59 protein-coding genes, 2 tRNA genes, 2 pseudogenes and 1 riboswitch (1 of these 64 cut by a window edge) are annotated in these 56,809 nt (G+C 38.2%); of the genes and pseudogenes, 40 read left to right on the top strand and 23 right to left on the bottom strand.

What is annotated here, in order from left to right; genetic code table 11:
- Window positions 1-3: 3 nt before the first annotated feature.
- From MKL35_RS15545 to MKL35_RS15520, 6 genes are read right to left on the bottom strand one after another with little or no spacing between them, the layout of a single operon-like run.
- Window positions 4-1,065: an NADH:ubiquinone reductase (Na(+)-transporting) subunit F gene (locus tag MKL35_RS15545; protein WP_032012066.1), complete on the bottom strand. Its 1,062-nt coding sequence runs from the start codon at window positions 1,063-1,065 to the stop codon at window positions 4-6.
- A gap of 14 nt (window positions 1,066-1,079) precedes the next feature.
- The gene (locus MKL35_RS15540) at window positions 1,080-1,442 is read right to left on the bottom strand and encodes a phenol hydroxylase subunit P4 (RefSeq protein ID WP_270914050.1); all 363 of its coding nucleotides are present in this window, start codon (window positions 1,440-1,442) and stop codon (window positions 1,080-1,082) included.
- A gap of 59 nt (window positions 1,443-1,501) precedes the next feature.
- Complete coding sequence (locus tag MKL35_RS15535) at window positions 1,502-3,028, bottom strand: aromatic/alkene/methane monooxygenase hydroxylase/oxygenase subunit alpha (protein ID WP_270914048.1); 1,527 nt, start codon at window positions 3,026-3,028, stop codon at window positions 1,502-1,504.
- Window positions 3,029-3,073: 45 nt separating this feature from the next.
- Window positions 3,074-3,340 carry an MmoB/DmpM family protein gene (locus MKL35_RS15530; RefSeq protein WP_000049448.1) on the bottom strand — a complete coding sequence of 89 codons (267 nt, stop codon included), beginning with the start codon at window positions 3,338-3,340 and terminating at the stop codon, window positions 3,074-3,076.
- An 11-nt stretch (window positions 3,341-3,351) separates the two neighbouring features.
- Entirely contained in the window at window positions 3,352-4,353 is a 1,002-nt protein-coding gene (locus MKL35_RS15525; protein ID WP_032012063.1) for an aromatic/alkene monooxygenase hydroxylase subunit beta, read from the bottom strand.
- A gap of 21 nt (window positions 4,354-4,374) precedes the next feature.
- Entirely contained in the window at window positions 4,375-4,662 is a 288-nt protein-coding gene (locus tag MKL35_RS15520; protein ID WP_032012062.1) for a phenol hydroxylase subunit, read from the bottom strand.
- 369 nt (window positions 4,663-5,031) lie between these two features.
- Here MKL35_RS15520 and mobR point away from each other — a divergent pair, with 369 nt between their 5' ends.
- Window positions 5,032-6,702: a phenol degradation transcriptional regulator MobR gene (gene mobR / locus MKL35_RS15510; RefSeq protein WP_032012061.1), complete on the top strand. Its 1,671-nt coding sequence runs from the start codon at window positions 5,032-5,034 to the stop codon at window positions 6,700-6,702.
- Between the two features lie 57 nt (window positions 6,703-6,759).
- Here the strand turns inward: mobR and MKL35_RS15505 are convergent, their stop codons facing one another.
- Entirely contained in the window at window positions 6,760-6,960 is a 201-nt protein-coding gene (locus MKL35_RS15505) for a heavy-metal-associated domain-containing protein (RefSeq protein ID WP_006580764.1), read from the bottom strand.
- A 166-nt stretch (window positions 6,961-7,126) separates the two neighbouring features.
- Between MKL35_RS15505 and MKL35_RS15500 the strand changes: the two genes are divergently transcribed.
- The 3 genes from MKL35_RS15500 (at window position 7,127) to MKL35_RS15490 (ending at window position 10,511) form a co-directional block, all read left to right on the top strand.
- Window positions 7,127-9,598 carry a heavy metal translocating P-type ATPase gene (locus MKL35_RS15500; RefSeq protein ID WP_106479722.1) on the top strand — a complete coding sequence of 824 codons (2,472 nt, stop codon included), beginning with the start codon at window positions 7,127-7,129 and terminating at the stop codon, window positions 9,596-9,598.
- Between the two features lie 75 nt (window positions 9,599-9,673).
- On the top strand, window positions 9,674-10,075 hold the full coding sequence (gene cueR / locus MKL35_RS15495; RefSeq protein WP_001020650.1) for a Cu(I)-responsive transcriptional regulator: 402 nt from the start codon (window positions 9,674-9,676) through the stop codon (window positions 10,073-10,075).
- Window positions 10,076-10,103: 28 nt separating this feature from the next.
- Window positions 10,104-10,511: a GFA family protein gene (locus MKL35_RS15490; RefSeq protein WP_004887983.1), complete on the top strand. Its 408-nt coding sequence runs from the start codon at window positions 10,104-10,106 to the stop codon at window positions 10,509-10,511.
- Between the two features lie 605 nt (window positions 10,512-11,116).
- Here MKL35_RS15490 and MKL35_RS15485 read toward each other — a convergent pair.
- Together MKL35_RS15485 and MKL35_RS15480 are read right to left on the bottom strand one after the other, a co-directional pair.
- Window positions 11,117-11,473 carry a four-helix bundle copper-binding protein gene (locus tag MKL35_RS15485; protein WP_004709792.1) on the bottom strand — a complete coding sequence of 119 codons (357 nt, stop codon included), beginning with the start codon at window positions 11,471-11,473 and terminating at the stop codon, window positions 11,117-11,119.
- A 471-nt stretch (window positions 11,474-11,944) separates the two neighbouring features.
- Entirely contained in the window at window positions 11,945-12,274 is a 330-nt protein-coding gene (locus tag MKL35_RS15480) for a hypothetical protein (RefSeq protein ID WP_022574738.1), read from the bottom strand.
- A gap of 451 nt (window positions 12,275-12,725) precedes the next feature.
- Here MKL35_RS15480 and MKL35_RS15475 point away from each other — a divergent pair, with 451 nt between their 5' ends.
- The gene (locus tag MKL35_RS15475) at window positions 12,726-13,319 is read left to right on the top strand and encodes a LysE family translocator (protein WP_017393694.1); all 594 of its coding nucleotides are present in this window, start codon (window positions 12,726-12,728) and stop codon (window positions 13,317-13,319) included.
- A gap of 47 nt (window positions 13,320-13,366) precedes the next feature.
- Complete coding sequence (locus MKL35_RS15470; RefSeq protein WP_004887978.1) at window positions 13,367-13,585, top strand: hypothetical protein; 219 nt, start codon at window positions 13,367-13,369, stop codon at window positions 13,583-13,585.
- 243 nt (window positions 13,586-13,828) lie between these two features.
- Here the strand turns inward: MKL35_RS15470 and xseB are convergent, their stop codons facing one another.
- Window positions 13,829-14,023, bottom strand: coding sequence for an exodeoxyribonuclease VII small subunit (gene xseB / locus MKL35_RS15465; RefSeq protein WP_004709785.1), 195 nt, complete (start codon window positions 14,021-14,023; stop codon window positions 13,829-13,831).
- Window positions 14,013-15,278: an exodeoxyribonuclease VII large subunit gene (gene xseA, locus MKL35_RS15460; protein ID WP_032012060.1), complete on the bottom strand. Its 1,266-nt coding sequence runs from the start codon at window positions 15,276-15,278 to the stop codon at window positions 14,013-14,015. The genes xseB and xseA overlap by 11 nt, the downstream gene beginning before the upstream one ends.
- A gap of 256 nt (window positions 15,279-15,534) precedes the next feature.
- Between xseA and MKL35_RS15455 the strand changes: the two genes are divergently transcribed.
- Window positions 15,535-15,611: transfer RNA gene (locus tag MKL35_RS15455), tRNA-Met, on the top strand.
- 180 nt (window positions 15,612-15,791) lie between these two features.
- Window positions 15,792-16,022, top strand: a complete 231-nt coding sequence (locus MKL35_RS15450; RefSeq protein ID WP_025466846.1) for a hypothetical protein — start codon at window positions 15,792-15,794, stop codon at window positions 16,020-16,022.
- 151 nt (window positions 16,023-16,173) lie between these two features.
- On the opposite strand, the gene MKL35_RS15445 is transcribed toward MKL35_RS15450, so the two are convergent.
- Window positions 16,174-16,845 carry an XRE family transcriptional regulator gene (locus MKL35_RS15445; protein ID WP_002048763.1) on the bottom strand — a complete coding sequence of 224 codons (672 nt, stop codon included), beginning with the start codon at window positions 16,843-16,845 and terminating at the stop codon, window positions 16,174-16,176.
- A 625-nt stretch (window positions 16,846-17,470) separates the two neighbouring features.
- Here MKL35_RS15445 and MKL35_RS15440 point away from each other — a divergent pair.
- Together MKL35_RS15440 and MKL35_RS15435 are read left to right on the top strand one after the other, a co-directional pair.
- On the top strand, window positions 17,471-17,800 hold the full coding sequence (locus MKL35_RS15440) for a hypothetical protein (protein WP_371513687.1): 330 nt from the start codon (window positions 17,471-17,473) through the stop codon (window positions 17,798-17,800).
- Window positions 17,801-17,836: 36 nt separating this feature from the next.
- Window positions 17,837-18,382 carry a glycoside hydrolase family 108 protein gene (locus tag MKL35_RS15435; protein ID WP_032012058.1) on the top strand — a complete coding sequence of 182 codons (546 nt, stop codon included), beginning with the start codon at window positions 17,837-17,839 and terminating at the stop codon, window positions 18,380-18,382.
- Window positions 18,383-18,452: 70 nt separating this feature from the next.
- Here MKL35_RS15435 and MKL35_RS15430 read toward each other — a convergent pair whose 3' ends face one another.
- Window positions 18,453-19,070 carry a LysE family translocator gene (locus MKL35_RS15430; protein ID WP_016804779.1) on the bottom strand — a complete coding sequence of 206 codons (618 nt, stop codon included), beginning with the start codon at window positions 19,068-19,070 and terminating at the stop codon, window positions 18,453-18,455.
- Window positions 19,071-19,584: 514 nt separating this feature from the next.
- On the opposite strand from MKL35_RS15430, the gene MKL35_RS15425 reads away from it, so the two are divergent.
- The 3 genes from MKL35_RS15425 (at window position 19,585) to MKL35_RS15415 (ending at window position 21,332) form a co-directional block, all read left to right on the top strand.
- Window positions 19,585-19,800: a cold-shock protein gene (locus tag MKL35_RS15425; protein ID WP_002048761.1), complete on the top strand. Its 216-nt coding sequence runs from the start codon at window positions 19,585-19,587 to the stop codon at window positions 19,798-19,800.
- 203 nt (window positions 19,801-20,003) lie between these two features.
- Window positions 20,004-20,237 (top strand): hypothetical protein, encoded by a 234-nt coding sequence (locus tag MKL35_RS15420; RefSeq protein ID WP_004709770.1) that lies wholly within the window; start codon window positions 20,004-20,006, stop codon window positions 20,235-20,237.
- A 270-nt stretch (window positions 20,238-20,507) separates the two neighbouring features.
- Entirely contained in the window at window positions 20,508-21,332 is an 825-nt protein-coding gene (locus MKL35_RS15415; RefSeq protein ID WP_002048776.1) for a pyrroline-5-carboxylate reductase family protein, read from the top strand.
- A gap of 65 nt (window positions 21,333-21,397) precedes the next feature.
- On the opposite strand, the gene MKL35_RS15410 is transcribed toward MKL35_RS15415, so the two are convergent.
- A complete protein-coding gene (locus MKL35_RS15410) occupies window positions 21,398-21,517 on the bottom strand; it encodes a hypothetical protein (RefSeq protein WP_002048755.1) in 120 nt (39 codons plus the stop codon).
- Window positions 21,518-22,002: 485 nt separating this feature from the next.
- Between MKL35_RS15410 and MKL35_RS15405 the strand changes: the two genes are divergently transcribed.
- The 8 genes and pseudogenes from MKL35_RS15405 to MKL35_RS15370 all read left to right on the top strand — a co-directional run bounded on the left by MKL35_RS15405 (window position 22,003) and on the right by MKL35_RS15370 (window position 28,438).
- The gene (locus MKL35_RS15405; protein WP_002048744.1) at window positions 22,003-22,461 is read left to right on the top strand and encodes a hypothetical protein; all 459 of its coding nucleotides are present in this window, start codon (window positions 22,003-22,005) and stop codon (window positions 22,459-22,461) included.
- Between the two features lie 293 nt (window positions 22,462-22,754).
- Entirely contained in the window at window positions 22,755-23,099 is a 345-nt protein-coding gene (locus MKL35_RS15400) for a hypothetical protein (protein WP_032012057.1), read from the top strand.
- An 85-nt stretch (window positions 23,100-23,184) separates the two neighbouring features.
- Window positions 23,185-24,291, top strand: a complete 1,107-nt coding sequence (locus MKL35_RS15395) for a minor capsid protein (RefSeq protein WP_032012056.1) — start codon at window positions 23,185-23,187, stop codon at window positions 24,289-24,291.
- Between the two features lie 48 nt (window positions 24,292-24,339).
- On the top strand, window positions 24,340-24,663 hold the full coding sequence (locus MKL35_RS15390; RefSeq protein ID WP_004709761.1) for a hypothetical protein: 324 nt from the start codon (window positions 24,340-24,342) through the stop codon (window positions 24,661-24,663).
- Window positions 24,664-25,010: 347 nt separating this feature from the next.
- Entirely contained in the window at window positions 25,011-25,772 is a 762-nt protein-coding gene (locus MKL35_RS15385) for a COG4705 family protein (RefSeq protein ID WP_032012055.1), read from the top strand.
- 348 nt (window positions 25,773-26,120) lie between these two features.
- Window positions 26,121-26,270 (top strand): annotated as a pseudogene (locus MKL35_RS15380) (putative peptidoglycan-binding domain-containing protein); the annotation flags it as partial.
- 561 nt (window positions 26,271-26,831) lie between these two features.
- Window positions 26,832-27,425 carry a DUF4142 domain-containing protein gene (locus tag MKL35_RS15375; protein WP_270914040.1) on the top strand — a complete coding sequence of 198 codons (594 nt, stop codon included), beginning with the start codon at window positions 26,832-26,834 and terminating at the stop codon, window positions 27,423-27,425.
- A gap of 383 nt (window positions 27,426-27,808) precedes the next feature.
- Window positions 27,809-28,438: a glycine zipper gene (locus MKL35_RS15370; RefSeq protein ID WP_032012119.1), complete on the top strand. Its 630-nt coding sequence runs from the start codon at window positions 27,809-27,811 to the stop codon at window positions 28,436-28,438.
- A gap of 141 nt (window positions 28,439-28,579) precedes the next feature.
- On the opposite strand, the pseudogene MKL35_RS15365 reads toward MKL35_RS15370, so the two are convergent.
- From MKL35_RS15365 to cysS, 3 genes and pseudogenes are all read right to left on the bottom strand, one after another.
- Window positions 28,580-28,845 (bottom strand): annotated as a pseudogene (locus tag MKL35_RS15365) (tyrosine-type recombinase/integrase); the annotation flags it as partial.
- A 143-nt stretch (window positions 28,846-28,988) separates the two neighbouring features.
- Window positions 28,989-29,064 (bottom strand) — tRNA-Gly (locus MKL35_RS15360).
- Window positions 29,065-29,127: 63 nt separating this feature from the next.
- Window positions 29,128-30,549: a cysteine--tRNA ligase gene (gene cysS, locus MKL35_RS15355; RefSeq protein ID WP_002051061.1), complete on the bottom strand. Its 1,422-nt coding sequence runs from the start codon at window positions 30,547-30,549 to the stop codon at window positions 29,128-29,130.
- A 213-nt stretch (window positions 30,550-30,762) separates the two neighbouring features.
- Here cysS and MKL35_RS15350 point away from each other — a divergent pair, with 213 nt between their 5' ends.
- The 11 genes from MKL35_RS15350 to MKL35_RS15300 all read left to right on the top strand — a co-directional run bounded on the left by MKL35_RS15350 (window position 30,763) and on the right by MKL35_RS15300 (window position 41,508).
- Window positions 30,763-31,740, top strand: a complete 978-nt coding sequence (locus MKL35_RS15350; protein WP_002051059.1) for a KpsF/GutQ family sugar-phosphate isomerase — start codon at window positions 30,763-30,765, stop codon at window positions 31,738-31,740.
- A gap of 3 nt (window positions 31,741-31,743) precedes the next feature.
- Window positions 31,744-32,283: a KdsC family phosphatase gene (locus tag MKL35_RS15345; protein WP_004709751.1), complete on the top strand. Its 540-nt coding sequence runs from the start codon at window positions 31,744-31,746 to the stop codon at window positions 32,281-32,283.
- A 37-nt stretch (window positions 32,284-32,320) separates the two neighbouring features.
- Entirely contained in the window at window positions 32,321-32,869 is a 549-nt protein-coding gene (lptC, locus tag MKL35_RS15340) for an LPS export ABC transporter periplasmic protein LptC (protein ID WP_002051045.1), read from the top strand.
- Window positions 32,853-33,401: a lipopolysaccharide transport periplasmic protein LptA gene (lptA, locus tag MKL35_RS15335; protein WP_002051027.1), complete on the top strand. Its 549-nt coding sequence runs from the start codon at window positions 32,853-32,855 to the stop codon at window positions 33,399-33,401. The genes lptC and lptA overlap by 17 nt, the downstream gene beginning before the upstream one ends.
- Window positions 33,401-34,147: an LPS export ABC transporter ATP-binding protein gene (gene lptB / locus MKL35_RS15330; protein WP_002051056.1), complete on the top strand. Its 747-nt coding sequence runs from the start codon at window positions 33,401-33,403 to the stop codon at window positions 34,145-34,147. The genes lptA and lptB overlap by 1 nt, the downstream gene beginning before the upstream one ends.
- A gap of 273 nt (window positions 34,148-34,420) precedes the next feature.
- Window positions 34,421-35,887 (top strand): TolC family protein, encoded by a 1,467-nt coding sequence (locus MKL35_RS15325; protein WP_009498825.1) that lies wholly within the window; start codon window positions 34,421-34,423, stop codon window positions 35,885-35,887.
- Window positions 35,884-38,019 carry a type I secretion system permease/ATPase gene (locus MKL35_RS15320; protein ID WP_002051058.1) on the top strand — a complete coding sequence of 712 codons (2,136 nt, stop codon included), beginning with the start codon at window positions 35,884-35,886 and terminating at the stop codon, window positions 38,017-38,019. The genes MKL35_RS15325 and MKL35_RS15320 overlap by 4 nt, the downstream gene beginning before the upstream one ends.
- A 3-nt stretch (window positions 38,020-38,022) precedes the next feature.
- Complete coding sequence (locus tag MKL35_RS15315) at window positions 38,023-39,213, top strand: HlyD family type I secretion periplasmic adaptor subunit (RefSeq protein WP_002051055.1); 1,191 nt, start codon at window positions 38,023-38,025, stop codon at window positions 39,211-39,213.
- A 93-nt stretch (window positions 39,214-39,306) separates the two neighbouring features.
- Window positions 39,307-39,906 carry an IMPACT family protein gene (locus MKL35_RS15310; RefSeq protein WP_004709741.1) on the top strand — a complete coding sequence of 200 codons (600 nt, stop codon included), beginning with the start codon at window positions 39,307-39,309 and terminating at the stop codon, window positions 39,904-39,906.
- Window positions 39,899-40,510 carry a chloramphenicol acetyltransferase CAT gene (locus MKL35_RS15305; RefSeq protein ID WP_017393719.1) on the top strand — a complete coding sequence of 204 codons (612 nt, stop codon included), beginning with the start codon at window positions 39,899-39,901 and terminating at the stop codon, window positions 40,508-40,510. Before MKL35_RS15310 ends, MKL35_RS15305 begins: the two co-directional genes overlap by 8 nt.
- 155 nt (window positions 40,511-40,665) lie before the next feature.
- Window positions 40,666-41,508 (top strand): universal stress protein, encoded by an 843-nt coding sequence (locus tag MKL35_RS15300; protein ID WP_002051066.1) that lies wholly within the window; start codon window positions 40,666-40,668, stop codon window positions 41,506-41,508.
- Between the two features lie 116 nt (window positions 41,509-41,624).
- On the opposite strand, the gene MKL35_RS15295 is transcribed toward MKL35_RS15300, so the two are convergent.
- From MKL35_RS15295 to mutS, 5 genes are all read right to left on the bottom strand, one after another.
- The gene (locus tag MKL35_RS15295; RefSeq protein WP_002051063.1) at window positions 41,625-42,293 is read right to left on the bottom strand and encodes an O-methyltransferase; all 669 of its coding nucleotides are present in this window, start codon (window positions 42,291-42,293) and stop codon (window positions 41,625-41,627) included.
- A 199-nt stretch (window positions 42,294-42,492) separates the two neighbouring features.
- Window positions 42,493-43,215 (bottom strand): D-Ala-D-Ala carboxypeptidase family metallohydrolase, encoded by a 723-nt coding sequence (locus MKL35_RS15290; protein ID WP_174876286.1) that lies wholly within the window; start codon window positions 43,213-43,215, stop codon window positions 42,493-42,495.
- Window positions 43,216-43,347: 132 nt separating this feature from the next.
- Window positions 43,348-43,671: a ferredoxin FdxA gene (fdxA, locus tag MKL35_RS15285; RefSeq protein ID WP_002051033.1), complete on the bottom strand. Its 324-nt coding sequence runs from the start codon at window positions 43,669-43,671 to the stop codon at window positions 43,348-43,350.
- Between the two features lie 345 nt (window positions 43,672-44,016).
- Window positions 44,017-44,547, bottom strand: a complete 531-nt coding sequence (locus MKL35_RS15280) for a GNAT family N-acetyltransferase (RefSeq protein WP_079378096.1) — start codon at window positions 44,545-44,547, stop codon at window positions 44,017-44,019.
- Window positions 44,548-44,611: 64 nt separating this feature from the next.
- On the bottom strand, window positions 44,612-47,257 hold the full coding sequence (gene mutS, locus MKL35_RS15275) for a DNA mismatch repair protein MutS (protein WP_004709731.1): 2,646 nt from the start codon (window positions 47,255-47,257) through the stop codon (window positions 44,612-44,614).
- A 502-nt stretch (window positions 47,258-47,759) separates the two neighbouring features.
- On the opposite strand from mutS, the gene MKL35_RS15270 reads away from it, so the two are divergent.
- The 5 genes from MKL35_RS15270 to MKL35_RS15250 are packed head-to-tail and all read left to right on the top strand — an operon-like array spanning window position 47,760 to window position 52,542.
- The gene (locus MKL35_RS15270; protein ID WP_002051051.1) at window positions 47,760-48,524 is read left to right on the top strand and encodes an SDR family oxidoreductase; all 765 of its coding nucleotides are present in this window, start codon (window positions 47,760-47,762) and stop codon (window positions 48,522-48,524) included.
- Between the two features lie 12 nt (window positions 48,525-48,536).
- Entirely contained in the window at window positions 48,537-49,292 is a 756-nt protein-coding gene (locus tag MKL35_RS15265) for an SDR family NAD(P)-dependent oxidoreductase (protein ID WP_002051054.1), read from the top strand.
- Window positions 49,293-49,339: 47 nt separating this feature from the next.
- Window positions 49,340-50,248 carry an SDR family NAD(P)-dependent oxidoreductase gene (locus MKL35_RS15260; protein ID WP_002051041.1) on the top strand — a complete coding sequence of 303 codons (909 nt, stop codon included), beginning with the start codon at window positions 49,340-49,342 and terminating at the stop codon, window positions 50,246-50,248.
- A gap of 1 nt (window position 50,249) precedes the next feature.
- Window positions 50,250-50,705, top strand: coding sequence for a MaoC family dehydratase (locus MKL35_RS15255; RefSeq protein WP_002051036.1), 456 nt, complete (start codon window positions 50,250-50,252; stop codon window positions 50,703-50,705).
- Window positions 50,706-50,718: 13 nt separating this feature from the next.
- The gene (locus MKL35_RS15250; RefSeq protein WP_032012116.1) at window positions 50,719-52,542 is read left to right on the top strand and encodes an acyl-CoA dehydrogenase; all 1,824 of its coding nucleotides are present in this window, start codon (window positions 50,719-50,721) and stop codon (window positions 52,540-52,542) included.
- 156 nt (window positions 52,543-52,698) lie between these two features.
- Here the strand turns inward: MKL35_RS15250 and MKL35_RS15245 are convergent, their stop codons facing one another.
- Entirely contained in the window at window positions 52,699-53,610 is a 912-nt protein-coding gene (locus tag MKL35_RS15245; protein ID WP_004887938.1) for a LysR family transcriptional regulator, read from the bottom strand.
- Window positions 53,611-53,712: 102 nt separating this feature from the next.
- Here MKL35_RS15245 and MKL35_RS15240 point away from each other — a divergent pair, with 102 nt between their 5' ends.
- From MKL35_RS15240 to MKL35_RS15230, 3 genes are all read left to right on the top strand, one after another.
- A complete protein-coding gene (locus tag MKL35_RS15240) occupies window positions 53,713-54,906 on the top strand; it encodes an MFS transporter (RefSeq protein WP_032012114.1) in 1,194 nt (397 codons plus the stop codon).
- A 61-nt stretch (window positions 54,907-54,967) separates the two neighbouring features.
- Window positions 54,968-55,145: riboswitch (yybP-ykoY riboswitch) on the top strand.
- Window positions 55,126-56,172 (top strand): sodium:calcium antiporter, encoded by a 1,047-nt coding sequence (locus MKL35_RS15235; RefSeq protein ID WP_224272862.1) that lies wholly within the window; start codon window positions 55,126-55,128, stop codon window positions 56,170-56,172. Its footprint overlaps the riboswitch before it by 20 nt.
- 365 nt (window positions 56,173-56,537) lie before the next feature.
- On the top strand, window positions 56,538-56,809 hold the 5' portion of the coding sequence (locus MKL35_RS15230; protein WP_032012113.1) for a putative bifunctional diguanylate cyclase/phosphodiesterase. The gene runs 1,102 nt beyond the window's last position; 272 of the gene's 1,374 nt are visible here — the first part of the coding sequence; it begins with the start codon at window positions 56,538-56,540; its stop codon lies beyond the right edge, outside the window.

Raw genomic sequence — 56,809 nt, 5'->3', positions numbered from 1 at the left:
TTTTTAAATATGTTTGAATAAAGCAGAACGCGATTGTCCAGCAGCACCATCGGCTGCACTTAAGAAGCGTTCAGTGTGAATGTCTCGTTCGAATAAGCGACTTTGCATGAGTATTGAAATTGCCGAGTCGATCATGATGGGTGGGCCGCACAAATAGGCTTTGTGTCCACCACATCGATTTTCAAAATAATCTGCAACGGCCTCGTGCACAAATCCGGTAAATCCAGTCCATTGGTCTTCTGCTTTTGGTGCATTGAGAGCAGGGATATAGCGGAAGTTCGGATAGTCTTTTACGAGCTGTTCAAACAATTCTCGGTTGTATAGTTCTGCCAAGTCTCGTGCTCCTTGGAAGAGGTAAATCGTGCGACTATCACCAGACTCAAGTAAATCTAAAATCATCGATTGTGGACTTGAAAGACCTGAGCCACCTGCAATGAAAATGGCATTTTGATCATCTGATTTGCGTACAAAAAATTGACCATAAGGGCCTGAAATATCAAGTTGATCACCTGTGGCAAGCTGTTCATGTACATAAGTCGTCGCTGCACCGCCTTCAACTTTACGAATATGCAGCTCAACGATGCCGACTTCACTTGGTGAATTGGCAATTGAAAATGCACGAGTTCCTTCAATGTCTGGGAACTGGACATTGATATATTGGCCAGCTTGGAATTCGATTGGGCGATCTAGTTGTAGTCGGATTCCTTTAATGGTTGGCGACAGGTCTTTTATTTCAATGACAGTTGCTTGATAGTCTTGAACCAAATGACCTAAGAAATCTGGGTCTTCATCGACATCGGCCTCAATAACCATGTCAGACTGTGGTTTGCAACAGCAGGCAAGCACCTTATTTTCATCGCGTTCAATATCCATGAGCGCAAATGGTGAAGCTTCACCAACATCGTAAAAACCGACGGTGACTTGAACCTTACATGTCCCGCAAGTGCCATGACCACAGGCAAAGGGTAACCAAACGCCTTGGCGTAAAGCGGCATCTAAAATGGTTTGGTCTTCTTCTACTTCAATCGTTGTTCCGATCGGTTCAATGGTGACTTGATAACTCATGACACACCTCCGAATTAAACGTAGCTGTCGTTATAGCCATTTAATTCTGGCGTAACGAAACGAAGTAATGACTTATGCCCAAAACCAAGCTCTGCCAAGCTTTGTGTACTCTCTGGGCTAATTGTTTGGCCATCTAAGGTGTATTGCACTTTTGACCAATCAATTTTGGCAAAATCTGGATGTTGAGCAAAACCACCTGTAATTTGTTGCTCAATCAACTGTCCCAAAGTTTGTTGAGGCGAGGTAAGCATGGCATGTGCCGAGCAAAAAAGGGTGTGATGATCCCAACCCACGTAAAGTAAGAATTGATCGCCATAATTTTTTTGCAGATCCAGTGGTTCAAATTGATAGTTGTTATGTATCGCGCGAACAGTCATGTTCAATCTCCTTATTTCCTATCAGGCAGCTTGATGACTGCCTGAACAATTCCTTGTGCTTAAGCTGCGTTGCCTTTCCATTTTTTCCAGCGCTGTTGATCTGGTGAACCTTCAATATCCAGATTGTCGGCACCTACATTCATGCGGTAATAATCACGGAGCATGGTTTCGAGATCACCACCACCACAGTTGCCTTGCAAAATTTGATTTACAGGTAGCCATGCTTGTATATATTTTTCAGGCTCGCGCTCGAAAATGTCATGACAGCCATCTGAACAGGTGTGGTAGCGTTCGCCTTGGTAGATGCTATGGCGATAACTAAACTGAGTTGGGTCATCACCCATTTCGGTAAAGGTCATTGGAATCTGACAAACCTGACAAAGCTGTGGTAAACCTGCGCTGTAGAAGCGTTTACCTTCGGCTTCCATTTTGCGAGCCAGCTCCCATTTTGGACGGTAGTATTTATCGAAAGTGTCTGGATATTTAGCCGATAACCAATCCATTTCTTCGTCGGTTGGAATCCAAGTATGGAAACCGGCAGCATGACCAAAGTTATAGAAAATCCACCATGCCTGATGTGAGACGTGCTCTTTTTCTTTCACAATGACATCGCTATATTTCGGCATGCGAATGCCATAACGGCTTAAATCTTTAAATAACGCACCGCCTGCCTGCTCAAAATAAACTTCCCACGCTTCTTTCCACGACATCACTTTATTTGGCAGCATGTAATCCATCATCATGCCCACAATTGAAAGCAAACGCGTTCCACGCCAGAACCATTTATCAATCCATTCCTGAACAATAGGTACGTTGTCCTCATGCTGTTCGAGCAAGAATTTCACGATTTCCAGACCAAGTGTCATGTGGCGCGCTTCATCTGACTGTGCACTAAAGCCAAAGGTTACAGTTGCCATATCGCCGTTATAAGCTGCACCTGACATAAACGGCACAAACAGTAAGTTGGTAAGTACATATTCAAAAGCAAAACTAATTGCTAATAAAAATTCGAAAGGGCCAGCAGAACGGGCATCTTCAAAAAATGATTTAGGCACAGACAAATACCAAACACGGTCATGCATATGTGCCCAGTCCTGAAAACCATCAAAGAACTTGTTGTAATGGCTCATGGCATGAATTTGGGTCTGTACATGACGCAGCTCATCAATCGACTGCATCTGAGAAGCAATACGTGCCCCAATACCACTAAACTGACGGCCTACATGGGTATAGCCTTGATAAGCTTGATATTCAAGTGGAGTCACCGCTGTTAAAAAGAGTTTGATCGCATTTAAGTAGCGTTCATTGCTGACATTCATTTGACCATTGTTTTGAGCAAAGGCATCAAAAATGGCATAAAGTTTTTTCTCTTTTTCTGCCTGATATTTCCAGTAAGCATCCATGGTTAAACGGAATGGATCTTCCCATTTAGACCAGTCCGTAATTTTGATGCCTTCAAACTCTTCATAAGGAAAGGCCTCTTTACGGTCAGCATAGGAAAAGTCCCAGTCCAGATCACGGGTTAATGTGCGGTAACGATCTTTCGCATTTAATTTTTTGCTGGTTTCTTTGGTTTGAGTGGTCATGATTGATCATCCTTAAATCTTTGTTAAACAACGTCTATGTTGTGATTAATTCCAGTGAAGGCGGAAAGTATCGTCATCTTCTTCGACGTTGCCGCCCAGCGTAATCATGTTGAGTTGTAACGATTGGATGTCCCAATCTTGGCCTAATTTTTCAGATACGGTTTCAGCTTTAATCACCAAATCAGTTTCACTTTCAATGCGAATCATGGCGGGTAAATATTGAATTGAAGCTTCAGGGTTATCTTCTTCAATCGCTTCGATGATGTAGCGTGAAGTATCGTTGTCTTGTAATGCGAGATAGACTTTAGACATGTTGCTGCTCCTTAAGTATTTGCAAGTTTTGGTTGTAGGCCGAGTTTTTTTGCGCTATCAATCACAACTTGTTCTGCTTGATTGACTGCATCTGCTGATAAGGCTGCTGTTGCCCACGGTGTAAAAGCTGCTTTTACTTGAGTTAAAGACTGAGTGAACCATTCATTTAATAGCTGTTTGTTGTGATCGGATTCTGCTGCCGCAGTTTTAATGACGGTGTCTGACCACTTACGTAAATCACCTAAAGTGTCTTTCATAAACTCAGTCAGCATGGCTAAGTCGCGAGCATTTTGAGTGACTAACCACTGATCAAACTGTTGATAGACGAGCTCTGTCACAAAGCCGTCAATCACAAGGTTCTGTAATAAAAAGAGTTTGAAGTAGTCTTGCTCGGTGAGGCTTTCTTCACACAGACGGCGTAAGCCTTGCCATGCAGGATGTTGCATCCAAGCCTGTTTTGCCTGCTGTAGTGAGTCGCCACTGTTGCCATCTAAAGCTAAGCCGATACGCGAGATGTACTGTGCAATTCCTAAATGATCCATCGCGGCATAAATACAAGCTTGAGTAAGCACCGTGCCATACCCATAGGCACTGCCAGACATCATGTGTAAGTTTGCCGTTTGTTCAACGTGGCGAAATGGCAATAGGTACTCAATGACTTTGGCTTTGACTTCGTCAGACAAATGCTCTGCAAGCTGACGTTTTTCAAAAAAAGCAAAATTACTTTCGGCGGTGTCTTGTAAACGCGCACGGTGTTGAACATAAGTTCCATAATAGAATTGACGTGGATCTTTAAATGTATACCAATCTTGCATTTGCAGAGCAGTGTGGGTTTTATCATTTAAAGTCTTTTCAGGTTTCCACAAAGGACGATAGTGAAAGTTAGTTTCAGCTTGTACATCGAAACTCACTTCTTGATATCGAGTTGCTGGCTTACTGCCAAATCGTCTTTCAATGTAGGCGTAGTTCTGGCGGATAGGTTCGACATTTGACGTTTTGATTTCTAAAGTCATGGCTTTATCTCCTTATATTTTTTACATCTGATCATCGTGATCGTTGCTATTACGTTGCGTGCTGACTAAGGTTGCTTCAGTGCCATAGCGCCATTTTTCTTCCTGAGCGTCATTAAAAGCTTGTTGCTCTTGGGTCATTTCAACCACTTGATTGGTCTTACAAAAATCATTAAATGCATGTTTAGGCAAAACTAGTTCCACAAATAGACTTGGGTCATGAATGGCAAAATCGAATTCGATAAACTCTGCGTTTAAGTCGCCAGTGACCCGAATATATTTGGTTAATGCTTCGACTTGAGGTTGCGTCATGCTGTACTCCATCAAGACATTGTCTTGAAATTGATGAATGCTCCTTGCTCTCGATATAAGCTTTACAAAAGCTATGCCAACTTTATTTTTATTATTAAAAACAAATAATTAAAATTTTTATTAAAAGTGCAGCATTTTTGAAATTCACCATTTCATGAATTTTTTTGAATGGTGAAATAGAGATATTCATGATTTGATGAAGTGGGTCGTAAAAATTTATTTTTAGATTGTTTGAGGCTTTAAATGGAGAGATTTAGAAATACTTTTTTAGTATGAAGTTATGTCTTTAAGGTACTAGGACATTTATCTGGTTCTTCGATAAGATGAGATAACACCCAAATGTGTTTAATGGATTAAAACAGATCACTCATGGCTCGAGTAAAATACGATACAACGGGACGATACGCAGATCATCCGCAAGAAATTCATGATTTGCTGTCTAAACTGCATTTTGATACTGCCCACGGCCAAATCTGGTTTGATGAATATCGGATGCTACTTTTACACACCAGCATTATGGGATATTTGCGTAAAGATTTAGCGCACATGATTGGACTTGAGCGAACCAAGCGTTTTTTTATTCGTTTAGGGTATCAAGCTGGGTTAAAAGATGCAGAAGTTACAACAAAAATGCGTCCCGATTTAAATGAACACGATGCTTTTATGGCAGGCCCACAAATGCACGCCATTCGTGGAATGGTGCAAGTACAGGCCAACCAGCTCAATTTAAGCCACGATAAAAAACAGTTTTATGCTGATTTAAATTGGCTTAACTCTTTTGAAGCTGATGTGCATTTAGAGCATTTTGGTCCAAGTGATGAACCTGCGTGCTGGATGCTACTTGGTTACGCGTGCGGCTACAGTAGTTTTGCGACGGGCATGACCATTATTTATCAAGAAATAGAGTGCAAAGCCTGCGGCGATGAGCATTGTCGTATTATCGGTAAGCCTTTAGAAGAGTGGGAAAATGCAGATGAGCTAATTCAGTTCATGTCTCCCGAACCTATGGAAAAAGAACTGATTGCGTTGCAGGCTGAACTTTTTGAACTAAAAAAATCAATTTATAGCGATAGTGAAGCCGATTACCAATTATTTAGTTCTGTGGGTAAGTCAGCATCTTATAAACAGGTCTGCGCATTATTAACCAAAGCAGCAGGTTCGAAAGTTTCCATTTTATTACAAGGTGAAACCGGCGTTGGTAAAGAAGCTTTTGCACGAGGGGTTCATGCAAATAGCCAAAGAAAAGACCAACCTTTTATTGCGGTAAACTGTGCAGCGATTCCACCAGAGTTAATTGAGTCTGAGCTATTTGGGGTAGAAAAAGGGGCTTATACAGGGGCACATCAATCTCGCTTGGGTAAGTTTGAACGAGCCAATGGCGGTACGATTTTTTTAGATGAGGTGATTGAGCTTTCTCCTCGGGCACAAGCAGCACTATTACGCATTTTGCAGGAAGGTGAATTTGAGCGAGTAGGAGATTCACAGACACGTATTTTAGATGTCCGTGTAATTACAGCAACCAATGAAGATCTTGAGCAGGCTGTGAAAACAGGACGATTTCGGGCAGATTTGTATTATCGCTTAAATATTTTTCCAGTCCAGATTCCGCCTTTGCGGGAGCGCCGTGAAGATATTCCTTTACTGGTTGAACACTTTCTTCATCGCTTTGAAAAAATGTATGGTAAAACCATTCAGGGTGTAAGTGAAAAGACCAAAGTTTTTATGCAGCAATATGAATGGCCGGGCAATATTCGTGAGTTGGAAAACTTATTAGAAAGGGCGGTTTTATTAACGGACGATCAGCAGTTGATTAAGTTAAATGCCATTTTCCCACAGATTAAGCATGACCCAGAGCAGGCTGTAGCTGTTAAAACTGACTTTGAACAATTGTTGCAGGCAGAGTTTAATTTAGAAGAACACGAGAAGCAGTTAATTTTAACAGCTTTAAAAAAGGCAAATCATAAGGTGTCTGAAGCGGCACGCTTATTGGGACTAACTCGGGCAGCACTGGATTATCGAATTAAAAAATTTCAGCTTTGAGTCAATATCAACAAGCTAAAAAATAAAGGCCTAACTTTAAAAGTTAGGCCTTATTCACTATTGCACTTTCGCTGGGAAACCATCTTCTTCAAGTGCTTCGGTAATTTTATCGACACTTTCACTACTTTCAACAGTTACGATTTTAGTCGCTAAGTCTACATCTACTTTTGCATTTGGATCGACATCTTGAATCGTTGCAGTCACACCACGCGCGCAGCCACCACACGTCATATTTTCAATAAGTAGTTTCATCTTCATACTCCATCAAGAATGAGATATTTGTTTGGATAACACTGAGTCTAAACCTTGTCATGATTGTAAGGTCAAGACCAAATTTTTAAAAAAATATGCTTGACCTTCCCATGATGGGAATCTGTATGCTCAATACAGAATATTAAATTTTGCAGATTTGCAGAGGTGTTTGATGGACTCAAAAACCACAAAATTGCCAGCATATAGTGAAACACTCTCAATTGAGGGCATGACTTGTGCCTCCTGTGTAGGACGTGTCGAAAAAGCACTTAAGAAAGTTGAAAATGTAGAGATTGCCAATGTTAATTTGGCAACAGAGAAAGCCGTTGTTTATTCCAATCAACCGATTCAGCGTGAAGCACTGGTTAAAGCAGTTGAACGTGCGGGTTATGATGTTCCAAAAGCTGCGCCAGTGGAGTTGTCTATTGAGGGCATGACCTGTGCATCTTGTGTTGCACGTGTAGAAAAAGCCCTAAAAAAAGTAGACGGCGTTCAAGAGGCAACCGTCAACTTAGCAACAGAGCAAGCTTGGGTGCAGGCAGATAATTCAGTCAATGTTGAAGACCTAATTCGTGCTGTTAAAAAAGCAGGTTACGACGCGAAAGCATCTGAAAAAAATCAAGATGTACAACTCGATAAAAAAGCTTCAGAGTTAGATCAGCTTAAAAAAGATTTGATCATTTCGATTGTATTGGCCTTACCTGTGTTTATTTTGGAAATGGGTTCACATCTCATTCCAGCTTTTCACATGTGGGTCATGAACACGATTGGTCAATACAATAGCTGGCTTTTACAGTTTGTTTTGACCACATTAGTTCTCATTTTTCCTGGTCGCCGTTTTTACCAAAAAGGGATTCCAGCTTTATGGCGTTTAGCACCAGATATGAACTCGTTGGTCGCTGTTGGAACCTTGGCTGCCTACAGTTTCTCAGTCGTAGCTACCTTTATGCCGCAGGTTTTACCACAAGGTACCGTCAATGTTTACTTTGAAGCGGCTGCCGTTATTGTCAGTTTAATTTTACTCGGACGTTATTTCGAAGCCAAAGCTAAAGGACGTACTTCACAAGCCATTCAACACCTAGTGGGAATGCAGCCTAAAACGGCTCGTATCCAGCGTGATGGTCAAGTGGTGGAAGTTGCAGTTGCCGAAGTGGTCAGTGGAACTATTGTAGAAATTCGCCCAGGTGAACGTGTACCTGTCGATGGTGAAGTGGTTGAAGGGCACAGCTACATTGATGAATCTATGATTACGGGGGAACCTGTCCCTGTTGAAAAAATAGTAGGGCAACAAGTAGTTGGGGGTACAGTCAATCAAAACGGTACTCTAAACATTCGGGCAACCGCCGTTGGTTCTTCGTCTGTACTTTCACAAATTATTCGCATGGTTGAGCAAGCCCAAGGTTCCAAACTTCCGATTCAGGGGTTGGTCGATAAAGTCACTATGTGGTTTGTACCGGCTGTCATGCTAATTGCTGCAATTACTTTCTTGGTTTGGTTTATTTGGGGGCCAGAGCCTGCGCTGACTTTTGGCTTGGTGAATGCTGTTGCGGTACTGATTATTGCTTGTCCTTGTGCGATGGGGCTTGCAACACCAACCTCAATTATGGTGGGTACTGGGCGTGGTGCTGAGCTAGGTGTCTTGTTTCGTAAAGGTGAAGCTTTGCAGCTTTTACAAGAAGCGCAAGTTGTTGCAGTTGATAAAACTGGAACACTCACCGAAGGTAAACCGACACTGACAGACTTTAATGTACAATCAGGTTTTGAACGTAAACAAGTGCTGGCTTTAGTTGCCTCAGTCGAAGCCAAGTCTGAACATCCAATCGCTTTAGCTATTGTTCAAGCAGCAGAAAGTGAAGGTTTAAACTTATTACCAGTAACAGCATTTAACTCGATTACAGGCTTAGGTATCGAAGCGGAAGTCTCAGGCCAAAAAGTACAAATTGGCGCAGACCGTTATATGCACCAACTTGGTTTAGACACCAGCTCATTCCAAGCGATTGCTGCTCAGTTAGGTGAAGAAGGCAAAACACCGCTATATGTTGCTATCGAGCAGCAACTTGCAGCAATTATTGCTGTGGCAGACCCCATTAAAGAAACAACCTATGCTGCGATTGAAGCCTTACATCAATTAGGTCTCAAGGTTGCCGTGATTACAGGAGACAACCATCATACGGCGCAAGCGATTGCCAAAAAGCTGAACATTGATGAAGTTGTGGCAGAGGTTTTACCCGAAGGCAAAGTGGACACAGTTCGCCAATTGCAAAAACAATATGGTCGTTTAGCTTTTGTAGGTGATGGTATTAACGATGCACCAGCCTTGGCACAAGCAGATGTTGGTTTGGCCATTGGTACAGGCACAGATGTTGCCATCGAAGCAGCTGATGTTGTGCTGATGTCAGGCAGCTTAAAAGGCGTACCGAACGCAATTGCGTTAAGTAAAGCCACTATGCGAAACATTCGTCAAAACCTGTTCTGGGCATTTGTATATAACGTAGCCCTAATTCCAATTGCAGCGGGTGCCTTATATCCAGCATTTGGTGTATTACTTTCGCCAATGTTTGCAGCAGGTGCGATGGCACTTTCTTCAGTCTTTGTTTTAGGCAATGCGTTACGTTTAAAACGTTTTCACGCGCCAGTACAGTAAGCGTGCTGAAAAGCAACTTTTGGTTTAAGATCATGACAGCAGGTCTTAAACCAAATTTAATATTTGAGGTGTGAGATGAATATCGGTCAGGCATCCAAACATTCGGGCATTTCGGCGAAAATGATTCGCTACTATGAAGAAATCGGTTTACTTGAAGCAGCTCAGCGTTCTGCTTCAGGCTATCGCATTTATTCAGAAACAGACCTTAAAACTTTAAACTTTTTAAAGCATGCTCGAGAGTTAGGTTTTTCATCTGAACAGATGAAAGAGCTTATTTCACTTTGGAAAAATACTGATCGGCATAGTGCAGAGGTGAAAGCCTTAACAGTAAAACACATTGCTGAATTAAAGCAAAAAATTGCTCATTTACAAGAAATGGTTAATATTTTGCAGGCTTCTGCCGATGATTGCTGTGGTGACCAGCAGGCTTCGTGTGCGATTTTAGACCATATTGAAAAAGGTGTAGGTGTAAGTTAAACCTTATAAAAATAAAAAAGGAAAAATCATGGCTTATACAGCTTCTTGTCTTTGTAATGGCATTCAACTCCGTATTAATGCCGAATTAGAACCCATTATGGTTTGTCATTGTAAACAATGCCAAAAAGCCCAAGGCGCTGCTTTTGCGGCCATCACTCAAGTACAAAAAAGTGACTTAAATGTTGTACAGGGTGAAAACCTTTTACAGGCTTATTTTGCATCGCATAATAAAAAAAGAGTATTTTGTAAAACTTGTGGCTCACCTGTCTGGAGTGAACGTTTAGATAAACCAGAAGTGGTGCGTTTAAGAGTAGGGCTCATTAATGAAGACATATCGACGCGAGTTATCTCTCATGCTTTTGTTGCTTCAAAAGTGAAGTGGTATCCCATTTGCGATAATGCTCGCCAATACCCAAATGCGGTGGAAAACCCTTGAAATATGAAGGTTTGAAAGTATTTTGTTCATTTGTAAAAAAACGTGAACAAGACTAGTCATGAATAAATAATATGCTATAACTGTACCTAAGGTAATCGTAATATCTCCTCGATCCACAGGGAAACTTGGGACAGGGCAAAAGATACGATAAGACCTTACATATAGCTAGCAAAGAGCATGTAAGAGATGGATAGACACAAATCTTAGATTGCTCACCGTTGCAGAAAAGCCCGTGAAACGGGCTTTTTTAATGCTTGTAAAAACTATTTCTTATTTAGAAAGATTATAGTTTTTTAAACTATTTATGAAAAAGTAATGTAAAAATAACAAAATATTTTAAATATACAGACTATTCTGTATTGCAATTTGTTTTTATTAAGGGTACATTTAGTCAACGGTTTAAAGTTCAAGCTTAATAATGAACTCATGGTCGTTGTGGGAGATCTAAGAGCCTGCATTTTCCCCAAGATGCGGGTTTTTTTTATGCCTAAAGAAAAGTAGTTTTTCATCTCATCTAAAAACTTTAATTTTCTAATTGTTTGTTCTTTAAATATTTAAAACCCACGAGCCTAATAGGCCGTAGGTTTCTACAATAAAACTAGAAGTTAAGCACGATATGCCAGACAAGCTTTAGCACATGCTAAACAAGCTTTGGCACAAATCTGGCAATGCTCATGTTCGTGTTTGCTACATTCAGCTGCACAAAGTTGGCACGCGCTGGCACATAATTGCATGGCTTGTTCAGCAAGCTCTGAATGTCTTAATTCTAAAGATGTGCAAAGCTGACAGGTTTCGACACAGGTTAAACAATGTTTAATACATTCACGCATCATATGCACATGTTCTTCTTGCAAACATGCTGAGGCACAATGTTTACAAGCAAACATGCATTCAATGCAGGCTTGAACTGAAGTAGATGCTTGATTAAACAGAGATTGATTTGGTTCTTGCGAGCTATTCATTTTAATATTCTCCTTTTGAAAGGCTATTATTAAAAAACCTAATATTGTTATCTTTTTTCATTTTATAAAATCATTTTTCCTATTGGGCACTTTGAAATGAAAGGTCTACAAATGCTCAATAAGGAATTAACCTCGTATAAGAATGTTACAAGTGCTTTTCTAATTAAATTTTTTAAAAGGTAAAAAATAGATTGCTCAAGACAAACTACAAAATTTATTTTCATATAATACTTTTGGCTAATTTTTTTATGGATGAAAATTAGGCAAATTATCAGTGTGAACTTTAAGGGCACACGTAATGGAAAACATTGAACAGTACGCTCACGGAGCTGAGCATGAAGTCCACGTACACTGCAAACGATCATTAAGCACATTAATACTGAGCCTGTTTGTATTAATCGCAACTGGTCGTTAAAAGAAAAAGCACCCACGGGTGCTTTTTCTGTATCTATTGACTATTGATAGTTTTGTTTAAGAGCCTGTAAAGCCGCGCCGTTTTTTATAGGCTTTACGATCATAAGAGGGAATATTGGACTTTTGAAGATCAATAGCCAGTTGTTTTTTGCGTTGAAATTGCACTTCACTTAAAAGTGCGTCATAAATTTTGGAACGATCAGTTTTAAACTTTTCTACATCCAATGGAATTTTACTTTCCTGTTTAACAATATACAAAACAGAACCATTGGCATTAGTTTCATATATTGTCCAACCAACTCTTACAATGTAGAGGCCGGTTTTTGCATCCTTTCCTAAATAAGCTTTAAAACCATCGGGATGAGGGCGAACATAAGCATTCATCATGCATCCTCCATCAACTATTTAATTCGATGAAAGCGGCGATTAATGAATTGATGGGGAACGATACATCTATTCAGTAAAATCACGATTTTCATGTGTATATATATTGATCAATTTGGTAATTTCAAGGCGTGTGATATTTCTTTTTTTGCTATTTAAGAAGTGGGAAAATGGCCTAAAAAATATATAAATAATCACTTTTTTTTAAAAAAATATATGATTTTGGAGTTTAATATCTTTTTAAGTTAATGCAGTGTTTTTTATAAATGTGTGACGCATTTTGCAAATTTAAAATTGGAACAAATTTTAATGAATATAAATTCACTTTTTATTAAATTATTAATTTTAAAAAATAAAAAGTATTTGTAATATTTCTTGTTACAACGATTTTGTCGACAATAGATGCTCATTTTTGACATATTTCGCCTAGTGTAATCAATCGAGTTTTTGGCCTATGGTGTCATTTTTATTTATTGGACTTGTGGTCACTATTTTGTTGACTCCAGGACCAACAAATACATTATTAGCCTCGGCTGGCTTGCAAGCAGGGCTAAAGCACTCTCTTAAGCTAATTCCGGCAGAGGTAATAGGTTATCTGATCGCGATTACCTCATGGGGTGTTTTACTTGAGTCGGTATCTCATTTTATTCCATGGCTTCCTGCTATATTAAAATTGATGAGTGCGAGTTTCATTCTTTATCTCGCTTTTAAACTTTGGATCACTTCAACCGAAGATATTAAGTTAGATCGCCCACTGATTACGCCAAAAGCTTTATTTCTTGCAACACTTTTAAACCCGAAAGCTTTGCTCTTTGCTTCGGCGATTTTTCCACATGCAGCGTGGGAAGTTCCGCATTTGTATTTTATTCACATTGTTGTCTTTTTATCTTTAATTACCCCAATTGCTTTTTTATGGATTATGTTTGGAACTGCCCTCATTTCAAATAAAGTAACTTGGTTAAATCAACGCAATTTACAACGTACAGCTGCATTTATTTTAACTTTTTTTGCTATGCCAATCGGCTATTCTGCGATTAGCTCATTTTAAACTTAACCCATTATTTATATTAAAAATTTATTTTTCAGGAGATTTTTATGAAAAGATTAAAAGTAATTATCAAGGACCAGTTTGATAAAGAATCAATCGCTTTGGCAAAAGTTAGACCAATGAATGACCATGCACTTGAACTTCATAAAAGTGTTGAACATATTGAAATTAATGACGATATCATTTTACCAAACATGGATTTGTTATATGAGAATCCTAAAGACGGCAAAATTTATCAATTAATTGGTCCATGCAGTGAGGAATAACTCTTAAATTAAATTTAAAAATAAGCATCAGCAGAGTTTGTGTTTCTTACGGTCTTAGATGGTGGAAATTAAGCCAAACTAACGTATAGACACAATTAAAATATTGAACATCGCAGGTCGTTATGGGACTATGTTTTTGCAAAAATGTGACCTAATCCTCATTTTTGCATTTCAGGACTAAGTGGTGTTCACTAAGCCCATTTCTTCAATGAGAAGTAGAAATGGGCTTTTTTTATGGAAATTTTATTCTTTAAAAGTCTCATCTAAAGCTTGTTGGACAGCTTCAATTCGAGATTTGCAAGCTTTATAAGCGCTAATAGACTCTTCAACAATTTTCATTAAATTATCTATATCAGGACTTTCCTGTGATTCTAACAATTCAGCATTTTTCTTCAAAATGTCATGGCCATCCTTAAAGGTTAACTCTTCATTCTTCATTTGGGATTACCTGTGTAATGTTGGCTTCAACTACGCCATCTTGCATTTCAATGGCAATGGAGGGGCTTGAAATTTGGTGTATAGAGCGAATCGCTTTTCCTTCGGATCTGACAATTGCATAGCCTTTAGCTTGAACCTGTTTAGGGTTTTGCAAAAGGATTTCTTTCATTAATGACTCGATTTGAGCTAAGGAAAATTTAACTTGTTGCTGTGAGCTGAACTGAATACGTTCTTTCATCTGGTCAAGTAGACGATGCGCCGAGTTAAGTTGATTTTGTGCAGAAGACTTAATGTGATGAAGCAATTGATCATTTTTGCTTTGATAAGTCGTGATTTGATGCTGAGAAAGCAGTTTAATCGTTTGTAGACTATCTACCGCTTCTTGTACACGTTCAACAATATGATTACGAATACCAGCAATCACTTTACTTGGAGTATCAAACGAACGATGTGCGATCTCATCAAGGATGGTACGGTCTTTTTCATGCCCGATACCAACCCAAATCGGAACGCTGCGTTTACAGAGAAGTGCGGCAAGCTCATAATCATTTAAGTAAGCTAAGTCATTTACAGCACCACCACCACGAATAATTACAATCAGATCTGGTGGAAAGTTATAACGATTTGCCCATTGCTTTAAACCTGTTGCCAAGGACTCCATAAGGCTAACAGCAGCAGTATTCCCCTGAAAGGTCGCACTTTGATAAACAAAATCACAAACCTTATTTCTTTCTAAAGCATCTGCATCTTTTTTAAAGTCACCCAAACCTGCAGCATTTTGAGGAGCAATCACTAAAACATTTTCAATATCAAAAGGGGTAGGGAGAAGTTTATTTTTATGAATCAAACCTTCTTGGGTTAAACGCTCTACAATTTGTTGATAACGTTTTGCAATTTCCCCAAGTGTAAAACTTGAGTCAATTTCTTCGATATTGACTGAAAATCCGTATTGTGGATCAAAACGCGCTCTAATTTTAATTAAAACGTTTAAATCACTTGCTAACTCAATTCCTGTTTCACGTTCAAACTTTAAAACAATTTTACTCGCTGAAAATTTCCAGATGGTTGCCTTACAACTGGCAATCACTTTATCGGTGTCAACATCTTTCTCTGCAAGTTCTAAATAGTAATGTCCACCTTTAATATTTAAATTCCGAATCTCTGCTCTAACCCATACCGGTTCGTCAAAGGTCAGGCGTATGACTTCCTGTACAGTGCCGAGATATTCGCTTAGAGAGAACTGAGGATCAGACATATAAACTATTAATAATGGGATGAAACTAGATAGTATAAAAGCTATCCAAGCAAGGCAATTGATGTCTATGAATATCGCGTTCTATTTAAAATAAATACAACAATTTAAAGAAATAAAAATTAGAAATTACGATGTCGATTTAGACTGAATGGTAAAAATAAAAAATTAATAAAAAGATAATTGTTAATAATTACAACCGATTAAAAAATAAAGTTTGCTTTATAAAATATATAGGCGTATAAAGCATACTTCCAATTGCGGGGTGGAGCAGTCTGGTAGCTCGTCGGGCTCATAACCCGAAGGTCGTTGGTTCAAATCCGACTCCCGCATCCAAAAAATATTATGCTCTGTGATGTACTACTTTTCATGATACGAACTCATGAAAAGCAATTAGCTTATAAATAACCCTATATCAAGCTAAATATTAAATTCTAGACGAACTGTCCATACCTTAAATCTAGCGTTCTAATTAAATACCGTTAAATCACATGAGCTCAGTAATGAGTGAATACGATTGTGAATATAGTAAATGAGTGGCACATTGCCACAGCCGTAAATGGCAATGAAATCAATGTGAGGATTATTCCTCATGTGCGTAAGCAAAATTCGCTTGATGGATATCGTTGGGTAGAAGTTGGAAAGAAAATTCAGCTTCAAACTGGTGAAGAAATTGAGCTAAACCAAGATGGAAAAAGCTTTTATGCTGGTTTTAATCAACTTTATCGTTTAAATACATATTGTTGATAACATCATGGTACTAAAGCAAGAAAACCTACCTCTTTTAAAGGAGATAGGTTTTTTTATGTCTATAAGTTATATAAATAATTAAAATTATAAAAAAGTAAGAAATTTGAAAATGATAGAATTATTATTTTAGCTATATTTAATAACTCATTTAACCTGCTCGCCAGAACTGACGGCCCATTACTTTAAAGTTTTTCCCGTTCTCTTCAGTTACACGGCGGTCTCTAAATTTTTCATTTAAACTATGCAAAATTAAAGAGCCATCAGCTTCTTTAAAAATTTGTTTAATCATTCCCTCGCCAGCGAAATAAACAGCATAGATTTCTCCATCAATCACTTCTGTCTGAGAAATATCAATGCCGACCAAATCTCCATCTTTGATGTAGTCAGTCATGCTATCGCCCTTAGCTTTAATAATGCGCATACATTCCTGAGGAACGCGCTTTTCTTTAAAGAAAGAAGCAGGGAAAGGAATTTTTCCATTAATTGCATCAAAATGAAATTCGATTGATTCACCTGTACCACAAGAAAAACTTGCTTCAACTACTTCAATCCAGACATATTGATCTACTACATCACTGCTGACAACGGTGGGACTAAATACATCACTTTCTCTAAAAGAGTCTTCTGTGTTACCAGTAGTAAGCCAATAAGCGTCTACACCTAAAAACTGTGCAATGAGTGGAAGAAAAGCAGATTTTAAATTCTTTCCCGATTCTAAAGCTTGATAGGCAGGCTGAGACATTTTTACTGCTTCAGCAACTTCTGCCTGAGTTTTCTTAGCTTTAATCCTTGAATCTTTTAAACGGTCTTTAAGAGCCATAATGATCGCACCAGCTAACTTATCACAAATATATAACTAAAGTTATATCTAGTAAAACAACTATAGTTATTGACTAATAATAACTATAGTTATAATATCAATTATAAGAGCTCATTGATAGAACTAATACAATATTTTTACTAGAACATATTTTTATTTTGTATCAATGACTTGGTAAGTAGTGATCAGTATTCTGCCTCAATGGACGACAGAATATAAAATGGCGATAGTAAATCAGTGGTAGAGATCGGCTATCAAAAAATAAAAAATGAATAAAAAAAGCCCGATTCCGTGGATCAGGCTTAATGTTCGTCGATAAAGGGTATCAAGAACATGAAGAATCTAACAAAGAATTTAATGGCTCACAAAAGTTTCCGATATACGGCAGCGTGTTATCTCAACTTTTTGGTCAAAAAAGATAAGTCATATATGTATGCCAGTTTTAAAAGAAAAAGAACGGCTAGGCTAAGCACGGTTATATAGCAATTTTTTATAAAAATATGAGTAATAACAATGTAGTAAGTACGATTATTTTCAAATTTTAAGTATGAGACAGGATTGAATTATGGAAAATTTTTTAACATTAAATGGACTAGCTTCTATTTTTAAGCTGTATGGTACGGTCATGATGATCGCTTTAGCAGTAAGCTTAGTCGTAGCGGTAGTTTTAATCATGCGTTTCCCACGTTCGCATCAAGAATGGGTAGTAGGTTTGATTTGTACTATTGTCTCAAGCTTGACTGGTGGTTCATTCATTATCATGAAATGGGACTTACATGAATGGGTGACCGATATATGGGGCATGATCACTTTAGGTGGATTCTTCTTTATTTGTGGCTTGCCTGGTTGGGCAATTGTGAGGTGGATATTTAACTTCATTAATAAACAAGAAGGAAAAACTATTGTTGAAGTAATGAAAGACTTAAAAAAAGCAAAAGATGATATTCAAAGTTAATAGCTATCAGCGAGTTATATAAATGAGGACAGGCCCATGAATGTTGAACAATATCTAGATGCCCTTATAAAACGTGAAGGTGGTTATGTAAATGATGCGCTTGACTCTGGACAAGCCACCAAATTTGGAATTACTCAAGCAGTTGCACGTAGCTATGGATATCAAGGTGAAATGGAGGATTTACCTTTAGAAACTGCAAGAGATATTTATAAAAAGCAATATTGGCTTGAGCCGCGATTTGATCAAATTAATTTGATTAGTCCGATCATCGCTGAAGAACTGCTCGATACAGGAGTAAATTGTGGTCTTGGTTTCACAAAACCACTTCTACAACGTGCTTTGAATTTGTTAAACAGACAAGGAAAAGAGGGATGGAGCGATCTTAAATTAGATGGTGAATATGGGCCTTCTACCTTACAGGCTTTATCACTCTATATTAAAAAGCGCGGTCAAGAAGGGGAAAGAGTGATGGTTCGTCTTCTAAATATTATGCAAGGCCAACGCTATATTGAAATTACAGAGAAAAATCCAAAGTATGAACAATTCTTTTACGGATGGCTTGCTAACCGTGTGAGTTTTTAAAAAGGCCAACTTGCTTGAGCTGAATACATATAGCAAGTTGGTCCATTCTTCTTTTTATAATACAAATTGTTTATTGAGTAATAAGTAAAATGGCGAGAAGAAAGAAAATACAACCACTCACTTTATTCAGTTTTGCAAAATTATTTCCGGCAAGCATTTTCTCTTTAAAAATTGAAGAAAAATTAGCATAAACTAAATGAATTAAAAATCCGATAAAGCAAAAGGTTAAAGATAAAATGAGAAATTGATTTAATATTTCTTTTTTAATATCAATAAACTGAGGAAAAAGTGCAATAAAAAAGACAATCGTTTTCGGATTAAGTAATGAAGCAAATAGCCCCTGATAAAAAAGTTTTGATTTCTTCACGATTTTATCGTTGTGTTCAGTTTCTAGTAAATCTTGAGTAGGAGATTTCTTTATAAAGTTTTTATAACCTAAATACATAAGATAAAAGGCCCCAATAAACTTTAAAACAGTGAAGATGGTGGGGTTACTGGTAATAATGAGACCAACACCACTTGCAGAAATCACAGCGATAATGAACATACCAATGATTAAACCGCTAATACCGAATAAAGCGGTACGAACACCATAATTTATTGAATTTGTTACTGTAAATAAAACGCCTGGTCCAGGGCTAGATAAGGTAAGAAAAGCAATGGTTATAAAAACTAAGAGACCGTTCACGTGGCTACTTCCTGTTTATCATCAATATGTTAAGCTGCACACGTACTTTAAATCAGAATACATGAAGTGTATATATACAAGTCTGTATATTTTATAAAAAAGTAAAATATTTTAGTAAGATATTAAAGTAGTTTTAGAGCGTAAAGAGAGGCTTAATAATTTTCAAAAGATAAAATTTTATAGTATAAAAATAAGATATATTTAATTAATATATTGAAGTTAAAACAATTAACTAAATTAAAAAATAGCATTTAAAATCAATAGATAAGTGATCATTAGAGACGCACAAATTGTGTGGAAAATCAATTAATCAAGATAGAGATTGCAATTCGTTAAGAAGCGTGTATAGTCGACATTAACTACAAAAATATTCATGTTACCCTAAATCTCTCTTTTCGCAGTTTTATTTATAATCCTCCGTATATTATTAGATATTTAAGTAGAGTGTATATTTTTTAGTTCAATTGGAATACCCAATAACAAATGATAATGTTTTTTAAATTAGGATTAATTTATGTCTAATGCTACTGGTACAGTAAAATGGTTTAATGAAACTAAAGGTTTTGGTTTTATTCAAACTGATGAAGGTAAAGATGTTTTTGCACATTTTTCTGAGATTCAAACACAAGGCTTTAAAGTTCTTCTAGAAGGCCAGCGTGTTCAGTTTACTGTGACACAGGGTAAAAAAGGCCCACAAGCTTCGAATATCACAATTGTGACGAATGCTTAAATAACATAATTTGATGATTTTATTTGATTTATTTTTTGGCCATTTGCTCAATTAAATAACATGAAATCATCTACGTAGTTAAAAAACCCACTTCTTCCTTTGTGGGTTTTTTATATAAAATATTAAATAAGTTGATTATTTGTTTTATATAATATAAAAATTAAATTTGTGTTGTATAAGTTAACATTATAACTGGTATAAAAATGGATATTTGTATTGGCGGTATTTTAAACGGTAAAGTAAGAAAAATTAATGAAGATAGTTTCTGTGTTGGAAACCCTCATTCAGATGATATAAATGAGTACCATAAGCAATACTTTCATTTAGGTGGAAAGCTTTTGTCATTTTGGGTATACAGCGAAATAAATTATCAGGAAGCATCACGAATAGCGGAAAGTTTCTTAAAAAAAGAACAAAGATCTTTAAGCGGATGTTAAATAAAACCACTTTAAGTCTGGCAAGTATATTGCTTAAATCAGATAAGCTATAATTAATTTTTAATTACATATTTTTAACAATTTAGTTTAATCTGTTATTCATAACGTCATAAGTAATAGAGTAATCTTAGCTCAAAATAGAGTTTAGTTGTAAAATTAAACTTAACATTCATAAAAATTTATTAAATTTTTATTGTATTAACGGTCATGACTTAAGTCATAAATAATATTTCTTTTTGTAGTATATCTAAAGGAAGGAAATAATTCTAAATGTTGAATATAGTACAACCAAATATTTGCTTCATCGGTAGTAGTAATTTGTCTTTAGCTTTAATTGGAGGTTTGGTTTTAAAAGGATTTCAAAAAGAAAAAATTAATCTTATAGAGGAAGGAAAGTTTGATAATGAAATCATTCTAAAGCAAAAGCAGCATGAGGTAAAAAAGGCTGATATCGTTGTTCTATTAGTAGACCCAAAAAATCTAAAAGTCATCTTAGCACCATTAAAAAAATGGTTAGCTGATAAAACTATTGTATCGATGATGGCTGGAATTAATATCAAACAACTCATGAATATTACGGGTTCAAAAAAGGTTATAAGAATCATATCTAACCCACCGGTATTAACTTATACGGGTACTCATGTGTTGATTGGTTCAGAGTATCTAGAACCTTTAGATAAAGAGTTAGTTGAGACAATTTATTCAGCCACAGGGCAGACCTATTGGGCAAATTCAGAATCAGAAAGTGATGCCATTATTGCGTTATCGGGTTCAGGCCCAGCGTACTTCTTTTATATCCTCGACAGTATGGTAAAAACTGGTGTTTCTATGGGGCTAGATAAGCAGTTTGCTTTAGATCTGGCACTTCAAGCAGCATCAGGTGCTGTAGACATGGTCCGTAAAAGTAATGTTCAGCCAAGTGAGTTATGTGGCAAGGTCACATTAGCTAATGGCATTACTGAATCTGCATTACGAATGTTTGAGCTAGGTAATCTTTCTGATGATATTCGACTGGCTTTAAAAGCAGCTTATCATCGCAGTAAAGAAATAAGTCTAGAGATTAATGCTGAAATTGCCAGACATAGCGTTAACTGATGGCTAAGTACCTTTCAATCTTGAGATAACTTAAATTTTGAAAGGTACTTTTTGTGCTTAATAAATCATGGAATTTGTAGGAAATATTCCCAAATAACATAGCCTAAGCCAAACCCTAACATTGAATAGAGAGTGATAATAAATAATACAAAACTAGCTTTATTTTTCTTTCTTAAAAAATTCATGTTAGCTACCTCGTGTCTAGATAGTTTCTATCATGAAGAAATACAATGTGTAATCATAGATACAGAATTTTTTCAAAAAAATATAACAGATAGATCAGTGTTATAAATTTATCTTTAATTAAGTTTTTTTAAATTATCAACTTAAAGAAAGACAACCGCTATAATGAGTTTTTTCATAGGAAAAGCAATTTAAAAAATAAGTTTCTCATTGATTTATAAAACTATTGTCTTAGAAGAGTATGTCTAAAATAATCATTTACAATTGAAAGAAAACATTTCTAATTAGTTAAAATTATTAAATAAAATTGTGGACCAGTTAACGTAATATGAATTTTTTTGTGGTTCATTCTGGTGCAATTTTACATAATATTGGTAATTTTTACATTGAAAGCTAATTTGATTTCACTCAATTACAATTAATTCTTCATAATCAAAATATGAATTTTTTTATTTTCAATTATTTATAAAAAATTGAGGAGGAAGAAATGCCAAAGTATTTAGCTATAGCGGATAAAGTATATAAGGAAATTAAAAAAGACAATTTATTTACGGACGATATGATTCAAAATTTGAATTGTTTAATTAGCCTGATTCGTAAAGCAATTAAAGGTACTGAGTTCAAACTTAAGTATAATTTTATAAATTTTGAAGAATGCCTAAATCAATTTAATAAAGAAAAATCAGTCCATATAGATTTAAGTTTGATGCCTAAGTTTAAAAATGAAGGCGAGTTTATTTTATGGCTGGCTGGTTTTATTGAACGAATGACGGTAGGCGGAAAGGAAAAGCTGCCTCCAATTTCAAACTATATTCCGAAAGACTTTAAAATGGATAAGACCGAGATTCCAGCAGCTGCTGAGCCAAGTAGAGAAGAAAATGCCGAGATGATTATTAATTACTTTAAATCTGAGGACTATATTAAAAATAGTAAACTGTCTTCATAAAATATAGAAGTATTCATCCACTATACTTCTATATCTCGCTGATAGAATTCAGCTACCGCCTTCTGGGGCGGTTTTTTTCTGTTAAAACCGTTAATAGTACATATTTATGCCAATTAAAAATGTCAGAAAATATGGAAATGTTTTATGAGAAAATATTAATGATATAAAAAATAGTAAGTTAAGCGATGAATTGTTATTTTTATTAAAATATTTTTCACATAAAAATACGCTTAAATTACGTATAGAAACATTTACTCGTACATAATTTCCAAAAAAAATAGGAAGATAACGAGATGAATGAGAATGCTGAACTCATTAAATATTTAGATATTGCTGAAAATGTATACGCCAATATTTATGAAAAGTACCAGATTACTGATAATCCGGTGACTAATCTTAATAGAGTCATGGCTGAAATTAGAAAAGAAGCTGAGCAAATCAATTTAAAACTAAAATATAGCAAAATTGATTTTGAAGAATGTTTAAGTAAGCCTCTTTCTGAAAGAGAGATAAAAGTTGACGTGAGCTTACTTCCGCGCTTTGAGTATCGTGATGAATTTATTTTATGGTTGGCCAATTTTATTGGAAATATTAGTGTTCAGAAAAAATTTATAAAACAAAATTACCAGTTTAATTAGCTTTTCAAATTTTTAGTTCCTTAAAATTTCTACAGATCAGCGTTATAAAAAAAATAATAAAGTACGCCTTTTAGAGGTAACTTTCATGAAGAATATTACTGAAAAAACGCTTTTTGATGTCTTCACACAACATCAAGCCTATCTTTATCGAGCATCTTCCAGATCGGTAAATGAGCTTTTTAGATTTTTTAATACTGAAACAATAGCTATGCTTGATCGTTTGGAGCATTTAATAAAAGAGCTTAATGATACTGAAAGGGCAGCTTTAGCAGGTGGAGAATACACAACTCGTCACCTTAAAAATATTCAACTTGTGATTTCAGATTGGTTTAATTCAATACGTGCTGTTCTACCAGAAATGTTTGCTCATTCGGCAACTAGTTTGGCTGTTTATGAATCAAATTATGTGGCTAAGTTATTTAGTAAAGTCGTTAAAGATTTAGAGGGAGAGCACCTCTATAAATTAATAAAACGAGTTCCATTAGCGGGGGGTGCCTTAGTTGATGAATCCTTAGCTCAAATTAGTGAGAATGCCCTGCAAAGAATTGAATATGCTATTCGCGATGGAATGAATACAGGTATGACACCTCAGCAAATTATTAGGCGTATTACCGGTACGAAACGCCTTAAGTATGAAGATGGATTGCTCAACAGTACCAGAATTGATATTGAGCGTATTGTCAGGACCCTACGGAGCCATATTTCAAATCAGGTCTATTTATATAACTTCAAAAAGTTTAATTTTGAATATGTCAGATTTGTGAGTGTACTTGATGGAAGGACTTCTAAAGTTTGTGCAGCCATTGACGGTTCAATTTGGAAATTGAATGATCCAGCGAAAAGGGTGCCACCTTTGCATCCCAATTGCCGGAGTATTCTGGTTCCTGTTAGTAAGGACGGAAGGCTTATTGGTAATCGATCTTTTATTATGGATGAAAGAAGGATGCGAGACATCCCTAAAGATGAACGGGCTCAATTAATGGGTCAAATAGATGCAGATATTTCCTTTAAAGAGTTTTTTAAACTGACCGATAATTTTTTCCAAAAAGAATGGTTAGGCCCTAAACGCTATAAATTATATAAAGAAGGGCAATTTGATTTTGAAAAATTCTTTGATCCTAAAGGCCGACTTTATACTTTGGATGAGCTAAGGGAGCTCGATGAGCGAACCTTTAAAATACTTGGGCTGTAATTTTAAAGGATAACTTGTTACCCTTGCGCGTGAAATTAAGGTGAGATTATGAAATTTATATTCCTCTTTATGAGCGCGATCACTCTTCCATGCTATGCTGCATCTGAAACTATGGAAACGCATTATTGTTATCTTGTGAAAAATGCTGCAAAAGGTGTTATGGATGCGAGACAACATGATGTACCAGTGATTGAACTACAAGAGATTGCTAGTCATCTTGAAGAAGCAGAGGCAAAAGAGCTTTATCAACAAATTATAGATACAGCGTATTCTTCTAAGTTATTTGAAGATCCTTTAACCAAAACAAAAGCTGTTGAAGACTTTCAAATGATATGGCATGAAAAATGTTTAGCGAAGAGTTCTATAAGCTAAGCTATATAAGTAAATAAGACCTGCTCATGGAGTAGGTTTTTTTATTTAATTCAAGCAAATAACAATAAAAGTATTAGAAAATAAAAACTATAGATGAAGTGAAATGTTATAAAAATGACTACCAAACTTGAGAGTAATAAAGAACAACTTAATATTTATGACATTAAGTTGAAAAAGTTTGTATAACAAAGTGTTTGCAACAAATTAAGAACTCAACCTTTCAATTAACAGGTCAAAGTATTCATTATTGGGGAACTTTGTAGTTTATTTTTACTCTTAATTTCAGCTTAAGGCTTGATCTTTTAGATATTGGCCAATCGGTGAGTATGTTTGGAGAACATACAGTGATGAGTCATGAAAGTTTATCTAAAAGTTTAAGTAAAGTTCCAGAAGTTACGTTACTGTTCTGGATCATTAAAATTGCTGCTACCACTTTAGGTGAAACTGCTGGAGATGCACTATCTATGTCCCTTAATTTGGGATATGTAATTAGTACAGTTATTTTCGCAGTGATATTTGCAGTTTTTGTTGGTTTGCAAATTAAAGCCAAAAAATACAATTCATTTTTTTATTGGGCGACCATTATTGCCACGACCACATTAGGAACAACAATTGCCGACTTTGTTGACCGAACTTTAGGTGTGGGTTATGCAGGGGGAAGTTTAATATTACTTATTTTATTAGGCCTATCTCTGTTTGTCTGGTATTTAAGCTGCGGCACAATTTCGGTAGAAAGTATTCAATCTGCTAAAAGTGAAGTCTTCTATTGGTTAACCATTATGTTCTCTCAAACATTAGGTACAGCACTAGGTGATTGGACTGCGGATACTCAAGGGTTAGGGTATACCAGCGCTGCTTTAATTTTTGGTACTTTGTTATTGGTTTTAGCAATCTGCTATTTCTATACCAAAATCTCAAGAACATTATTATTCTGGCTGGCCTTTGTTCTTACTCGACCGCTCGGAGCGGTTTTAGGTGATTTCCTCGATAAACCTATCGCGCATGGTGGATTAGAGCTAAGCAGATTTAGCGCATCTTTCGTTTTGTTGGCTTTTATTGTGGTCTGTTTAATGGTCTTTAAACCTAAAGCAGCAGAGACATCACATTAACTTAACTATTAAAAGAGGCTGCATTATTCTGTTGGAGGATGTGGTCTTTTTTTATTTGAGTGCAAAAGGTTAAATGAAATCTTGTTAACATTTTATTTTGGATGTAAAAAAGCCCTTGCTCGAAAGCTAAGGGCTTAGTCATTCATTGATCTAGCAATGAACTATATAAGGCTCATCTCATACTGAGGCCAGTATATATGAAATTGAGTCAATAAAGAAGGTGATGTATAGCATCTTGAAGAGCAACCAAGCCAAACAACTTTATCAAGAGCTTATCAAACCTCATGTTCTTCAAAGCTATTCGAAGGCTCTCTCATTAAGTCCAACGCTATCGAAAATTTCCAAACCACAACACTGGCTAAGCGCGGTAAAGAAGTAGAGAAGGTATTAGTTCGGGTTCTTAATATCATGCAAGGCCAACGTTACATCAAAATTTGTGAGCGAAATCCCACGCAGGAACAATTCTTTTATGGCTGGATTACTAACCGGATCGGCTAACATGAAAGTCTTCAATTGCAAGCGAACTAGATTGGCTTCATTGATTACAGTTCTGTGTATCCTGTTTTCAGGTTGCACAGCTCATACGATATCTACAAAAGTGCATGTCACTGTTTGTGTGCAGTGCGTGAATTAAAGTCTTTAGGAGAACGCTTTTTTCTAGATGGGCGAATAAATTAAATTGGTTTAAATTTTCTTTAAATATATTTAATTTTAGCTTTAGTATCTATAAGTTAATATAACGAGCTTTATTGTTATTTTCGTAAAAATAAAAAATAAAAATTGTTTTTAAGTTAATGTTTTTTAAAATTATATATATTTTATATTTACATTAATAAGATTGGATACAGAGGCATGATTCATTATTAAATTTATATCATCTACTTTAAATAAGCTATTTACCCTTTGCGAAAAATATTCAGCGAGCGGTATAAATATGTTTGATTGAAATAATGAATAAATAACCCCAACCTTGAATTTACAAGTAGGGATATAAATTGGAAATGTGAAAAAGCTACCCATAGGTAGAAATACTCATGAATTAAGTTAAAGGATATTGGTATGAAAGCTATTTTAACGAAGAAAATTATTAACTGCATCGCAATTAGTGGTGTTTTAAGCTTCAGTGCATTTGAGATTATGGCAGCGAATCAACAAACTATAAATGATGGGAAGAATCACTCTAAAATATTAAATGAAAACCATGAAAATTTGACTGATAGTCAAATTTTCAAGATATTAAGTACAGCTAATAATGGTGAAATTAAGCAGGCAAAAACTGCATTGCCAAAACTAAAAATGGATGAAGCTAAGAAATATGCTGAAATAATGATTAAAGAACATTCAGCCAATGAAAAAAATGCACAAGCCTTGGCAAGTCGATTACAGTTGATTTCACAAACCAGTAATCTTAGTGAATCATTGCAAAATGATAGTGATAAAATTGTTAGTAAGCTTAATCAAGTAACATCAGATACTGATAAAAATTACATGATGAGTCAAGTTAAAGTTCACCGTAAAGTTTTGACGATAATTGATAAGCAGTTAATACCAAACACGAAAAATTCTGAATTAAAAAATATGCTCGTACAAACAGGTGATGCTGTTGCGAAACACCTAAAAGCAGCTGAAGATATATTTAAAAAGATAAAATAATATACAATTATTATCTTTAAAAAATACATTTAAAAAAGCCTAGTATTAATTAACTAGGCTTTTTAAAATTGCATATACATAAAATCATAATTTCCTTCAGAGCAGTGTAAAACTAGAATGTTATGGGTAATGTTTAATCTAGCGAAATATAATGATTATGGGATAAAGAATGATATAATTGTGAAGACTATTTGAATAAGAATTTTTATTGATGAGAAATACTTTTTATTAATTAATAACATCTCCTTACTTAATAGGGGTATTTGTGAAACATAGCTAAACTAAAGGTGAATTATAATAATTGTCAAGCATATTTCAAAAGTTCTTTTAATATTCTAGCTCTTTTGAAAGATACTAGATTTTAAAATATAGGGAGTAAGAAAATGGTAAATACAAAACAATCAAATTCAATTGGTAATCATACGACTCAAAAAGAGCCATCTTCTAATAGTAATGTATCAAATAGCAAACCATTACAAGACATTTCATCCACAATTGATAATGCTCGTCCAGATTTAAACTCTCCACCGACTAATAACAATCATGTACCCGATATGAATGAAGGTGGAGAGAATTTGGTTGCTACAGGTGCAGGAACCTTGGGAGGAGCGGCGGTAGGTGCTGCATTTGGTGTTGTTGGGGGCCCTCCAGGTGCTGTTGTTGGGGGGATTATTGGTGGTGTGGTGGGAGCAATAGCAGGTAATGATATAGCTCAAACAAATAATCAAAAAGATGATAGTAATGACTGGCAAGAAGAAGATAATTATTGGCGAGAAAACTATAAAAAAATGCCATATTATACTGAAGACAAGAATCTAGAATATGATCGTGATTATCGAGCGGCTTATCGTTTAGGTTATGAAAATCGTGTAGATAATAATGCAGAAATTAATTTTTCCGAGGTTGAATCTAAATTGAAAACTAAATGGGAACAAGTTAAAGGCAGTTCACGTTTACAGTGGGAGGAAGCTAAATTTGCTGTAGAAGATGGATTGAAAAAAATTCATCCTTAAGTCATTTAATACTTAGAAAGTCTCCTCAATGGGGGAGACTTTGCGATAATATACTTTTAAGCTAATTTTTAATTTCAATATCAATAAAAACTTAATGATGGGTTTAATCATAAAATATTAATTATATTTTCATTATTCTTTTTTCTTTAGACATTTAAGCATTTGAACAATTAAGCGGGCGCTCTTCATTTTTCTGCCTTCTTCTTGATAGTACTGTTCAAAAAGGGCATAAAAGGAGATATGGATTTTTCAGACTCAGGATTAGCCTGTTCAGATTGTAATTCTAATAATTTTTTAGTGGCCCATTGTTCACACTCACTCGCAGTATCTCGAGTAGTTGTATAACGTTTGCCTAAATAACGGACAGTGATACGCCACGTGTCTCCGCGCTTAACTGGCTTTTGCATAATAACACTCCAAATTTCGTGGTGTTGCAACGGAAATATAAAGCGTTTTTTAATGCGAATTTTGACTATTTTGAGTAGTCAAAGCTAACCAATAGACAATAAAAAACCACATAATTCTTTCGAATTAAGTGGTTTTTGAATTTTGGAGCGGGAAACGAGACTCGAACTCGCGACCCCAACCTTGGCAAGGTTATGCTCTACCAACTGAGCTATTCCCGCAATGTGAGCACATTATAGAGTGTTTCATTAAAGTGTCAACACTCTTGTGATCTAATTGAACGTTTAATCAGCACGGCGCCAAACTGTACCTTGACGGGTGTCTTCGAGAACTACACCTTGCTCAAGTAAAGACTGACGAATAGCATCTGCCTTCGCAAAGTCTTTAGCTTTTTTAGCATCAACACGTTGTTGAATGAAATCTTCAATTTCAGCATCAGACAAAGCAAGCGCTTCTTGTCCAATATCTGATTTTAAGAAATCATCTACATTGTGTTGTACCAAACCTAAAATGTTGGTGAGGTGACGTAATGTCGAATAAAGCACAGCCGCTTGGTCAGCTTGTTCTTCTTTTACAGCACGGTTTAACTCTTTGTTGAGTTCAAACAATACAGCCATTGCTTCAGCCGTATTGAAATCATCACACATTGCATTGTTAAAACGTTCAATAAAGCTGTGATCAAGCGTTTCAGTTGTCGTTTGACCATATACTTGTTGATAAGCTTTAAATGAATGATAGAAGCGAGTTAAAGAAGTTTTTGCTTCTTTAAGCGCTACATCAGAAAAGTTCACAGGGCTACGGTAGTGTGAAGACACAATAAAATAGCGGATCACTTCAGGGTGGAACTTCTCCATCACGTCACGAATCGTAAAGAAGTTGCCTAAAGACTTAGACATCTTTTCACCATCAACGTTAATAAAGCCAACATGCATCCAGTAATTCACATACTGCTCACCAGTTGAGGCTTCACTTTGTGCAATTTCATTTTCATGGTGTGGGAACATTAAATCTGAACCACCACCATGAATGTCAAAGTGGTTACCTAGGCAGCAAGTTGACATTGCAGAACATTCGATGTGCCAACCCGGACGGCCATTACCCCAAGGGGATGCCCAAGACGGTTCATTTTCTTTGGCATGTTTCCAAAGCACAAAGTCAAAAGGATGTTTCTTTTCAACTTCAACATCAACACGCTCACTCGCGCCAGCTTGCATGTCATCAAGCTTACGACCAGAGAGGCGACCATACTTTTCAAATTTGGTGACTTCAAAATAAACATCGCCGTTTGAAGCAGGGTAAGCAGCGCCTTTATTGACCAGATTGCCAATCATGTTTTGCATCTGGTCAATATATTCAGTCGCTTTAGGTGCTTCATCTGGTGCCAAACAGCCTAAGTTCGCTGCATCTTCATTCATAGCATCGATGAAACGAGTGGTGAGCTGTTGAATCGTTTCACCATTTTCATTCGCACGTTTGATGATTTTGTCGTCAATGTCGGTAATGTTGCGAATGTAGCGAACTTTCCAGCCTTGACTGCGCAAGAATCGGATAATGTAGTCAAATGCAACCATAACTCGAGCATGCCCGATATGACAGTAGTCGTAAACGGTCATACCGCAGACGTACATATCGATGTGACCTTCTTTGCGAGGTACAAATTCAACTTTTTTTCGTTGCTCAGAGTTATATAAAACAAACGGTTGCATAAGGGTTTTCAAACACTCAACAAAAATAGTGTTACATCATAACTGATGCATCATTTTTAACAAAGTTTTATGCATGAATTTTATAAGCTTGTGAAATCTTATACATTTAAAAACGTGTAACTGATTGAGTTATGCTAGAATGCCCCCAAATCTTTTGATTAAAATCACCGATCTCAACCAGAGATCAGATCAATTATTTTGAGTCAAACTCGTATGCCTAATCCTACAGATTTCCAAAGCAGTGCATTAGCTACATTGCGTATTGAGCAACAAGCCATAGATGTATTAGCAACACAAATTGATGACCGTTTTAACCGTGCTTGCGAAGTACTGTTGCAGTGTAAAGGTCGTGTTGTGATTACTGGCATGGGTAAATCTGGGCATATTGGTCGAAAAATGGCGGCAACATTTGCCTCTACAGGTACGCCGTCTTTCTTTATGCATCCTGGTGAAGCGGGCCATGGCGATTTAGGTATGCTGGTTCGCGGTGATGTACTTATTGCAATTTCCAACTCAGGAAAAAGCGATGAAATCATGATGCTTATGCCGCTTATTAAACATCTCGGCGTACCGATGATTACGATTAGTCGTGATGATAAAGGTCCAATGCCGCAAAATGCTGATATCGCTTTAACTCTAGGTGAGTCGGATGAAGCTTGCCCTTTAGGCTTGGCTCCTACTTCAAGTACGACAGCGACTTTGGTTTTAGGCGATGCTTTAGCGGTTGCTTTGCTTGAAGCACGCGGTTTTACTGCTGATGATTTTGCACGTTCGCATCCAGCAGGGGCATTAGGTAAGCGTTTACTTTTACATGTAAAACATTTAATGCATACAGGTGACGAGTTACCAAAAGTTTCACCTGAGACTCCAATGAATCAAGTGCTTTACGAGATTTCAAATAAGCGTTTAGGTTTAACGACAATTGTTGATGAACAAGACCACTTGCTTGGTATTTTTACAGATGGAGACTTACGTCGTCTCATCGATAAACAGCAAGGGTTTGATGTGAATTTACCTGTGTCTGAGGTCATGACCAAAAAACCGTCAACTATTTCTCAAGAAGCACGTGCTGTAGAAGCGTTACAACAACTTAACCAGAAAAAAATCAGTCAGTTTGTAGTGGTCGACGACCAAAATAAAGTGATTGGTGTAATTAGTATGCATGATCTTATTCAGGCAGGGGTGAATTAATCCATGGCATCGTATGCATTGTTAGAACAAGCACGTCATTTGCAGGCATTGGTTCTGGATGTTGATGGTATTTTGAGTGATGGCTTTGTGACGTTAACCAACACGGGCGATGAAATTAAATCATTCGATATCCGTGATGGTTTGGGCATGAAACTTGCGCAACAAGCGGGTATGAAAGTCATCATTATTACTGGTCGAAAAAGTAATATTGTTGATAAACGCATGTCTGATTTGGGGGTAGACCTCGTTTTTCAGGGTCGTGAAGACAAAGGCTCAGCACTTCGTGAAGCATGTGCACAGTTTAATATTTTGCCTTCAGATTGCTTATATATGGGCGATGATTGGCCAGATCTTTCAGCATTTGCGATTGCAGGAATGAGTGTTACCGTTCCAAACGGACATGAAGAAGTGCGCCGCCGTGCGCACTTAGTGACCCAAGCAATGGGTGGTCGTGGAGCTGTTCGTGAAGTCTGTGATATGTTGCTGATCGCAAAAGGCATTTACCAAGAACTTCTTGAAAAATATCTTGCAGTACCGCATTAATAACAAGATTACTTAAAAAGGTAGGCTATTCCTGCTCATGGATACCAGAGTTTTATATATTGTTGCTGTAGTAGTTGCTGCTGTGAGTGGTGGTTATTACTACTATAGTGGCAAGGCAAAAAAACTGGACATTGGTTCGGCGAAGAATATGACGTATTCGGCGCAGGGCGTCCATTTGACTCAAACTGATGACAAAGGCAATTTGTATATTCGTGCTGAAGTTCGTCAGCTTGAGCAGGATATGCAACAAAAAACGTCAAAGTTGGATCAGCTTAACGCCTCTATGTATAAATTAGGTAAAGTTGATGCAACATTCTTTGCTAAACAAGCTTATGGATATGATGATAATCAAAAGGTTGTGTTATCGGGCGATGTGGTCGCAACCAAGATTGCACCTCAAGGAACTATTGAGTTCCAAACCGATGAACTAACAGGTTATCCAAAAACCAGAGACATTGAAACAAACCATCAAGTGGTTGTTCAGTCTCCACAAGGCGAGTTTGTGAGTAAAGGATTAAAAGGCAATTTGAATAACGGTCAGTACGAATTTTTTAATATTCGAGGAAAGTATGCACCAAAGTCTTAATTTAAAACGTTCTTCAGCTTTCCTAAAACAAGCTGCGGTAATTACATTCGTTGCTTTATCATCTGCTTCGACTTTTGCTTTGCCGTCTGACCGTAATCAACAAATTTCATTGGTCGCAGACCGTGCAACTTATAATGACAAAACTGGTTTGACCACTTACACGGGTAATGTTGTGATTGAGCAAGGTACGATGAAGCTTCAAGCTGACTCAATTGTTGCCAATCTAAACTCGAAACGTGAAATTCAAGTGATTACTGCCAAAGGCCGACCAGCTAAGTTCCAACAGCAAATCAATGCCAATAAAGGTGTTGCACGTGGTGAAGGGCAAACGATTGTCTATAATGCAGATACAGGCATTATTACTCTGTCTGGCGGCGCATACTTATACCAAGATGGTTCAAGTATTCGTGGTAACTCTCTGAAATATAGTATGAATAAAGGTGATGTTGAAGCTCAAGGTTCTTCTTCAAACCGTGTACAAATTATTATTCCACCTTCAAGTTCTAAAAGTTTCCCAGGAGCGCGTGACTAATGCAGCAAGCTCTTCAACAACCGCAAACTTTGTGTATTAAGCACTTAGCCAAAAACTATAGTAAGCGTTGGGTTGTCAAAGACGTCTCTTTTAGTATGCAAAGTGGACAGATTGTTGGTTTGCTTGGTCCTAACGGTGCCGGAAAAACGACCAGTTTCTATATGGTCGTTGGGCTTGTGCGTATGGATAAGGGCGAGATTCATCTTGATGACCTCGATATGTCAGACTTAGCGATGCATGAGCGTGCGCGTAAAGGTATTGGTTATTTACCTCAAGAAGCTTCTATCTTTAGAAAGTTGACGATTGCTGAAAATATTATGTCGATCTTAGAGACGCGTAAAGATTTGAATAAGCAACAACGCCAACAACGTCTTCATGAGTTGTTAAACGACTTTAAAATTAGTCATATTAAAGATTCATTAGGAATGAGTGTATCGGGTGGTGAACGCCGCCGTGCGGAAATTGCGCGTGCTTTGGCAGCAGACCCTAAATTTATGCTATTGGATGAGCCATTTGCGGGTGTCGATCCAATTTCAGTGGGCGATATTAAAGATATTATCCAAACATTAAAAGATCGTGGTATTGGTGTACTCATTACCGATCACAACGTTCGTGAAACTTTGGCAATCTGTGAACGTGCTTATATTGTAAGTGAAGGCTCGGTAATTGCTGAAGGCACACCGCAAGAAATTTTAGACAATGAACAGGTACGTAAAGTCTATTTGGGTGATGATTTTACAGTTTAATTAAAGTCATTAATCTAATTGGTTAAAAAGAGGTCAAGGCCTCTTTTTTGTTTTTTGATGTTTTATAAATAAAAACAATTACATATACCACTCATTTAATAAAAAAATAATGTGTGATTTATTCGACCAATTATGCTGTTTTCGTTGAAAAACTATGTAGAATGGAGATGCTTTTAAACGATAACAAACAAGATCAACAAGATAAGCATGATTGGATATAACCAGAAAAGAGTGAAAGGGAAATGTAGAAAGCAGGCTTTCCTGAAAGGGCTGATGCTTTTAAGTACACTACATGTTCCTGTTGTGATATACGCTGCTAAACCAAGTGAGCAATACCACACCCTGAAAGAAAACTTGTCACAACTTTTTGTCCCTAAAAGTAGTGATGATTTTAAAGTTGCCAAGATGCACGAGCTTAGTAATTTCAAGCTAGATCGTTCTATTGTGCAGGAATTTCCAACTGTTCAACTTAATGATAAGTCGGCTTCATCTTTTTCCAACTTGCCATCTCGAACGATGACATTGCAAGATGCGGTAAAAATTGCCATTCAGCGTAGTCCAGATATTTCACAATCTATTGCAACTTTAGCAGGTCAAAATTCAGGAGTTGACGTTGCTAAAGCCGGTTACTATCCCCAGCTGGCTGGAGGAATTTCAACTGGTGATTTAAGCACTGGCGAGCGTGGTAGGCAGCTACTCACTTTAAGTGCTACTCAAATGCTCTATGACTTTGGTAAGGTCAAATCAGGTGTGAATGTTGAACAGGCTAAAGTTCAGGTTGAACAAGCGAATGTTTTAGTCAGTGTTGATACTCTAGCTTTGGATGTTGCGCAAACTATTGTGAATATTCAGCGTTATCTTCAACTTAATAAAATTGCTGAGCAGCAAATTGCCGGTATTCAACGCATTCAAGACATTGCTAATCTACGAGCAAACGCCGGTGTCGCGAGTCAGGCAGATCCAATTCAGGCGCAATCATACTTACAAGCAGCGCAGTCGACCTTAATTGCGCAGCAATCATTGTTACGTCAATATCAACAGCATTTAAGAACGTTACTCGGCGCAGATGTTACTCGCACTGGATGGATTATTTCCGAAGACCTTGTGAAGCAATCTGACCTTTATGGTGAGCCTGAGTTTAATACTATTCCTAAAATGATTGCCGCACAGGCAAGTGTAGAGGTTGCTAAAGCACAAAAAGAACAAACCCGTTTAACACGTTATCCGACCTTAGCTGTTAAAGGCTCGGTCAGTCAGGCGATTAATGGTAAAAATCCAAATAATGATAAGGATGATGGCTTATATAGTTCAGTCATGTTGGAAGCAACAAGTCAGTTTTATCAAGGTGGTGCAACCGCTTCACAAGTAAAAATGGCAAGTTATGCTGAAGAAGCGGCTAAATCTAAAGTCAATTCCGTTTATCTGGATGTGCTGGATCAAATTAGAACAAGTCGTGAACAAATTGAAAATAAACAACGTCAAATGCAGGTTTTGGCAAGTCGCCAAGCAACGACGGTTCGTACACGTGAACTCTACCAAGAGCAATATAAGCTCGGTACCCGTTCACTGGTCGATTTATTAAATGCTGAACAAGCCATTCATAGTGCCAACTCAGAACTCGAATCAGCACGTTATGACATTTATAACAGCATTGTTCAATACATTGCAGCAACAGGACGTTCCCGCCAAGCCTATGGCTTAAATAATATTTCAATTCAGGGGTTCGAAGTACAACCATGATGACAAAAATAAATTACCAGCCTTGGTTACAGGCGGTCTTAACTATTGCCAAACACTACCGAATCGAACCGTCAGAAGAAAGAATTCGTTTACAACTCGACTGGAACCAAAACCAGAATCTAGATGATGTCTTGCAATTAATGACGCGTCAGGTCGGTCTTAATCTTCGTAAAGCACCATTTTCTTTAGACTTATTAAACCCATGGCGTTTACCGGTTATGGTGGAGTTTAATGATGGACAAGTCGGTGTAATCGATAAAGCAGATACGCAAGGTAATGTGAGCATTCAGTTTAGTGGAGATCAAGGTCTTTCACAAAACTTATCTTTAGACGTTCTAAAAACGACACTTAAAAATGTCTATATTTTACGCCCTGAAACGTCTATTCCAGATGCCCGTATTGATGAATATATCAAGCCATACGAAGCCAACTGGTTCTGGTCCATCGTTTTAAGAGACTGGAAACGGTATATCGATATTATGTTTGCCTCTTTAATTGCCAATATTTTGGCATTGGCAACCATTATTTTCTCAATGCAAGTCTATGACCGTGTTGTGCCATCTCAGTCAATCCCAACCTTATGGGTGCTGGCAGGTGGTGTACTCATTGCGGCTCTTTTCGAGTTTACCTTACGCGTTTCGAGAGTGTATTTATCCGATATTATTGGTAAGCGTGCCGACTTACGTGTCTCAGACCGTGTATTTGGCCATGCTTTACGTATCAAAAATAAAGACCGCTCTAAATCTACCGGTAGTTTTATTTCCCAGATTCGTGAACTCGAAGGTGTTCGTGAGTTGGTAACCTCAACTACTATTAGTGCAATTGCCGATTTCCCATTCTTTTTCTTGTTCCTGATTATCTTTGCGATTATTGGAGGAAAATTATTCTGGGTTATGTTGCTTGTTGTGCCGCTTATGATTTTGCCGGGTGTTCTGGTACAAAAGAAATTGGCTCAACTTGCACAAGAAGGTATGAGAGAGTCTTCAATTCGTAACGCAATACTTGTAGAAGCAGTACAGGGTATTGAAGACATCAAGTTATTACGTGCTGAATCACGTTTCCAAAACCAATGGAACCACATGAATGAAGTTTCAGCCGACATTGGTATGAGACAGCGTAAAATTGTGGGTACTTTAATGGCTTGGACCCAAATGGTTCAGGGTTTAACTTACGCTATTGTGGTTTTAGTTGGCTGTTTTGCGGTAATGGATGGGGAAATGACCACGGGTGCGCTCGTTGCGTGTTCAATTCTTTCTTCACGTATGTTGGCACCGATTGCCCAAATTACAGGGGTATTAGGTCGTTTACAGCAAGCAAAAGTTGCTAAACAAAGTCTTGATGAACTCATGCAACGCCCAATTGATCAGGCTGATCGTGCACATTTGGTTCATAAAGCTGTTTTAAACGGTAATTACGAATTAAAAAATGTCATGTTCCAATACGGGGATGATGACCCAAAACCAAGTCTGGCAATTCGCCATTTGCAAATACGTGCGGGTGAAAAGATTGCAATTTTAGGTCGTAATGGAGCAGGTAAATCGACATTACTTCAACTCTTATCTGGCATGCAATCTCCGACTCAAGGTGCTGTGCATCTAGACGGTTTAGATCTGTCTTTAATTGACCCATCCGATGTACGTCGTGATATGGGATTACTCAACCAGAATGCTCATTTATTTTACGGAACAATCCGTGAAAACCTGACCTTAGGTGCACCACTTGCAACCGATGAAGATATTCTTCGTGCTTTGGTCGTGACAGGTGCATTACCTTTCATTCAAGAGAAAAAAGAAGGGCTGGATCACCTCATTTTAGAAGGTGGTGTCGGTTTCTCTGGTGGTCAAAAACAAGCTTTATTACTTGCACGTTTATTAATACGTCAACCAAATATTCTATTACTCGATGAACCAACAGCAGCCATTGATGATGTTGCCGAGAAGCAACTCATTGATCATCTTAAAGGATGGTTGGCGCATCGGACATTGATTGTGGCAACACACCGCCGCGCTGTTTTAGAACTGGTCGATCGTATTATTGTCGTGAATGAGGGCAAGATCGTGATGGATGGACCAAGAGATCAAGTACTTAATCAATCAACAGCCCAACAAAAACAAGTAAGCCAAGGGGGATAATTCATGAGCGAACAACAACAAGAACTCACCCGTTCAATGAATGTATCTTATAGTGAACCACCATTACCACGTGCCAGTTTGGTCATTTGGATTGTGGGGATTGGACTCGTTATTTTCTTTATTTGGGCATGGTTTTTCCAATTAGAAGAAGTGTCTACAGGTACAGGTAAAGTCATTCCATCATCTAAAGAACAGGTTATTCAGTCTTTAGAAGGCGGTATTTTAACTAAATTAAATGTACAAGAAGGTGACATTGTTCAAAAAGGACAAATCCTTGCTCAGTTGGACCCGACTCGTTTTGCTTCGAATGTAGGTGAATCAAGATCTTTATTAATTGCGGCTCAGGCAACAGCGGCACGTTTGCGTGCAGAAGTGAATGGTACACCGTTGGTTTTTCCTGAAATTGTAGCGAAAGATCCGAAGCTTGTACGCGAAGAGACTGCTTTATATGAGTCTCGCAGAGCTGATTTACAGCAAACGCTTTCTGGCTTGAAGCAAGCATTACAGTTGGTTCAACAAGAATTAGCGATGACTGAACCTTTAGTTGCCAAAGGCGCTGCCAGTGAGGTTGAGGTTTTACGTTTACGCCGTGAAGCAAATGATTTGCAAAATAAAATGAACGATGCACGTAACCAATATTACGTTAAAGCACGTGAAGAGTTATCTAAAGCAAATACTGACACTCAAACTCAACAACAGGTCGTGATGGGCCGTAATGACAGTTTAGAGCGTGCCGTATTTAGAGCACCTGTACGCGGTGTTGTAAAAGAAATTACAGTAACAACTCATGGTGGTGTCGTTCCGCAAAATGGTAAGTTAATGACGATTGTTCCAATTGATGAACAGTTACTGATTGAAGCTCGCATTTTGCCACGTGACATTGCATTCATTCGCCCTGGTCAGGAAGCTTTAGTAAAGATTACAGCTTATGATTATTCAATTTATGGTGGTTTAAAAGGTAAAGTTACCGTTATTTCTCCAGACACGATTCGTGATGAAGTTAAACAGGATCAATTCTACTATCGCGTTTATATCCGAACTGATACAGACAAGCTCTACAATAAACAAGGTAAGGCTTTTGGTATTACACCGGGTATGGTGGCAACGGTAGATATTCGTACTGGTGAGAAAACTGTACTCGATTACTTGCTTAAACCATTTAATAAAGCGAAAGAAGCATTACGAGAAAGATAACAGAAGAAGCCCCGAAATTCGGGGCTTTTTTTATAGGTTCGCTTCTATTAATTTCACGTTATAATTTGATTTTTATTATGCTTTATTTAATTTATGGCTTTTACGATTGCAGCACCGGTTACATTTGAAGAAGAAATTAAAAAAAGTAGATTTCAGGCAATTGCTGCGCCAGTAGAAAATGAACAGCAAGTGAAAGAATTTTTAGAATTAAATAAAGATATATCGACCACCCATCAATGTTGGGCTTGGAAAATTGGGCATAATGTTCGCTTTAATGATGATGGTGAGCCATCAGGTACAGCAGGGCGTCCAATCCTGGCAACTATTGAAGGCAACGACTTAACTAATATTATCGTCATGGTGAACCGCTGGTATGGGGGTATAAAACTGGGAACTGGTGGTTTAGTACGGGCCTATGGCGGTTGTGCTGGGCAATCCTTATTGTTAGCTGAGCGAATTGAACTTATTGAAAAGAAGACCATTCACTTTTCTTGTCATTTTAATGAATGGGCTATTTTTCAATATGAGCTTACGCAGCAGCAAATTGATTTTCAGGAAACCTATACTGCAACAGGGGTAGATATTGAAGCTAGATTACAAATCCACCAGATTGAGCCACTTGCTTTAAAGCTCCGTGATGTCACTCGTGGCCGAGAAGAATTAAAGGTTGAGGAGGAGTTAGCAGATGACTGATTCCTTACTCAAATACCGTGAGCAACATAAGCACCGTTTAAATTATATGCCATGGCTATATTGGACTTTAAAGCCCAAACACCGTGCCTGGGCAGAAGAATGGCAAAAAGAATATCAGGCTTATTTAATGGATATGGAAACAGTCGAGATCGGGGAGAACTGTTTTATTTCACCGTTAGCCCATATTTTTGCCGAGCCGGGTCGGAAAATTAAGATTGGTGACAATTGTTTTATCGCGGCAGATTGTAGTTTACATGGACCGCTTGAGATTGGTAACGAAGTCGCTATTAACCACCACTGTATTTTAGATGGTGGCCGAGCTGGTATAAAACTACACGATCAAGTTCGTATTGCTGCTTATTGTCATCTATATGCCTTTGACCATGGTATGCAACTAGACCGTCCGCTATATCAACAGCCTGTTCGTTCACAGGGAATCGAAATTGAAAAAGATGTTTGGTTAGGCGCGCATGTGGGAATTAAAGACGGAATTAAAATTGGTAAACATGCTGTAGTTGGTATGAATAGTATGGTGACAAAAGATGTGAAGCCGTACCATATAGTGGGTGGAAACCCAGCAAAATTTATCCGTTTAAGAGAATAATACAGTCTTAAGAATGTAATAAAATGTTTGATCTTTAAACAAAAAAGTGGATTTTAATACATAAACCTTAACATACGGATTTTTATCTATGTTAAGTTAAAGCTAAGTTATAGAAAAATCTCCAAGGCAAATAGACCTGAAGAAGAGAGGCAAAAATGAACCGTGTTATTGCGTGTATTGACTCATCACCTTGTATTAATGCTATTGCAGATGCAGCGGCTTGGGTTGCGAAAGCAACTGGACGAGAGCTTGTGTTATTACAAATTCTAGATTACTACCCAGCAAGTTATCACTTAGGTGAAATAAGTGGTGTAATCGGCTTTGAAAGCAATGCAATGTTGCTTAAAGAGTTGGCTGAATTAGAGCAAAAACAAAGTGAACTCGCTTTGGATTACAGCAATAACTTACTCAGACATATCTCTGATCTAATTAAAGAAAAACACGGAATTACATGCTCCAAAATTCAGGAAAAAGGGGATTTTCTAGAGCAAAGTTTCAATCTCTTGCATGAAAACGATATTGTTATTTTAGGGCGGGTGGGTGAAAGGGCTGCCGAAAAGCATAAACCAATTGGTAGTAATGTTGAAAACTTCATTCGAGGCGCAAATTGCACGGTTCTGACTATTGGTGAAAACTTCAAAGTACCGACACGTTTTATATTTGCTTATGAATATTCTCCTACCTGTCAAAAAATGATGCGCCGTATTGCACAAAGTGATTTATTACGGACTTTACAGTGCCATTTAGTGTATGTGGGCGATCATCCTGAAATATTGAATGAACCAGAACATTTCCTTAAAGAAGCCGGCCTAGATGTCGTCACCGTTTACCGATATGGTGACGTTGCCCAGAATATTCTTGAGTACCAACAAGAACACGGTATTCAGATTATTGTGCTCGGTGCTTTCAGCCATAGCAAAATTCATCAGTTCTTCTTGGGAAGTATTGCAACGACCATATTCCGAAACGCGACTGTGCCATTACTTGTGGCTAAATGATGAGATCAGCATATAGTTATCCGCAAATCTTGTGGATAACTATATGGAAAAGCAGGGGTAATAAAAGTAATTATTTGATTATAAAAAATAAAATATAAAAGATGATTTTTTGATCACTATTTGACAATTGCAATCGCGAAGCCGTCATGACCTTTTGAGCCAACCGTTTGTAAAGCTGTACAAGACAGAATTTGCGGATGGTTTTCTAAAGCTTTAAAGGTTTCACGAATACCTTCAATACTCGGTTTTTTGTTTTCAGGATTCAAAATATCGCCCGCACGGATGACGTTGTCTAGCACGATAATCGTGCCTGATTTTGAGAACTTAAGGCTGAGTTCTAAATATTCCGGATAACCCTGTTTATCTGCATCAATGAAAATAAAATCGAAAGGCTCAATCGACTGTGGATCTATTGCTGAAAGTATATCGGCAGCACGGCCAGCTTTTAGTTCAACTTTTACAGGAAGATTCGCATGGTCGATATTTTTTTGAGCCATTTCTGCATGGGTATCGCGACCTTCAATGGTAAGCAAATAGCCATCTTCAGGCAGGGCACGTCCTAGCCAAATCGTACTGTAGGCAGCAAAAGTTCCAATTTCTAAAACTCGCTTACACTTATTCATCTGAATAAGCATTTGTAAAAACATGCCTTGGTTTGGAGCTACTGCAAGATGATTTGAAAAGCCGTGTTCGTCGGTATTTTTTAATGCAAAGTCGAGTCGGGGATCTTCGGGAATTAAATGTGAGTCGATATATTCGTCAATGTCTGTCCACAACTGCTGCATAGTCAAATTTACCTGTATATTGATAGGCGTATTTTAAACGTTTATGACTAGAGTGCAAAAATCTTCGGATTAAGAAATTTTGGTTGATTATAGAATGAGCAAATTGACAGTTAATTTAAGACGATTTCTTTATAAGGATAGTTAAAAAATTAAGAATAAAAACCCTCTTATACTTGAGTGTATAAGAGGATTTTTTATATTAGAAATTACACATGGAAGTATTACGGGTTAGGTCAGGTCCCCAAGTACGATAGCCTTGAGTATCAATATGGATTTGTCCTGAACTATATAAACCAATACCTAAGTTTAAACTTTGGCCATGTTGGGCCCAGAACTGACACAATTTAAACTTGGTATTTTCAATAAAAGCATAGTCTTGCGGTTGTGGAACTTCTGGTCCAATACGGAAATCGATGGCAGAGTTAAACAAATGTTTAGAAGAACTTGCACCACCAGCACATTGGTTTAAAGGTAAGTCACGATAAACCGAAGTCACTTCAAAGTCGGTTAAAACTTTTGCAGCAATTAAATATTTAAAGACGCGTAAGGTCGATAAAGAGTTATTCCAAAGTTCACGGTTTGGAACAGCATATTCTGAACTGCCACATTTTTGCCAATCGCGAGCTGATCTTAATAATTCAAAACTTGGTACGATGCCAGCAACATCATGACGCGCTAGAAATTTTTCGTATTCGCGTACACGTTCATAATGATCGCCAGTATTTAACCAAGCACGATAAGAAGCAGGCTCAACTTTAGGTGGAATTGGACGTTCGATAATAACGCGTTCTTGAGGAATAAAGATGCGTTTACCACTTGGAGAGGTTTTGCCTGTTGTTGTGTGTTGGGGAGAGCTGGCGCAACCTACCATAACCGCAGGGATTATGCATAGGGGCAGCAGACTCTGCAAAAACTTCCGCATAAGAAAAATCAAAAGCTTAATAAATATTGCGCCTATTTTAATGCAAAACAGTGCACAAATTACGAGGAATTTGCAATGAAATGTTTGAATAGGGTATAAAAAAGATCAGCGGTTGCTGATCTTTTTTTGAAATTATTTTTCTAGATACTGTAACTTATCTGGTTTGCCGTTCCATTCTTCACGGTCAGCAGGTTGATCGCCAATTTGAGTAATGTTAGGCCATTTTTGAGAAAGTTCAGCATTTAACTCAATAAATACTTCCTGACCTTCTGGTAACTCATCTTCAGAGAAAATTGCATTTGCAGGGCATTCTGGTTCACATAATGCGCAGTCAATACATTCATCCGGATTAATCACTAGGAAATTCGGACCTTCGTAAAAACAGTCTACAGGACAAACTTCTACGCAATCTTGGTATTTACATTTAATACAATTTTCAGTGACAACAAAGGTCATGGCGACAGCTACCTAAAAAATATGGTTTCATTTCGAATAGCTTATTTTAGGCAAAAAAGGGGTAAACAAACAATTGCTTTTATTGATATTGTTTATTTATACATATGAAGATAAGTTAAAACTTTGATATTAAAAGGAATGTTCTGGTCTTAAGATTGGTCGGATTATAAAATTGAGATAAAAATATATTTTTAAAAACAAAAGGTTAAATAAATTTTTTCTGATGGGTTTAAATGTCATTTGGGTCAAGGTATCTATTTGATTAGATACCGTAAATACGACTCTTGCGTTTAAATTCTGCTTTTATGCTGCTTTTATAGCTAAAAAATCCTTGAATTATGGGTCTTAAAGCATACAAAGCAAATGAATGTCTTCGGGTTCTAGCTCCCATAATTCTCGATCTGGATGTTTTAATACTGTCGCACCATGTTTTATATAAAAGTCGACTGTACGTTTACTTGGAGTGGCTGAAATATAAAGTTGATGAGCGCCCAATTGCTTGGTTGACTCTTTGGCTGCTTGCATCAGCTTTGCGCCAATACCTTGGCCTTGTTGATCGGCATCGACATAAAAATATTGCAGTAATTTTGCATTGGGATAGTCAGTAATGATTTGATTCGATACGACACTAATGCCCACTAGCTGTTCAGCCGTATTAAAAGCACCTACAAATGAAGCACCTTGTTGATAGAGTTCTTTTAATTTTGGTGGGTCATTTTCTAAATGATAGGCATCCCAATTTTTAACATCATAAAAACAATCTGTTAATTCGAGTTGATCTTGTTTTTGTATGTAGAGTTGGGTAATCAGTTCACGTCGACTAATGTGTTGCCAAATTAAATCGATCTCTTTGTATTGTAGTGGCCTTAAGAAAATAGAAATTTTATTCTCCTCAAAGTAAGAGCAAACATGCCCATAGACATGTTTGCTCAATCAATAATTATGATTTAAGCGCAGCTTTTAGCTCGTAAAGTTGTTCAAGTGCTTGGCGAGGTGTCAAGTTGTCGACTTCAATTTGCTTAAGTAAGTCTAGGGCAGGTGAAGGCACTTCGATTTCAATCACTTTCTCTATGACTTGAGTATTGGTTTTAGCTTCCGAATCTAAAGTTGCAAACAAATCATCTTGTACACTGGTTTGTAAGTGTTGCTGTTGTTGCTTCTCTAAAATACGTAAACGCTTTTGAGCTTCTTTAATGACATTAGCAGGAATACCCGCTAATTTCGCAACTTGTAAACCATGACTTTGGCTTGCAGGTCCTTGTTGAACTTTATGCAATAAAATCAGGTTGCCATTTAACTCTTGGGCAGTAACGTGGTAGTTATCAATACCTGCTTCACTCCCTAACTCTGTCAATTCGAAATAGTGAGTTGCAAACAAGCACAGACATTTAACACGCTTCGTTAAGTCAACCACGCAAGCCCATGCTAAAGAAAGACCATCGTAGGTACTCGTTCCGCGGCCAACTTCATCCATTAACACCAAAGACTGATTCGTTGCATGGTGCAAGATTTGTGAAGTTTCAGTCATCTCAACCATAAAGGTCGATTTGCCCGTCGATAAGTCATCGGCTGAACCAATACGGGTAAAAATACGGTCGATTGGGCCAAGTTTGGCAGCTCGTGCCGGAACGTAACTACCGCAGTAAGCAAGCAAACTGATTAATGCGGTTTGACGCATAAAGGTAGACTTACCGCCCATGTTTGGGCCGGTAATAATTGCCATACGGTGCTGGGCATCAAGGAACGTATCATTTGGTGTAAAGGGCGCTTTACTTAATGCTTCAACCACAGGGTGACGGCCACCTTGAATTTTGATACCCGTTTCTGGTGTAAATTCAGGGCGTGCCCAGTTGTTTAAACGCGCTTGATGAGCAAAGTTTGCAATTACATCAATTTGCGCGATTGCTGAACTCATCATTTGTAGATGCGCAATATTTTCACGAAGGTTTTCAAGTAAAGCTTCAAATAACGCTTTTTCACGTGCTAATGCACGAGACTCACTTGATAAAACTTTATCTTCAAAGCTTTTTAGTTCAGGCGTAATGTAGCGCTCGGCATTTTTTAAGGTTTGACGGCGAATATAATCGGCAGGGGCTTGCTCAGCTTGAGCGCGAGTGAGTTCAATGTAGTAACCACTCACACGGTTATAACCGATTTTTAAGGTATTGATGCCGGTACGTTCACGTTCTTTTATTTCTAAATCAATCAGGAATTGGCCTGCATGATCACGAATTTGGCGTAATTCATCGAGTTCGGCATCGTAACCTTCTGCAATTACATTGCCATCACGAAGTAATACCGGTGGGTTTTCAACAATGGCTGCCATTAAATGCTGGTGCAACGATTTAAAATCACCCAGTTCTTGATCAAGCTGTCCCAATAACTTGGATTTCTTCGCTTGTACAACAGGTGCTAAAGCATTTCTTAAAAATGGAATTTGTGCACAAGCGTGACGAAGCTGAACTAAGTCACGTGGTCGTGCGCTACCAAGCGCAACACGGCTAAGAACACGTTCGATATCACCAATTTCTTTAAGCACTAAACGAACCGGACTTTCATGGTAGCCCTGAATTAACTGTTCAATTGCATCTAAACGGGCATCAAGCAACGCGGTATCACGGACAGGTTGCATGAGTGTACGGCTGAGTAAACGGCCACCCATTGCCGTTTGGCAATCGTTCACCAGTTGGAATAATGATGTGCCGTGTTCAAACAAAGGTTCAATAATTTCTAAATTACGGCGCGTGATTGGGTCGAGCGCAATAAAGTCAGTGCTTTGTTCCAAAAGAATTGAACGAATATGTGGTAACGCCGTTTTTTGGGTTTCTTTGGCATAGTGAATTAAAGCCGCAGCAGCAGCTTTAGCCAAAGGTAGCGGGTCTAAACCAAAACCAGAAAGCGTCGATACAGAGAACTGGTCACATAAGGTTTTTTGTGCGTTGTTTAAATTAAAATCGACATTTGGGCGCTTGGTTACTGGGCAATCTAAATGCTTTTTAATTTGTTCGATAATATTTGGGTCAACCAGATCTTCATCAATTAAAATTTCACTTGGCATGAGGCGTGCCAGTTCAATTGGAAGTTGTTCCGGTTTGTAGTCTTGTTGTTGAACTTTAAAAATACCCGCACTTAAGTCGAGTAAAGCAAAACCGATCTGGTTTTGATGGATGCATAGCGCCACAAGGTTAGAAGACTGATAACTTGTGAGTAGGGCATCGTCAGTTAATGTACCAGGGGTAAGAATACGAACAACTTTACGCTCAACAGGACCTTTGCCTGTGACTTCACCCACTTGTTCACAAATGGCTACAGTGCGTCCTGCTTTGACCAAACGTGCCAGATAACCTTCGGCTGAATGGTAGGGAACGCCCGCCATTGGAATTGGGTTGCCATTTGCTTTACCACGATGGGTTAGGGTAATTCCTAAAAGTTTGGCTGCTAAATGAGCGTCTTCAAAGAACAGTTCGTAAAAGTCGCCCATACGATAAAACAGCAACGCATGTTGATAGTCTTTTTTGACTTTGAGATATTGCTGCATCATTGGAGTGTGGTTAGAGAGATCAGCCATGATTTCAGCGCTATTCATGCGTAAAAAACCCTTAAAAAAACGAAAAATTTACTTTTGGCTAATGAGCCAATTTCAAGTTTTTAAAAAATGAATGTAATTCAAGAAAAGTACAATAACTGGATGAATCTTAGAACCAGCATCCCTAGTATAAAGTGTTTTCAGACCATTCCAGCGGTGCAATGGTAACAAATTTGAGTTATTGAAAAAAAGAGTAGTGAACTATTGAAATAATTGAACATTGTAAAGATGTGTTGAAAACAAAACTTAAGCTTAAAAGACAATTTTCTTGAACATAAGTTTAACCTTATAAGAGAAAAGAAACATACATATTAATTTTATGCATAGTTGAATATTCAAATAATTCATTTTATTCATTGTTGTAGGTTGGGTATGTTTATAAACGTCGTACCAGCAATCTTATATGTTCGATAGCAAATAAAAACTCGTTTCCAAAACTGATAGGCAAACACAAGAATTTAAAAGCCCAACAGTAAAATAGACCAAGCTCAGGAGTAAAAATATGCCAACCAATTTATTTGATTTAACAGGAAAAATCGCATTAATAACTGGTGCAAGTCGTGGGATTGGTGAAGAAATTGCAAAACTTTTAGCTGAGTATGGCGCACATGTCATTGTCTCGAGTAGAAAAATTGATGATTGCCAAGCGGTTGCCGATCAAATTATTCAGGCAGGTGGTAAGGCAGAAGCGTTTGCATGTCATGTAGGTTCAATGGAGGATATTACGGCTATTTTTGATCATATCCGTTCTAAGCATGGGCGTTTGGATATTCTAGTCAATAATGCTGCAGCAAACCCTTACTATGGCCACATTCTTGATACAGACCTTGCGGCATATAACAAAACGGTTGAGGTCAATATTCGTGGTTATTTCTTTATGTCGATTGAAGCTGGAAAGCTGATGCGAGCCCAAGGTAGTGGTGCGATTGTGAACACCGCTTCTGTGAATGCATTACAACCAGGCGACCGCCAAGCTATTTATTCAATTACCAAAGCAGCCGTGGTGAATATGACGAAAGCGTTTGCCAAAGAATGCGGCCCTTTAGGGATTCGTGTTAATGCGATACTCCCAGGTCTAACCAAAACCAAATTTGCTGGCGCCCTATTTAGCAATGAAGAGGTATATAACCGTTGGTTACAAGAAATCCCATTACGCCGTCATGCGGAGCCACGTGAAATGGCTGGAACGGTTTTATATCTTGTCTCTGATGCAGCAAGTTATACCAATGGTGAATGTATTGTGGTTGATGGTGGTTTAACCATTTAAGGGCGGGTAGCAATGTACGATCAGTATTCAGATCAAGTGGTCTTAATCACAGGCGCGGCGAGTGGATTTGGTGCACTACTGGCCCAGCAACTGGCAGAACACGGAGCAAAATTAGTCTTGGGAGATCGCAATATCGCAGGGCTGAATGCAGTGGTTGAACCGTTACAACAAGCGGGTATACAAGTAATTTCGCAGGCTTGTGATGTTAGTCTTGAAGCAGAAGTACAGGCATTGGTACAAAGTGCGGTGGATCATTTCGGTAGAATTGATGTCAGTATAAATAATGCGGGTATGAGTCCGCCAATGAAAAGCTTTATTGATACCAATGAGGCAGATTTGGACTTGAGTTTTGCTGTAAATGCCAAAGGCGTATTTTTTGGAATGAAGCATCAAATTCGGCAAATGCTACAACAAGGTGGTGGCGTTATTCTAAATGTTGCTTCTATTGCAGGTTTAGGTGCAGCTCCAAAACTGGCAGCTTATTCGGCAGCAAAACATGCAGTCGTGGGTTTAACCAAAACAGCAGCAGTGGAATATGCAAATAAAGGGATTCGGGTCAATGCAATTTGTCCATTTTATACCACTACACCGATGGTGCTCGACAGTGAACTGAACGCAAAACAAGACTTTCTGGCACAGGCTTCTCCGATGAAGCGTCTTGCCCATCCAAGTGAAGTTGTTGCAATGATGCTGATGATGTGCGCTAAAGAAAATTCATATCTCACAGGTCAGGCCATTGCAATTGATGGTGGTGTTACGGCTTATTAAATACTTATTAAGAACAAAATATTAATAAATCTATTTAGGAAAAAACTATGACAATCAATTTAACCAACCGTGTTGCAATTGTTACAGGTGCCGGTGCAGGCTTAGGACGTGAGCATGCGCTATTACTGGCTCGTTTAGGCGCAAAAGTTGTAGTCAATGATTTAGGCAGTGATGTACATGGCAATGGCGGATCAACTTCAGCTGCACAGAAAGTGGTTGATGAAATCATTGCAGCCGGCGGTGAGGCGATCGCCAATGGTGCTTCAGTCACCGATGCGGAGCAAGTCCAGCGTATGGTCGATGACACTATGGCCCGTTGGGGACGCATTGATATTTTAGTCAATAATGCGGGCATTTTGCGTGATAAAACCTTTAGCAAAATGACGTTGGAAGATTTTCGGCTAGTGATCGATGTGCATTTGATGGGTGCTGTGAACTGCACTAAAGCAGTTTGGGAAATCATGCGCGAGCAGAAATATGGTCGTATTGTCATGACCACATCATCATCGGGTTTATACGGAAACTTTGGTCAGTCTAACTATAGTGCTGCAAAAATGGCTTTAGTAGGATTAATGCAAACCTTAGGCTTAGAAGGTGAAAAATATAACATTCGAGTCAATTGTATTGCTCCAACAGCAGCAACCCGAATGCTGGAAGGCTTGTTACCAGAAACCTCACTCGAAGCACTTGCACCAAGTGCAGTTAGTCCAGCGATTGCTGTATTAGTCAGCGAAGAAGCCCCTAATAAAATGATTATTTGTGCAGGGGCCGGAAGTTTTGAAGCTGCACATATTACCTTGACCCAAGGCATTCATTTAGGAACTGGCGATGAGGTAGCGCATAGCTTGGTACAGCATTTAAGTGAGCTTAGTGATCGTACCAATGAAATCGTTCCTACGATGGGCGCAGCGCAAGGCAATTTAGAGTTGCAAAAAGCGGGTTTAAGCGGGGACTAACATGAGCATAGTGACGATTGAGCAACTGTTTGACTTGCAAGATAAAGAACTAGGTGTCTCTAATTGGTTGACCATTGACCAAACCATGATTAATGCTTTTGCGGATGTTACGCGAGATTGGCAATTCATCCATATTGATACCGAAAAAGCCAAGCAAACTCCATTTGGGGGCACGATTGCTCATGGTTTTTTGACTTTATCTTTACTATCGGCCATGGCGGCTGAAGTATTGCCCTCTGTAGAGGGACAAACCTCATCGGTAAACTATGGCATGAATAATTTACGCTTTCTAAGCCCTGTGCCGAGCGGACATCGTGTACGGGGAAGATTTAGCTTAAAACAAATCATAGAAAAAAGAGCGGGAAGCTATCAGTTGACTTTAGGTGTAACAGTTGAAATTGAAAACCACCCCAAACCAGCGCTCGTTGCCGAATGGTTAACGCTGATGAATTTTTAATTGGGAGAACCGTGTGAATAATGAAATGATTCTTTCTCGACAGGATGTCGATTTCTTACTGTTTGATTGGCTTAACATTGAAGCACTCAATCAGCGTCCTCGTTTTGCAGGGCAAGAGCGTAGTGATTATGCGGCAGTATTGAATGTATATGAAGACTTGGCAACTGATCTTTTTGCACCCCACAATAAAAAAAATGATAGCCATGAACCTAGCTTTGATGGTGAGCGTGTAACTGTTAATCCAGAGGTAAGTGTCGCCTTAAAAGCCTTTGCAGATGCAGGTTTGATGAGCACAGCTTTTTCTACTGAATGGAACGGAATGAGTTTACCCAATACCATTGAACGAGCAGGTATGGCTTACCTGATGGGTGCAAATCCGGGTACGACAGGCTACGCTTTTTTAACAATTGGTAATGCAAACTTATTGATGGCTCATGGAGACCCTAAAAAAGTAAAGCCATATATTGATGCCATGATTGCAGGTGACTGCTTTGGTACGATGTGCTTATCTGAACCACAGGCCGGATCTAGTTTGGGAGATATTCGGACACGTGCAGTGCCAACAGCCGACGGACGTTACCGTTTATTTGGCAATAAAATGTGGATTTCAGGTGGTGAGCACGATATTTCAGGCAATATTGTTCATTTGGTTCTGGCCAAAATTCCAGATGAACACGGGAAATTACCTGCCGGCGTACAAGGCATTTCGCTATTTACCGTACCTCGAAAATTAGTTGATGAGCAGGGGAATATAGGTGAGCGCAATGATGTTGCTTTGGCCGGAATCAACCATAAAATGGGCTACCGTGGTACCGTCAACTGTGTATTAAATTTTGGTGAAGGTCGTTATACACCAGAAGGAGAAGCAGGCGCCATTGGTGAGCTTGTTGGCGAAGCTGGCAAAGGGCTTTCTTATATGTTCCATATGATGAATGAGGCCCGAATTTCAGTTGGTCTGGGCGCAGCCGCCTTAGGATATACAGGTTATTTGCATGCACTGGACTATGCAAAAAACCGTTTACAAGGCCGCTCTCGTAGTGAACGTGATCCGAGTTCTCCACAAATTCCAATTATTCAACATGCAGATGTGCGCCGTATGCTTTTGGCACAAAAATCATATGCCTCTGGAGCACTTGCACTTTGTTTGTATGCTGCAAAATTAACAGATGATATTCACTCTCTTGAAGATAGCGAGCAACAGAAAAAGGCACAACTACTCCTCGATTTACTTACACCTGTGGTAAAAAGCTGGTCATCAGAATGGGGACTCGTGGCCAATGATTTAGCTATTCAAGTACATGGGGGATATGGTTATACCCGTGAATACAATGTAGAGCAGTTCTATCGGGACAACCGACTCAATCCAATTCATGAAGGTACATTTGGCATTCAGGCGATGGATTTACTCGGACGCAAAACACGGATCAATGATGGTCTTGCGATGCACGTTTTGAACGAAAAAATCACAGGAACAATTGCTCAAGCTCAGTCAATAGCAGCATTACAGCGCCATGCCAATACTCTTGCTCAGACATGGCAACGGGTTCAGGAGGTAACGGCAGCATTACATGCTATTAAGGATATGGATATGCAATTGGCAAACGCTGCCAATTATTTAGAAGCATTTGGACATTTGGTGGTTGGTTGGTTATGGCTGGATCAGGCAATAACCCTTCATGAAAATCTAGCCACTTCATCAGCAACAGATTTTTTAAATGGCAAGTTAGCTGCCTGTGATTATTTTTTTGGTTGGGAAATGCCTAAAATTTACAGTTGGCTCGCTGTTCTTGATCCAATTGAAACTACGCCATTAAATATGCCGGAAGCTTGGTTTTAATCACCAAAATTAATCTCATTTATACTTCATTACGCTGACCATAAGCGTAATGAAGTTATGATTTTTAATAACTTTGGTATAACAGTATTAGATAAACAAACTCAAAGCCATATAGTGAAATATATTGGTTTGGACTTGTTTGTGGAAAGCCCAAGTTTATAAAGAAATATGACTCAATTTTTGATGTATGAAGTCAATGAGCGCTCTTGTTTTAGCGGGTAAGTAACGACGATTTGAATACAGTGCGAATAACTGCAAAGGGGCTGCCTTTTGTTCAAACTCAATCTCGACTAGCCGTCCGTCGCTAATGTAGGGTTGGCAAGTTTGTTTCGATAGAATTGCAAAACCGATACCTGCTACAGCAGCTTGTCCTGCCATCTCTCCGCTGTTTACTCGATAATGTCCTTTAACCTTAATGGCCTCGAATTCCCCCTTTTTATTGACAAATTGCCAAGGAGCACCTTTGAGTGCACTAACTGTTGTAATACAGGGTAACTCTTCAAATTGCTCGATACGAGTAGGGGTGCCATAACGCTGAATGAGAGAAGGGGCTGCAACAATGGTGCAAGGGATAGTCACTAGATGACGAGCGATGTAGTCACTGTTATCCATCTGACCGCGGCTAATAATAATAGCTAAATCCAAATCATCTCGCAGAGATTCAAAACCCGACAAATTTGTGACACAGCTGATTTCTAAGTCTGGATACTGACAAGCGAACTCGGCAATCACAGAACCTAGCAATGCAGGGCCTATTTCGTTGGGAATACAGATCCGTAAAGGACCTTTAAGCTGCATTTGCCGCAACGTTAACTCTGTCTCCGTTTGCTCAAGTGCTTCGAGTAATGGCTTTGCTCTGGTATAGAGTAGCTGCCCTGCCTGAGTGAGTTTCATATGTCGGGTGCTGCGCTCAATGAGCTGAAGATCGAGTTTTTCTTCTAACTGAGAAATGCAGCGACTCACGTTTGATGTTGGCATTTCAAGCAGTTTCGATGCACCCACAAAACTTTCTTTTTCAACCACAGCAATGAATACTTTCAGGGTATTAAAATCTAGAGCCGGACGCATCAATTGTCCCATATTTGATAATAATAAAAGCCATTTCTACCATATAATCAATACTATTGATAGCAGTTAAACTCGGACATCTTTTATCTATAGGTTACTGCGATGTCCCTAGCCACACAGACGTTTAATTATAAAGTCCTCATGCGGATAGCCACTGTAATTGCTTTCGTCCAGTTCACGAATGCACTGGAATATATGGTGTTCAATCCTATTTTTGTTTTTATGGCGACAGATTTCGCAGTGCCAGTATCATTCTCAGGTTATGTTTCAGGGATGTATACGCTTGGCGCCGTTCTTTCAGGACTTATTGCTTTTTACTGGATTGATCATTTCAATAAAAAGCGGTTTTTGATTATTAATATGGCGCTACTAGGTCTACTCACACTTTTGACTACCTGCACATCCAGTTTTAGTCTGCTACTTGCACTTCGATTTTGTGCAGGGTTGGTCGGCGGTACCACAATGGGAGTGGCTATAAGTATATTAATAAACAACGCACCGCCTAATTTACGAGGAAAAATGTTAGCGACAGTGATTGCATCATTTTCAATAGTAAGTATTGTCGGAATGCCTACCATATTATTTCTATGCACTCACTATGGTTGGCATGTGGCTTTGTGGCTCATAAGCGCATTCTGTGTGTTGGCATTGCCATTAATTGTATCCATTATACCCAAAGACCAAGTCTATTTAGATACGCCTCGTGCGCTGCCTCTGGATATGAACACATTATTGTTCGCCTCTGCTAATGCACTCGTACAGTTTAGTCCTATGCTGATTATTCCTATTTTGGCACCCTTAATGATTCAGCAGTTGGGTGCTTCACAAAATCTATTGCCTTGGCTTTTTTTCAGTGGAGGTGTTATAGGTTACCTATCTACAAAAATTACAGGAGTATTAACTTCTCGTTTTTCTGCTTTAGTGCTAGGTACAGGTTCAACCATTGTTTTTATACTGAGTTTGCTAATACCAATGCTAGGCTATCAGCATGCAGCGTTATTTATTAGTTTATTTCTCGGTGCATCTTACAGCCGTTTGGTGTCATGTTCAGTACTTACGATTCAGTTTCCTAACGACCAACAACGAGCTGGATTTTCTTCATTACAGACATCCATCATGTATTTAATGACAACCGTTGCATTTTTCTTATCTGCTTTTTTATTGCCTGAACAGGGTATGACGCCACAAAGTGTAAATACGTTACTAGCGATATGTGCAATTTCAGCAGCAGGGTTCCCAGTTCTTGTGATTGTTCTGCAAAAGAAACTGGCTAAACGTTTTCATGTCTTTTTATAAGCTCTTGTGATTTTGTCTGACTATCTTTGTAGAGTTACGTTTAAATCACTGGTAAACTTCACCCATTGTCATTGGGGAGTAGCCATTCCTAGTACCCAGCTAGGAAGACCACGTCAACAAACTTGAGATGAGTATCTCATGGCGTGTTCAGCCACTGTATATACAGTATGAGCTAGGCGAGACCTTTGGCCGCAACGTGCTTTGCTAGTCGGGCGAGGCGTGTTGACGCGCCAATGGTTTCTTATTCGCCCGGCTGGAACTATTCCTATGCTCCTCACTTTTATCTTATTCTTTGTGTCCGCCGCAGCGATTTATCTCGCCTGTGAATATTTCGTCAATGGTATCGAATGGTTCGGTAAGCGCCTTAATCTAGGTGCAACTGCAGTAGGTTCCGTACTCGCAGCTTTCGGTACAGCCTTACCTGAAAGTGCAGTCACTTTCATGGCGGTCGTATTTGGTAATACCCCAGAGCAAAAAGATCTTGGTGTTGGAGCTGCAATGGGTGGCCCATTGGTTCTAGCGACTTTAGGTTATGCCGTAGTCGGTCTGGTATTAATTCTTCATCGTAAAAAGTTAGCTCGAACTTCACATAAAGTACAAGTTGATTACGTCCGTTTAAGCCGAGACCAAGTCTCTTTTCTTGTCATCTTTGTTTTAAAAGTAGCACTTGGTTTAGTCGCATTTGCCATTAAGCCGTGGTTAGGTGTGCTATTTTTAGCAGCTTATGCAGCTTATGTTTGGCGTGAGATTAAGGAAGCTGACACATCTGCCGATGAAGAAGAACTTGAACCTCTCAAGTTTCGTCCAAATACCGCCGAACCATCCCTAGGGTGGGCTGGTCTGCAAGTACTGCTGGCTTTAGTAGTAATTAGTATCGCTTCACATACTTTCGTTGCTCAGCTTGAAGCGATTGGTACAGCATTAAGTTGGCCACCGCATCTGGTTGCTTTGTTGCTTAGTCCGGTTGCGACCGAATTACCCGAAATTATGAATGCGTTGATTTGGGTGCGCCAAGGTAAAGAGCGTTTGGCTTTAGCGAATATTTCTGGTGCCATGATGATTCAGGCCACCATACCAAGTGCACTAGGTATTTTCTTTACGCCGTGGCGCTTTGATACATTGCTATTAGCATCTGGCATTATTACTGCACTAGCCATTGTGTTCCTGTGGAATTTATTCCGCCGTGGTGCAGTCGATGATCGATCATTGGTTGCAGTCAGTGCACTGTACGGTGTTTTTGCAATTCTTGTTGTGATTTATCTCTAACACATATTCATGAGCTGGACGGTTTTGCAGCCGATCCAGCTATTTTTATGCCTATATGGCAGGTCGGCTTATGCGCTTACGGTGGGTGATAAAGATGACAATACAGAAAATTCTTTAGAATTCGCCTAATTTTTCACGAGTTAGGGACTGTACCTAAGTCGCAGAGGCATGTATCGTTAGATCATGATACTTTAAAATTATAAGGTGTTTAAAAAGCAGTATCGTTCAAGTGACCTAATAGGCTTTACTACTACGATAGAATAATACCTAATATCAAAATAATGATTACAAATAATAAAGGACGAAAATATTACGCTTTATTGGTAAACATTGAAATGGAGTATCAATGACCAAGTTGGGGGTCTTTGAAGAAATATTTTACGGTTGATTTATTTATGATAGCTTCGTCTTACTTTAAAAAACGCAAAAAAAATTACCGTACTGTAAAGGACCAACAGCTTACAATTGCAGCCAAAGCCAATATCTTCATTTGTATTATTTTTTGTTTGTTTTGGACCATTTATTTTGCATTTGCAAACCTATGGCTCATTGTTTACATAGATATTACTTTCACATTAATTTCCATATTTAGTCTTTTTCTCATTTATATAAACCGGATTTCAGCGGGTATACTTTT

It is taken from the genome of Acinetobacter sp. AOR41_HL, from assembly GCF_027854645.1.
Lineage (GTDB): Bacteria > Pseudomonadota > Gammaproteobacteria > Pseudomonadales > Moraxellaceae > Acinetobacter > Acinetobacter nosocomialis.
Note: the sequence above shows the minus strand (reverse complement) of the source record. Positions and strands in the feature narration are given on the sequence as shown.

Bases quoted from the DNA above. Each gene is read 5' to 3' on its own strand.
- MKL35_RS15545 (WP_032012066.1), bottom strand. From the start codon at position 1,065: ATGAGTTATCAAGTCACCATTGAACCGATCGGAACAACGATTGAAGTA.
- MKL35_RS15540 (WP_270914050.1), bottom strand. From the start codon at position 1,442: ATGACTGTTCGCGCGATACATAACAACTATCAATTTGAACCACTGGAT.
- MKL35_RS15535 (WP_270914048.1), bottom strand. From the start codon at position 3,028: ATGACCACTCAAACCAAAGAAACCAGCAAAAAATTAAATGCGAAAGAT.
- MKL35_RS15530 (WP_000049448.1), bottom strand. From the start codon at position 3,340: ATGTCTAAAGTCTATCTCGCATTACAAGACAACGATACTTCACGCTAC.
- MKL35_RS15525 (WP_032012063.1), bottom strand. From the start codon at position 4,353: ATGACTTTAGAAATCAAAACGTCAAATGTCGAACCTATCCGCCAGAAC.
- MKL35_RS15520 (WP_032012062.1), bottom strand. From the start codon at position 4,662: ATGACGCAACCTCAAGTCGAAGCATTAACCAAATATATTCGGGTCACT.
- mobR (WP_032012061.1), top strand. From the start codon at position 5,032: ATGGCTCGAGTAAAATACGATACAACGGGACGATACGCAGATCATCCG.
- MKL35_RS15505 (WP_006580764.1), bottom strand. From the start codon at position 6,960: ATGAAGATGAAACTACTTATTGAAAATATGACGTGTGGTGGCTGCGCG.
- MKL35_RS15500 (WP_106479722.1), top strand. From the start codon at position 7,127: ATGGACTCAAAAACCACAAAATTGCCAGCATATAGTGAAACACTCTCA.
- cueR (WP_001020650.1), top strand. From the start codon at position 9,674: ATGAATATCGGTCAGGCATCCAAACATTCGGGCATTTCGGCGAAAATG.
- MKL35_RS15490 (WP_004887983.1), top strand. From the start codon at position 10,104: ATGGCTTATACAGCTTCTTGTCTTTGTAATGGCATTCAACTCCGTATT.
- MKL35_RS15485 (WP_004709792.1), bottom strand. From the start codon at position 11,473: ATGAATAGCTCGCAAGAACCAAATCAATCTCTGTTTAATCAAGCATCT.
- MKL35_RS15480 (WP_022574738.1), bottom strand. From the start codon at position 12,274: ATGATGAATGCTTATGTTCGCCCTCATCCCGATGGTTTTAAAGCTTAT.
- MKL35_RS15475 (WP_017393694.1), top strand. From the start codon at position 12,726: ATGGTGTCATTTTTATTTATTGGACTTGTGGTCACTATTTTGTTGACT.
- MKL35_RS15470 (WP_004887978.1), top strand. From the start codon at position 13,367: ATGAAAAGATTAAAAGTAATTATCAAGGACCAGTTTGATAAAGAATCA.
- xseB (WP_004709785.1), bottom strand. From the start codon at position 14,023: ATGAAGAATGAAGAGTTAACCTTTAAGGATGGCCATGACATTTTGAAG.
- xseA (WP_032012060.1), bottom strand. From the start codon at position 15,278: ATGTCTGATCCTCAGTTCTCTCTAAGCGAATATCTCGGCACTGTACAG.
- MKL35_RS15445 (WP_002048763.1), bottom strand. From the start codon at position 16,845: ATGGCTCTTAAAGACCGTTTAAAAGATTCAAGGATTAAAGCTAAGAAA.
- MKL35_RS15440 (WP_371513687.1), top strand. From the start codon at position 17,471: ATGATGATCGCTTTAGCAGTAAGCTTAGTCGTAGCGGTAGTTTTAATC.
- MKL35_RS15435 (WP_032012058.1), top strand. From the start codon at position 17,837: ATGAATGTTGAACAATATCTAGATGCCCTTATAAAACGTGAAGGTGGT.
- MKL35_RS15425 (WP_002048761.1), top strand. From the start codon at position 19,585: ATGTCTAATGCTACTGGTACAGTAAAATGGTTTAATGAAACTAAAGGT.
- MKL35_RS15420 (WP_004709770.1), top strand. From the start codon at position 20,004: ATGGATATTTGTATTGGCGGTATTTTAAACGGTAAAGTAAGAAAAATT.
- MKL35_RS15415 (WP_002048776.1), top strand. From the start codon at position 20,508: ATGTTGAATATAGTACAACCAAATATTTGCTTCATCGGTAGTAGTAAT.
- MKL35_RS15410 (WP_002048755.1), bottom strand. From the start codon at position 21,517: ATGAATTTTTTAAGAAAGAAAAATAAAGCTAGTTTTGTATTATTTATT.
- MKL35_RS15405 (WP_002048744.1), top strand. From the start codon at position 22,003: ATGCCAAAGTATTTAGCTATAGCGGATAAAGTATATAAGGAAATTAAA.
- MKL35_RS15400 (WP_032012057.1), top strand. From the start codon at position 22,755: ATGAATGAGAATGCTGAACTCATTAAATATTTAGATATTGCTGAAAAT.
- MKL35_RS15395 (WP_032012056.1), top strand. From the start codon at position 23,185: ATGAAGAATATTACTGAAAAAACGCTTTTTGATGTCTTCACACAACAT.
- MKL35_RS15390 (WP_004709761.1), top strand. From the start codon at position 24,340: ATGAAATTTATATTCCTCTTTATGAGCGCGATCACTCTTCCATGCTAT.
- MKL35_RS15385 (WP_032012055.1), top strand. From the start codon at position 25,011: ATGAGTCATGAAAGTTTATCTAAAAGTTTAAGTAAAGTTCCAGAAGTT.
- MKL35_RS15375 (WP_270914040.1), top strand. From the start codon at position 26,832: ATGAAAGCTATTTTAACGAAGAAAATTATTAACTGCATCGCAATTAGT.
- MKL35_RS15370 (WP_032012119.1), top strand. From the start codon at position 27,809: ATGGTAAATACAAAACAATCAAATTCAATTGGTAATCATACGACTCAA.
- cysS (WP_002051061.1), bottom strand. From the start codon at position 30,549: ATGCAACCGTTTGTTTTATATAACTCTGAGCAACGAAAAAAAGTTGAA.
- MKL35_RS15350 (WP_002051059.1), top strand. From the start codon at position 30,763: ATGCCTAATCCTACAGATTTCCAAAGCAGTGCATTAGCTACATTGCGT.
- MKL35_RS15345 (WP_004709751.1), top strand. From the start codon at position 31,744: ATGGCATCGTATGCATTGTTAGAACAAGCACGTCATTTGCAGGCATTG.
- lptC (WP_002051045.1), top strand. From the start codon at position 32,321: ATGGATACCAGAGTTTTATATATTGTTGCTGTAGTAGTTGCTGCTGTG.
- lptA (WP_002051027.1), top strand. From the start codon at position 32,853: ATGCACCAAAGTCTTAATTTAAAACGTTCTTCAGCTTTCCTAAAACAA.
- lptB (WP_002051056.1), top strand. From the start codon at position 33,401: ATGCAGCAAGCTCTTCAACAACCGCAAACTTTGTGTATTAAGCACTTA.
- MKL35_RS15325 (WP_009498825.1), top strand. From the start codon at position 34,421: ATGCTTTTAAGTACACTACATGTTCCTGTTGTGATATACGCTGCTAAA.
- MKL35_RS15320 (WP_002051058.1), top strand. From the start codon at position 35,884: ATGATGACAAAAATAAATTACCAGCCTTGGTTACAGGCGGTCTTAACT.
- MKL35_RS15315 (WP_002051055.1), top strand. From the start codon at position 38,023: ATGAGCGAACAACAACAAGAACTCACCCGTTCAATGAATGTATCTTAT.
- MKL35_RS15310 (WP_004709741.1), top strand. From the start codon at position 39,307: ATGGCTTTTACGATTGCAGCACCGGTTACATTTGAAGAAGAAATTAAA.
- MKL35_RS15305 (WP_017393719.1), top strand. From the start codon at position 39,899: ATGACTGATTCCTTACTCAAATACCGTGAGCAACATAAGCACCGTTTA.
- MKL35_RS15300 (WP_002051066.1), top strand. From the start codon at position 40,666: ATGAACCGTGTTATTGCGTGTATTGACTCATCACCTTGTATTAATGCT.
- MKL35_RS15295 (WP_002051063.1), bottom strand. From the start codon at position 42,293: ATGCAGCAGTTGTGGACAGACATTGACGAATATATCGACTCACATTTA.
- MKL35_RS15290 (WP_174876286.1), bottom strand. From the start codon at position 43,215: ATGCGGAAGTTTTTGCAGAGTCTGCTGCCCCTATGCATAATCCCTGCG.
- fdxA (WP_002051033.1), bottom strand. From the start codon at position 43,671: ATGACCTTTGTTGTCACTGAAAATTGTATTAAATGTAAATACCAAGAT.
- mutS (WP_004709731.1), bottom strand. From the start codon at position 47,257: ATGAATAGCGCTGAAATCATGGCTGATCTCTCTAACCACACTCCAATG.
- MKL35_RS15270 (WP_002051051.1), top strand. From the start codon at position 47,760: ATGCCAACCAATTTATTTGATTTAACAGGAAAAATCGCATTAATAACT.
- MKL35_RS15265 (WP_002051054.1), top strand. From the start codon at position 48,537: ATGTACGATCAGTATTCAGATCAAGTGGTCTTAATCACAGGCGCGGCG.
- MKL35_RS15260 (WP_002051041.1), top strand. From the start codon at position 49,340: ATGACAATCAATTTAACCAACCGTGTTGCAATTGTTACAGGTGCCGGT.
- MKL35_RS15255 (WP_002051036.1), top strand. From the start codon at position 50,250: ATGAGCATAGTGACGATTGAGCAACTGTTTGACTTGCAAGATAAAGAA.
- MKL35_RS15245 (WP_004887938.1), bottom strand. From the start codon at position 53,610: ATGCGTCCGGCTCTAGATTTTAATACCCTGAAAGTATTCATTGCTGTG.
- MKL35_RS15240 (WP_032012114.1), top strand. From the start codon at position 53,713: ATGTCCCTAGCCACACAGACGTTTAATTATAAAGTCCTCATGCGGATA.